47 protein-coding genes (2 of these 47 only partly in view) are annotated in these 57671 nt (G+C 60.1%); 21 read left to right on the plus strand and 26 right to left on the minus strand.

Features of this window, described 5'->3' with window-relative positions:
• Positions 1–464: the 3' end of a dermonecrotic toxin domain-containing protein gene (locus tag PFLQ2_RS00435; protein ID WP_003187080.1), read on the plus strand. 4141 nt of this gene lie to the left of the window's left edge; the window shows 464 of its 4605 coding nt (coding positions 4142–4605); its start codon lies off the left edge, out of view; its stop codon occupies positions 462–464.
• 32 nt (positions 465–496) lie between these two features.
• Here PFLQ2_RS00435 and PFLQ2_RS00430 read toward each other — a convergent pair whose 3' ends face one another.
• The gene (locus PFLQ2_RS00430; protein ID WP_003187083.1) at positions 497–2041 is read right to left on the minus strand and encodes a PLP-dependent aminotransferase family protein; all 1545 of its coding nucleotides are present in this window, start codon (positions 2039–2041) and stop codon (positions 497–499) included.
• Between the two features lie 100 nt (positions 2042–2141).
• Between PFLQ2_RS00430 and PFLQ2_RS00425 the strand changes: the two genes are divergently transcribed.
• Genes PFLQ2_RS00425 through PFLQ2_RS00415 form a run of 3 tightly spaced genes read left to right on the plus strand, consistent with a single transcriptional unit; the run spans position 2142 to position 3929 of the window.
• Positions 2142–2783: an FMN-binding negative transcriptional regulator gene (locus PFLQ2_RS00425; RefSeq protein ID WP_003187085.1), complete on the plus strand. Its 642-nt coding sequence runs from the start codon at positions 2142–2144 to the stop codon at positions 2781–2783.
• 2 nt (positions 2784–2785) lie between these two features.
• Positions 2786–3232: a GNAT family N-acetyltransferase gene (locus tag PFLQ2_RS00420; protein WP_003187086.1), complete on the plus strand. Its 447-nt coding sequence runs from the start codon at positions 2786–2788 to the stop codon at positions 3230–3232.
• Between the two features lie 10 nt (positions 3233–3242).
• On the plus strand, positions 3243–3929 hold the full coding sequence (locus PFLQ2_RS00415) for a GNAT family N-acetyltransferase (protein WP_003187087.1): 687 nt from the start codon (positions 3243–3245) through the stop codon (positions 3927–3929).
• Between the two features lie 141 nt (positions 3930–4070).
• Here PFLQ2_RS00415 and PFLQ2_RS30785 read toward each other — a convergent pair whose 3' ends face one another.
• The 3 genes from PFLQ2_RS30785 to PFLQ2_RS00400 all read right to left on the minus strand — a co-directional run bounded on the left by PFLQ2_RS30785 (position 4071) and on the right by PFLQ2_RS00400 (position 10613).
• Positions 4071–5720: a hypothetical protein gene (locus tag PFLQ2_RS30785; protein ID WP_003187089.1), complete on the minus strand. Its 1650-nt coding sequence runs from the start codon at positions 5718–5720 to the stop codon at positions 4071–4073.
• Complete coding sequence (locus PFLQ2_RS00405; RefSeq protein WP_003187090.1) at positions 5690–9436, minus strand: dermonecrotic toxin domain-containing protein; 3747 nt, start codon at positions 9434–9436, stop codon at positions 5690–5692. Before PFLQ2_RS00405 ends, PFLQ2_RS30785 begins: the two co-directional genes overlap by 31 nt.
• Before the next feature lie 277 nt (positions 9437–9713).
• Entirely contained in the window at positions 9714–10613 is a 900-nt protein-coding gene (locus PFLQ2_RS00400) for a homocysteine S-methyltransferase family protein (RefSeq protein WP_003187092.1), read from the minus strand.
• A 113-nt stretch (positions 10614–10726) separates the two neighbouring features.
• On the opposite strand from PFLQ2_RS00400, the gene PFLQ2_RS00395 reads away from it, so the two are divergent.
• Both PFLQ2_RS00395 and PFLQ2_RS00390 read left to right on the plus strand, forming a co-directional pair.
• Entirely contained in the window at positions 10727–11548 is an 822-nt protein-coding gene (locus tag PFLQ2_RS00395) for an ABC transporter substrate-binding protein (RefSeq protein ID WP_003187093.1), read from the plus strand.
• A complete protein-coding gene (locus tag PFLQ2_RS00390; protein WP_003187095.1) occupies positions 11545–12378 on the plus strand; it encodes an amino acid ABC transporter permease in 834 nt (277 codons plus the stop codon). The genes PFLQ2_RS00395 and PFLQ2_RS00390 overlap by 4 nt, the downstream gene beginning before the upstream one ends.
• Positions 12379–12430: 52 nt before the next feature.
• Here PFLQ2_RS00390 and PFLQ2_RS00385 read toward each other — a convergent pair whose 3' ends face one another.
• The 3 genes from PFLQ2_RS00385 to PFLQ2_RS30795 all read right to left on the minus strand — a co-directional run bounded on the left by PFLQ2_RS00385 (position 12431) and on the right by PFLQ2_RS30795 (position 16948).
• Positions 12431–13519: a BsuBI/PstI family type II restriction endonuclease gene (locus tag PFLQ2_RS00385; RefSeq protein WP_003187096.1), complete on the minus strand. Its 1089-nt coding sequence runs from the start codon at positions 13517–13519 to the stop codon at positions 12431–12433.
• Positions 13520–13528: 9 nt separating this feature from the next.
• The gene (locus PFLQ2_RS00380; RefSeq protein WP_003187098.1) at positions 13529–15304 is read right to left on the minus strand and encodes an HsdM family class I SAM-dependent methyltransferase; all 1776 of its coding nucleotides are present in this window, start codon (positions 15302–15304) and stop codon (positions 13529–13531) included.
• A 1212-nt stretch (positions 15305–16516) separates the two neighbouring features.
• Positions 16517–16948: a hypothetical protein gene (locus tag PFLQ2_RS30795; protein WP_225970853.1), complete on the minus strand. Its 432-nt coding sequence runs from the start codon at positions 16946–16948 to the stop codon at positions 16517–16519.
• Here PFLQ2_RS30795 and PFLQ2_RS00375 point away from each other — a divergent pair, their 5' ends adjacent.
• Positions 16949–18568 carry an autotransporter outer membrane beta-barrel domain-containing protein gene (locus PFLQ2_RS00375; protein ID WP_225970854.1) on the plus strand — a complete coding sequence of 540 codons (1620 nt, stop codon included), beginning with the start codon at positions 16949–16951 and terminating at the stop codon, positions 18566–18568.
• Between the two features lie 63 nt (positions 18569–18631).
• Here PFLQ2_RS00375 and oadA read toward each other — a convergent pair whose 3' ends face one another.
• Positions 18632–20440: a sodium-extruding oxaloacetate decarboxylase subunit alpha gene (gene oadA, locus PFLQ2_RS00370; protein ID WP_003187103.1), complete on the minus strand. Its 1809-nt coding sequence runs from the start codon at positions 20438–20440 to the stop codon at positions 18632–18634.
• Between the two features lie 12 nt (positions 20441–20452).
• Positions 20453–21868 carry an acetyl-CoA carboxylase biotin carboxylase subunit gene (locus tag PFLQ2_RS00365; RefSeq protein WP_003187105.1) on the minus strand — a complete coding sequence of 472 codons (1416 nt, stop codon included), beginning with the start codon at positions 21866–21868 and terminating at the stop codon, positions 20453–20455.
• A 187-nt stretch (positions 21869–22055) separates the two neighbouring features.
• On the opposite strand from PFLQ2_RS00365, the gene PFLQ2_RS00360 reads away from it, so the two are divergent.
• Positions 22056–23018, plus strand: coding sequence for a LysR family transcriptional regulator (locus PFLQ2_RS00360; RefSeq protein ID WP_003187108.1), 963 nt, complete (start codon positions 22056–22058; stop codon positions 23016–23018).
• Here the strand turns inward: PFLQ2_RS00360 and PFLQ2_RS29245 are convergent.
• Positions 22960–23169, minus strand: coding sequence for a PA3496 family putative envelope integrity protein (locus PFLQ2_RS29245; RefSeq protein WP_083455214.1), 210 nt, complete (start codon positions 23167–23169; stop codon positions 22960–22962). The genes PFLQ2_RS00360 and PFLQ2_RS29245 overlap by 59 nt on opposite strands.
• A 243-nt stretch (positions 23170–23412) precedes the next feature.
• Positions 23413–24279, minus strand: coding sequence for a transcriptional regulator HexR (gene hexR / locus PFLQ2_RS00355; RefSeq protein ID WP_003187110.1), 867 nt, complete (start codon positions 24277–24279; stop codon positions 23413–23415).
• Positions 24280–24796: 517 nt separating this feature from the next.
• Here hexR and PFLQ2_RS00350 point away from each other — a divergent pair.
• Positions 24797–25111, plus strand: a complete 315-nt coding sequence (locus PFLQ2_RS00350) for a hypothetical protein (protein WP_003187111.1) — start codon at positions 24797–24799, stop codon at positions 25109–25111.
• A 75-nt stretch (positions 25112–25186) separates the two neighbouring features.
• Here PFLQ2_RS00350 and PFLQ2_RS00345 read toward each other — a convergent pair whose 3' ends face one another.
• Positions 25187–28048, minus strand: a complete 2862-nt coding sequence (locus tag PFLQ2_RS00345; protein WP_003187113.1) for a putative bifunctional diguanylate cyclase/phosphodiesterase — start codon at positions 28046–28048, stop codon at positions 25187–25189.
• A gap of 261 nt (positions 28049–28309) precedes the next feature.
• Here PFLQ2_RS00345 and uvrD point away from each other — a divergent pair, with 261 nt between their 5' ends.
• The 3 genes from uvrD to PFLQ2_RS00330 all read left to right on the plus strand — a co-directional run bounded on the left by uvrD (position 28310) and on the right by PFLQ2_RS00330 (position 32155).
• Positions 28310–30493, plus strand: a complete 2184-nt coding sequence (uvrD, locus tag PFLQ2_RS00340; RefSeq protein ID WP_003187115.1) for a DNA helicase II — start codon at positions 28310–28312, stop codon at positions 30491–30493.
• A gap of 239 nt (positions 30494–30732) precedes the next feature.
• A complete protein-coding gene (locus PFLQ2_RS00335) occupies positions 30733–31608 on the plus strand; it encodes a Tim44 domain-containing protein (RefSeq protein WP_003187116.1) in 876 nt (291 codons plus the stop codon).
• Positions 31609–31747: 139 nt separating this feature from the next.
• A complete protein-coding gene (locus PFLQ2_RS00330; protein WP_003187120.1) occupies positions 31748–32155 on the plus strand; it encodes an SMI1/KNR4 family protein in 408 nt (135 codons plus the stop codon).
• Positions 32156–32168: 13 nt separating this feature from the next.
• Here PFLQ2_RS00330 and PFLQ2_RS00325 read toward each other — a convergent pair whose 3' ends face one another.
• A complete protein-coding gene (locus PFLQ2_RS00325) occupies positions 32169–33932 on the minus strand; it encodes a cation:proton antiporter (RefSeq protein ID WP_003187123.1) in 1764 nt (587 codons plus the stop codon).
• 277 nt (positions 33933–34209) lie between these two features.
• Here PFLQ2_RS00325 and PFLQ2_RS00320 point away from each other — a divergent pair, with 277 nt between their 5' ends.
• Positions 34210–34695, plus strand: coding sequence for an acyl-CoA thioesterase (locus PFLQ2_RS00320; RefSeq protein ID WP_003187124.1), 486 nt, complete (start codon positions 34210–34212; stop codon positions 34693–34695).
• A 53-nt stretch (positions 34696–34748) separates the two neighbouring features.
• Here the strand turns inward: PFLQ2_RS00320 and pdxY are convergent, their stop codons facing one another.
• Entirely contained in the window at positions 34749–35621 is an 873-nt protein-coding gene (gene pdxY / locus PFLQ2_RS00315) for a pyridoxal kinase PdxY (RefSeq protein ID WP_003187126.1), read from the minus strand.
• Between the two features lie 119 nt (positions 35622–35740).
• Between pdxY and PFLQ2_RS00310 the strand changes: the two genes are divergently transcribed.
• Complete coding sequence (locus PFLQ2_RS00310) at positions 35741–36163, plus strand: DUF3301 domain-containing protein (RefSeq protein WP_003187127.1); 423 nt, start codon at positions 35741–35743, stop codon at positions 36161–36163.
• A gap of 12 nt (positions 36164–36175) precedes the next feature.
• Here the strand turns inward: PFLQ2_RS00310 and PFLQ2_RS00305 are convergent, their stop codons facing one another.
• A complete protein-coding gene (locus PFLQ2_RS00305) occupies positions 36176–37141 on the minus strand; it encodes a CobW family GTP-binding protein (RefSeq protein WP_003187128.1) in 966 nt (321 codons plus the stop codon).
• Positions 37142–37168: 27 nt separating this feature from the next.
• Between PFLQ2_RS00305 and PFLQ2_RS00300 the strand changes: the two genes are divergently transcribed.
• Positions 37169–37522: a hypothetical protein gene (locus tag PFLQ2_RS00300; RefSeq protein WP_003187129.1), complete on the plus strand. Its 354-nt coding sequence runs from the start codon at positions 37169–37171 to the stop codon at positions 37520–37522.
• A gap of 6 nt (positions 37523–37528) precedes the next feature.
• Here the strand turns inward: PFLQ2_RS00300 and zigA are convergent, their stop codons facing one another.
• Positions 37529–38737 (minus strand): zinc metallochaperone GTPase ZigA, encoded by a 1209-nt coding sequence (gene zigA, locus PFLQ2_RS00295; protein ID WP_003187130.1) that lies wholly within the window; start codon positions 38735–38737, stop codon positions 37529–37531.
• A 207-nt stretch (positions 38738–38944) separates the two neighbouring features.
• On the opposite strand from zigA, the gene folE2 reads away from it, so the two are divergent.
• From folE2 to PFLQ2_RS00275, 4 genes are read left to right on the plus strand one after another with little or no spacing between them, the layout of a single operon-like run.
• Positions 38945–39838 carry a GTP cyclohydrolase FolE2 gene (folE2, locus tag PFLQ2_RS00290; RefSeq protein ID WP_003187131.1) on the plus strand — a complete coding sequence of 298 codons (894 nt, stop codon included), beginning with the start codon at positions 38945–38947 and terminating at the stop codon, positions 39836–39838.
• Positions 39838–40506, plus strand: a complete 669-nt coding sequence (locus tag PFLQ2_RS00285) for a metal ABC transporter ATP-binding protein (protein WP_003187132.1) — start codon at positions 39838–39840, stop codon at positions 40504–40506. Before folE2 ends, PFLQ2_RS00285 begins: the two co-directional genes overlap by 1 nt.
• Positions 40506–41372 (plus strand): metal ABC transporter permease, encoded by an 867-nt coding sequence (locus PFLQ2_RS00280; protein WP_003187133.1) that lies wholly within the window; start codon positions 40506–40508, stop codon positions 41370–41372. The genes PFLQ2_RS00285 and PFLQ2_RS00280 overlap by 1 nt, the downstream gene beginning before the upstream one ends.
• An 11-nt stretch (positions 41373–41383) precedes the next feature.
• Positions 41384–42259: a metal ABC transporter substrate-binding protein gene (locus PFLQ2_RS00275; RefSeq protein ID WP_003187134.1), complete on the plus strand. Its 876-nt coding sequence runs from the start codon at positions 41384–41386 to the stop codon at positions 42257–42259.
• Positions 42260–42304: 45 nt separating this feature from the next.
• Here PFLQ2_RS00275 and PFLQ2_RS00270 read toward each other — a convergent pair whose 3' ends face one another.
• Positions 42305–42826, minus strand: a complete 522-nt coding sequence (locus PFLQ2_RS00270; RefSeq protein ID WP_003187135.1) for a DUF3617 domain-containing protein — start codon at positions 42824–42826, stop codon at positions 42305–42307.
• 139 nt (positions 42827–42965) lie between these two features.
• On the opposite strand from PFLQ2_RS00270, the gene cls reads away from it, so the two are divergent.
• Positions 42966–44405, plus strand: a complete 1440-nt coding sequence (gene cls, locus PFLQ2_RS00265) for a cardiolipin synthase (protein ID WP_003187136.1) — start codon at positions 42966–42968, stop codon at positions 44403–44405.
• Here the strand turns inward: cls and cfaB are convergent.
• The 5 genes from cfaB to PFLQ2_RS00240 form a co-directional block, all read right to left on the minus strand.
• Positions 44402–45589: a C17 cyclopropane fatty acid synthase CfaB gene (cfaB, locus tag PFLQ2_RS00260; RefSeq protein WP_003187138.1), complete on the minus strand. Its 1188-nt coding sequence runs from the start codon at positions 45587–45589 to the stop codon at positions 44402–44404. The genes cls and cfaB overlap by 4 nt on opposite strands.
• Before the next feature lie 184 nt (positions 45590–45773).
• Complete coding sequence (locus PFLQ2_RS00255) at positions 45774–47693, minus strand: cation-translocating P-type ATPase (RefSeq protein ID WP_003187139.1); 1920 nt, start codon at positions 47691–47693, stop codon at positions 45774–45776.
• Positions 47690–48742 (minus strand): protease modulator HflK, encoded by a 1053-nt coding sequence (gene hflK, locus PFLQ2_RS00250; RefSeq protein WP_003187140.1) that lies wholly within the window; start codon positions 48740–48742, stop codon positions 47690–47692. The genes PFLQ2_RS00255 and hflK overlap by 4 nt, the downstream gene beginning before the upstream one ends.
• Positions 48739–49779, minus strand: coding sequence for a protease modulator HflC (gene hflC / locus PFLQ2_RS00245; RefSeq protein ID WP_003187142.1), 1041 nt, complete (start codon positions 49777–49779; stop codon positions 48739–48741). Before hflC ends, hflK begins: the two co-directional genes overlap by 4 nt.
• Entirely contained in the window at positions 49776–51737 is a 1962-nt protein-coding gene (locus PFLQ2_RS00240) for a protease modulator HflK (RefSeq protein WP_003187143.1), read from the minus strand. The genes hflC and PFLQ2_RS00240 overlap by 4 nt, the downstream gene beginning before the upstream one ends.
• Before the next feature lie 222 nt (positions 51738–51959).
• On the opposite strand from PFLQ2_RS00240, the gene lpdA reads away from it, so the two are divergent.
• Positions 51960–53360, plus strand: a complete 1401-nt coding sequence (gene lpdA, locus PFLQ2_RS00235) for a dihydrolipoyl dehydrogenase (RefSeq protein WP_003187144.1) — start codon at positions 51960–51962, stop codon at positions 53358–53360.
• A 66-nt stretch (positions 53361–53426) separates the two neighbouring features.
• Here the strand turns inward: lpdA and PFLQ2_RS00230 are convergent, their stop codons facing one another.
• The 4 genes from PFLQ2_RS00230 to PFLQ2_RS00215 form a co-directional block, all read right to left on the minus strand.
• The gene (locus PFLQ2_RS00230) at positions 53427–55577 is read right to left on the minus strand and encodes a hypothetical protein (protein ID WP_003187145.1); all 2151 of its coding nucleotides are present in this window, start codon (positions 55575–55577) and stop codon (positions 53427–53429) included.
• Complete coding sequence (locus tag PFLQ2_RS00225) at positions 55564–56757, minus strand: DUF3142 domain-containing protein (RefSeq protein WP_003187147.1); 1194 nt, start codon at positions 56755–56757, stop codon at positions 55564–55566. The genes PFLQ2_RS00230 and PFLQ2_RS00225 overlap by 14 nt, the downstream gene beginning before the upstream one ends.
• Before the next feature lie 62 nt (positions 56758–56819).
• A complete protein-coding gene (locus PFLQ2_RS00220) occupies positions 56820–57641 on the minus strand; it encodes a class I SAM-dependent methyltransferase (protein ID WP_003187148.1) in 822 nt (273 codons plus the stop codon).
• Positions 57635–57671, minus strand: partial view of an acyltransferase family protein gene (locus PFLQ2_RS00215; protein WP_003187149.1) — the end only. 1118 nt of this gene lie beyond the right edge of the window; 37 of the gene's 1155 nt are visible here — the last part of the coding sequence; its start codon lies beyond the right edge, outside the window; its stop codon occupies positions 57635–57637. Before PFLQ2_RS00215 ends, PFLQ2_RS00220 begins: the two co-directional genes overlap by 7 nt.

The raw sequence follows: 57671 nt of genomic DNA on the forward strand, positions 1-57671 counted from the left end.
CCGCGGACGTCCGGCGAGAGGCCGAATCTACCCGTTCGGAACTGAAGAAAATGTCCAAGGCGTTATATGAAGAAGGATTCGAAACCGTACTGAACGTCGTCAAGCAGCGGGCGCCGACCATGGAAAGCCTTATCTGGCTGAAGAGCCGAAACCAGATTTCGATCACCAAACAGAAAAACCGGCAACGGCTGAAAAAAGCCCCCTACGGTTATTTGGACCGTTATGAGATCAAGGACCTGAAAGAAAACAAAACCCTGTGGTTCGCCGACTTCCGTTATTCAACGGACTGGGTCCCCGCCCATACCTACCTGTCCGGGCGTTTGAAAACACCGGAGCAAATCAGCGCGAAAAAAGCCGGTGAGTCGGCCAAGGAGCTCAGTCAGCGCCAACTGATCGACCTTTATCGCAGCGAGATCGCTGTGGACCAGGCCAAGGAAGTGTTCTTCGCGAAACAGCGGTCGTAAGGCGAAACCGGGCATCGGCGGATGCCCGGCGATCAAGCCTTCCACGCCTTTGCCAGACTCGCCAGCGCGCTGCCAATCGCCGCGGGTGGCACGGCGGCAAAGCCCAGCACCAACCCGGCACGCACCGGCAACGTTGTGGTGGGCAACCAGTAGCCACTCAAACCGTTGATTTCGACCCCGGCATCGGTCGCTTGCGCGATCAGCTCGCGCTCACGCTCGATACTGTCCACCGCAACGGTGACGTGCAGCCCGGCCACAACCGTGGGCATGGCACCGACGCCCGCAACGCCCTTCGGCCAACCGGCCAAGAGCGCATCACGGCGGGTCAGGGCTGCCCGGCGCATGCGCCTGATGTGCCGCTGGAAATGCCCGGCGGCCATGAATTCGGCCATGACCGCCTGGGTGCTGACTTCGGAATGGCGCACATCCACGGCCCGCCGCCGGGCGAAGGCGTTGACCAGGCCAGGGGGCAGCACCAGATAGCCCAGGCGCAGGGCCGGGAACGCCACTTTGCCGAACGTGCCGACGTAAAGCACACGGCCCTGGCGATCCAGCGCCGCCAAGGGTGCCAGTGGCGCGCCGCTGTAACGGTACTCGCCATCGTAGTCGTCCTCGACGATCCAGCCGTCGTTGCGCTCGGCCCAGGCCAGCAGTTCCAGCCGTCGGGCGAGGCTCATGACCACGCCGGTCGGGTATTGGTGAGACGGCGTCACGTAGGCCAACCGGCAGCGATTCAAGCTACCGAGTGCCGCGCAATCGAGGCCATCGCTATCAACCGGCACGCCTTGCACGTCGGCACCGGCGACAGAAAACGCATGACCGGCCGCGCGATAGCCGGGATTCTCCACCGCCACGACATCGCCAGGGTCTACCAGCAGCTGTGCACAAAGGCTGATGCCCTGCTGGGCACCACTGGTGATCACAATTTGTTCAGCCGTGCATTGCAACCCTCGGGAACTGCGCAGGTACGCCGCAATAAGGCCACGCAAGCGGGCGTCCCCTTGCGCGTCGCCATAACACAGTTGCTGCAGGTCCGGTTTGCGCCAGAAAGCCGCGTTCAGCTTGGCCCAGACGTCAAAAGGGAACAGATCGAAGGCCGGAACGCCGACCCGAAAAGCCTTGGGCGGACCACTGGGGGGCTGGGCCAGAAAGTGTTTTTCGACGCGATTCAAAGCGTCGCTGTGGATAACTTTACTGGATGGAATCACAGGCAAATCCAGCCAATCTGTGGATAAGGCTGTGGGTAAGCCTGTTGAAAACCCTGTGGACACTTTTGTGGATATGTTTTTCAGCGGCAGCGCTGTGGAAGACAGTTTCGCCACGTAAGTCCCATCGCCGACCCGTCCTTCGATGAAACCTTCGGCGTAGAGCTGATCGTAGGCCCGCACCACGCTGTTGCGGGAAATCGACAAGGCCGCCGCCAGGTCTCGGCTGGCCGGCAGACGCGTGCCGCTGGCCAGGCGCCCGTCCAGCACCCGCGCACGTAGCGCCTGGTAAAGCTGGCGACTGAGCCCATGGCGGCGATCCAGTTCGATTCCGGCAGGGTTGAATGACAGTGGCGGCACGGCGTTATTCATGACAGCCCTCGCGAATGGACCTATCGAATTGGTCGGAAGTGGCTCTTACAACAGACCAATAGCCTGCCTAGGATGCTCGCATTCGCCAAGGAAAATCATCATGTACAACCCCCAAGCCTTTGCTGTCGAAGACCTGCCCCAACTGCAACAGATGATGGGCGATTGCCGCCTGGCCGTATTGATCACTCAGGGTGAACACGGTTTGCAGGCCAGCCACTTGCCGCTGTTGCTGGATACGCAACAGGGCCCCAACGGCAGCCTGTATGGCCATATGGCCCGGGCCAATCCGCAATGGCGCGACCTGGAAGCCGGCGCCGAGGCCCTGGTGATATTCGCAGGCGCCGACGCCTACGTCAGCCCGGGGTTTTACCCGAGCAAACTTGCGCACGGCAAAGTCGTGCCCACCTGGAACTACCTGGCCGTGCACGCCTACGGCACCGCCGAAGTATTCAGCGACGCTCATCGCCTGCGCAACCTGGTCGGCGCCCTCACCGACCGCCACGAAAGCGGCCGCGCACAGCCATGGAAAATCGACGACGCTCCGGCCGAGTACATCGACAGCATGCTCAAGGCCATCGTCGGCTTCGCCCTGCCCATCCAACGCCTGGAAGGCAAGCGCAAGCTCAGCCAGAACCGCGCCCCGGCAGATACCGCCGGTGTGCGCAGCGGCCTCGCCGCCAGCCCCGATCCGCAGGACCAGGCGCTCGCCCGCCTGATGCCCGAATCATTGCCCAAGGAGTGAACATGAGCCAGACCGAAATCCGCCTCGTCAGCGCAGACGACCACGCCGCGTGGCTGCCGTTGTGGCAGGCCTATTTGCGCTTCTATAAAACCGAACTCCCAGACGCGGTCAGCCAGAGCACCTGGCAACGCCTGCTCGACGAGCGTGAGCCAACCCACGCGGCGCTCGCCTGGAACGGCGACACGGCCGTGGGCCTGGTGCATTTCATCTATCACCGGTCAAACTGGAGCATCGAAAACTCCTGCTACCTGCAAGACTTGCTGGTGACGGAGCAGTGCCGTGGCACTGGCGTCGGCCGCCAGCTCATCGAGTTCGTCTACCGCACCGCCAAAGTCGACGGTTGCTGCAAAGTGCACTGGTTGACCCACGAAACCAACGCGACCGCGATCCAGCTTTACGAGCGCATCGCCGAGCGTCCAGGCTTCATCCAATTTCGCAAAGCCTTGTAAGGAGCGCAGCATGTCGATTTCACTCGCCGATTGGAAAGGGGCCCCGGCGCCCTCTGCGCAACGGCTCGAAGGGCGGTTCATCCGCCTGGAAAAACTCGATCCGGCGCGCCATGCCGATGGCCTTTGGCAAGCCCTCGAAGGTCCCGGAGCCGACCCGAAGCTCTGGGATTACTTGCCTTACGGCCCGTTCAAGGATCGCGGCGCATTCGATGCATGGCTCGCAAACCACGCAGCCAACACCGACCCGTACTTCTTCAGCGTGATCGACCGCGCCAGCGGCGATGTGCAGGGTATTCTCAGCCTGATGTCCATCGTGCCGGCCCAGGGCCGCATCGAGATCGGCCACGTCACTTTCGGCGCGCCGATGCAGCGTTCGCCGAAAAGTACCGAGGCGGTTTATCTGCTGGCGAAGGAGTCCTTCGCCCTGGGTTATCGCCGTCTGGAATGGAAGTGCAACAACGGCAATGCCCGCTCCAAATATGCCGCCGAACGGCTGGGGTTCACGTTTGAAGGCGTGTTCCGCCAGCACATGGTGGTCAAGGGACAGAACCGCGACACCGCGTGGTATTCGATGCTCGACTCGGAATGGCCGGCGATCGCGGCAGGGTTCGAGCGCTGGTTGAGTGAAGAGAATCAGCGCGAGGGTGGGCAGGTGCGGGGGTTGGTGGAGTGTCGGTCACAAGTTCTGAGTGACTGACCGGGCGCTATCGCGAGCAGGCTCGCTCCCACAGGGTGCTTCGTGGACCGCTGGTTCGGTGGTCTTCTGTGGGACCGAGCTTGCTCGCGATGGCGGCCATACAGCCAACCGCACCGCCCGATCATCACGAGCAGGCAATCGTCACTCAGGCTTGGGCCTTAGCTCACCAATCTGCTTGATCGAGTCGCGGGTCACGCCCGGCCTTGCATACTGCCAGGCCCAGTCCGGGATGGTCATATGGCTTTCCAGGTACACGGCAAAATCCAAGCGGCTGTGGCCTAGGCGATTGGTTGGAAAATCGAAGTTATAGAGGTATTGCTGGGCCCGGCGTTGGCCGACGGAAAGCAGGTTCTGAATGATCCGATTGGCACGGGCTTCGTCTTTTCCAAGGCTTTCTCTCAGCGCCATCGCAAAGTCCAGCTCAGAGCGCAGCGAACCGGATCGTCCGAGCACTTGGCTGATACTCGCGTCGCTGAAGTGCGGCCCGATCAGATCGAGCCAGATTTGCATGGCGTAATCCGGTCGTATCCTTTGAAGGCGGCCCAATATGCCGGGCGTATTGAACAGGATGGCGACTCGGCTATTGGAAGGCATCTGTCCCGGCGGGCTGAATAGATTCGCGACGGCAGGCACATCAATATTGCCGATGTTCTCCCGACCGGTGCCGAGGTACTTCACGAAGTCGATCAGGTTTTGCTGGTAAGTGACGATACTTTGCAGGTTCTGATCGTCAAACAGTTGCATCCAGTCAATGTCGATACTTTCCATACTCTGCATTTCGGCGTAACGGGTGTCGGCATACTCGGCGATGATCTGATAACGCCTGTCGGACAGTGCCGGGTTGCGTATCCACCTGGCGAGTTCATTCACACGCAGCATGCCACCCAGGTTATTGGCGATAACCCGCGACCTCAAAAGAAAGTTCGCGCGCCTCAGCAAAGTCGGAAAACGCCCGAGGGCCGTCCTCAGCAGGTCGACTGTCCGCTCGGCCGTGTCGGTGTATATAAAATGATAAAACAGCTCGGAGACGTCCTCGACATCCTTGCCGGCATCACGCGCGAGCAGATCCTTTACGTCATCCAGATCGTTGCTGTCCACCAGATAGGCACCGTCGAGCAGCGCTTCAAGCTGGCCTTCATCAAGATGCCCGTGCAGCGCCTCGTCGTGCATGACATAGGCCGAACTGCTGTTGGGGTGGTGATCGAGCAATTGTCTGGCCGTGACGCCGTACTCAAGCAGGATATGGACCACGTCATTGGAAATCAGCAGATACCGGTCATCGAGCAGTTGCTGGACCAACCGACCCTCGACAGGACTCACCAGCAGGTCCTCGAAGACTCGCTTCATGGATTGCCTGTCCTGCCCGGAAAAAGGCGCGCTGATGCCTGCCTTCAATCTCGCCGGAGGCCTGGACGAGAGCATGTGCCCGACTTGCTGGAGGATCTCGGGCGGTAATCTGGACGATGGTTTTTCGGTGATTGCCCTGCGCACGGCACTGTTTGCATGCAGGTCCAGGTAGCGCAAGGTCGGTTGAAACAAGCGATGCGGGTTAGGCGTGCCATAGACGATCCGCGTAAGATCGAGCATTGCCTCTTGGCCCAACAGGCTGGTCAACGAAGGCGCATTCTCAACGAGTGCCTGTTGTGTCCTGGTGGGTGGCGTCGCCACGAATTGCCCGACCTGTGGATGCCGTTCGATATAACCGGCCACTTCGTTGCGCAACCCCTGCATCGAGAACGTATCCCGGGCCAGTCCTGCGTTCAGCCCACGGGAAACGGCATTGAAAAACAATCACCGTCGCTGGGGATCTCCACGATTTCCTCACCCAGCACCAAGCTGTAGTGGTCCTGGGTCTGTCGACTCAGGACGACATCGGTGTCCGCTCGATCCGGATGGCTGCCCAGTGGATAGATGGTTTCGTCTTGCCCAGGGGTGAAGCGCACTGACCAGAGATGCTCGGGACTCTGTTCGTTGATGATCAGCAGGCTTCGGTTTTGCGGCCAATTGGCCAGACGCGTCATGATCGACGGAATCAGATCCATGAGCTGATTGTTCCAGGTACCCGGCGTACGGATCTGCGTGGAAAGTACGGCGGACGAAAGGGCCGGTTTCTTGGGTTTCGAAGGGCCCGGCTGGGGGTTCGGATCGCCCGGTCGTTTTCCACCGCCCCGACCAAACCCGACGGCGCGCCATTCGCCATCGGACATCCGTGCCACGGTACTTCTCATCACGCCACTGGCGCGGATGTCCAATGCCGTCACCGGGTCGACCAGGGTGGCGTCGGTCGCGCTCAGCTTCGTCGCGTCATGCACCCGGAACACGGTGCCATCAGGTTGCCGCACGTACACGGGGCGGGCCGTGACGCTGCCGGTGGCCACGTTGCTGACGGTCGCGCGATAAAAACCCCGGGCGTCCGCAGTCACTCCTCGTATCACCGAGGTGTCCGCCACGGCATAACGACCATAGATCGCGGCATCCAACGGCAGCCCCGTCGCCGCCTCGTCCGGGCCCTGGCGCGCCGTTACCGCGCGGAAAAACGACTGGCTTCGTGTGGGCACCGTCACGCCCGTGGCCAGCCGCCATCCGCCATGGTTCGCCACGGCATGCACCAACGCCAGGGTTTTGAAATTCAGCGGAATGGCCCCGGTCCTGTACACCAGCAAGCCCGTCTTGATTGCGCTCTTGAGCATTTGGAGACCGGGTGCCAAAAACATACCGGCCAGCTCCAGGACGATCTCGATCACCACCTGCCCGAGCCGACCATAGGTTTGATGACGGACATCCCGGTTGCTGTTGGAGCGATGATCGGCGTGAGCACTCTGGAAATGAACGTGTGCTTGATGCAGGGTCTCAAGCAAGTCGCCGGTAATCAACGCGCCGCGAATCAAGGGCCGTCCGCCCTGCTGCCCCAATGTCCGTTTGATCTCTGTCAGGTTGCTCGTGGAAATGCGCGCCCGAAAATAGGCCTGCCAATCCTCCCGTGGCAACAACGCTGCAACGCCGTCGCTCAGATCGGCAAACTCGTGGAAATCTTCCCCTTCGGGTGCATCCGGGAAATAAACGCCAACGGTGCCCTTGATATCTGGCCCGTCCTGGTCGGAGAAAATCAGCGCCCCATCGATGCTGATTGCATTGGCCATCCGCCCATGCTGCCCTCCCGCATCCACGCTGCCCCCGAGGACGAGACCGTAGACATGCACCGCTCGGCCCATGACCGGGCTGCGGTGCCCTGCCGATGGCGACCGCAGGACAGCGTCCAGCCAGAGGGCGATTTTCCTGGTCGGTTTCGGTGGCGTGAAAGCCTTGTCTAACACGATGCTCTTGAACACTTCGCCGCCCTTGAGCGAAGCCTCGAAGCCCTTGAACTTCAGGTTGGCGAGATAAGCGGTCTGCCAGGCTTTCTTGTAGTCCGGCTTATTCATCCGCACCTTGAGCATGGCCTGGTAACTTCCACCGGCATCAATGCTCGTCACCATCCGCGCTAGCTCACGCCCGGTCAGCGTGACGAAATAGCCGTTGGCCGGGTTGCGGATGCGTTGGCCGTCCGGGTCGATCAGGTAGGCGCTCAGCACTTCGCGCATGGCGTTCGGGTACTGGGACGGGCGCAGGTTATCGAGCATCAGTTGGGTCAGGCTGCTGATGCGGGACTGATTGGGATTGGCGCGATTGCCCTGGAAAAGCGTGACCAAGGTCTGGTCCGGATCGGGATCGATGCCGGGATGCACGGTGTTTTGCAGGTACTCCTTTGCCCTCTGGCGGGTGAATTGCAACAAGGTCTGGATGGCGCTGTTGCCCAGCGCATAGGCGGCGTCCAGCACTTGTGTTTCCAGGTTGCGATAGTTGGTTTTTTCCGCCCGCGTCGCGCTTTTATAGAACGCGGCGCGGCTGTTTTCGACCAGCGTTTCCTGACGAACCGCCAGCGGCCCGGCAAGCGAAAGCATGGGCAAATCCAACGCATCTTCAGCGTTTAACGCAAAGGCCGCCAAAGCGGCCGTCTGGTTTTGCGGCGCGTTCAGATAGGCCTCCAAGGAGGCACCCTGAAGCCGCAACAACGCATCCGCTGCCACTTCAAAAACATGCCCCGACAACTCAGTGGAAATATCCTGGATGTTGCGTTTCTGCCCTTCGTGAATGGGGTTTACGTTGTTGAGCAAGTCTTGGAAGGCATTGAATCGCTGCAGACCGCTTTCCAATGAATACAGGAACAACCAGGGCTGATCCGTGCGCTTGATCACCATCGCCGCCGGCCATGTGCGCGGTGCCGCAGGGCCCATATCGAGCATGACGGCATAGACATGCGGGACGGGCGCGCGCAGTAAGCGGCTTCTGTCGGCCTGGGACGGATGGGTGGTGATGAGGTCCAGCAGGCGGTCTTCTTCGCGCTGAAGGGTTCGCGCACTTTGGTCCAGTTGGATGGTTGGATCTCGATCGATTTTGTACAGGTCGAACAGATGCAGGAAACGTCGGGACAGCAGCTGAGCGAGGCTCTCTCGGACGGTGGACGGGGTAGGCGTGTCGAGAACGTCTGCGCCGTTTTCACCTTGGCCAAAGTTGACCAGGTCTTCACGGAACTGACGCTTGAAGCCGTCATCGGTTGTCGGTTCGGCGATATAGAAGACAGTTTCCATGATCGCTGCAGTTTTGCTATCCAGCGGCTTGGCAAAGACGCTGTCCGCTTCCTCCAGCGAGTCAGGACGGATAAAAAAACCCACGCTGTCCACCGAGTAGGTGGGCGGTGTATCGGTCGCCAGGCAGTTCAATATTTCATCGGTGAACGATTGCGAAGCGCTCAATGAACGTCCGCCTATTGAATCGACGCTAACGCGGTTCACGTACCAATGATCCGGGTCGATGTGCTGGAACACTGCACCGCGAAATGTGCTTTGTGGGAACTTCGCCTTGATCCGGCTGACCAGCAGGTTCTTGAGCACCGAGTCGAACGTGGGAAGACCAGCGAACAAGCGCGCCAGCTTCACTTGGTTGGTGTCCAGCAGCGCCAGTTGCCTGACTTGTTCTTTTTCATGGGCACTGAGCAGGTTGCCTTGGGCATCCACCTCGTTAATGACGGGCTGTCCGACGCCCTGGTAGCCGGGCGCGATGCCGCTCTGCAATTGCTGAATGACGTTTTGCGCGGGCACCTTGCCGTTGACCCGCAGTGACGGGAAGTCCACGGACAAATGGCTTATGTGCGGGTAAACCCAGCCTTCGCGCGGCGAGTGGCTGGAGGCAAGCGCCCTGCTTTGATGGGCGAGCACGAAGCCTTGGGTTACGGCGTCCCGCAACGGCACAGACGTGCTCTTGGCAACAGCGGCGGAGTCGACCGTCTCGACTTCCTGGTAAGTGACGTTGACCTGCATGTCGCCGGTCAGGCCCCACTGGCCCAACCATTGATCGGCGAAAGCGTGCGGTTGGAATCGAACGCCGTTGGCTAACAGGCTGATGGGCTTCAAGCGCGCAGCAGAAACCGAGGCTGACGCGCCAGTTTCGTGTTCAGAAAAGACAGACATTCACGTGTCCCGGTTGTGATAAAGGCTGGGACCCTATCGCGCCGTTCGATCGTCAATGACATACATATGTATAGGGGTGGCTGGCGGGCTCGGAGAAAAGCGTAAGTTTGGATGTCCTCCATGCCATGCGTCAGCTTGCAGGATCTCATCCGGTGGCGAGGGAGCTTGCTCCCGCTCGGTTGCACAGCAACCGCTTAGATCTTGGGGCTGCTGCGCAGCCCAGCGGGAGCAAGCTCCCTCGCCACAGGGCCCCATCGAGGTGACCCTCTCGACAGCTTCAGGCCAGCTGTTGCGCCAGCACCGCAATATGCTCCGGCCCGATCCCGCAGCAGCCACCCAAATGGCTGGCGCCGCGCTTCTGCCAATCCGCCGCCCATTGCAGGTACCCCGGCGGATCAAGGTCTTCGCGCAGCGGATCCAGGCCATCGTTGGCCGTCGCTTCCTTCGGTTGCGGCGGGAAGGCGTTGGCGTAGGCACCGATGTGGATCTTCACGCCCAGGCGCTCGAAGGTTTCGCGCGCGGCATCGATCGCCGCGCCGATCACTTCCGGCTGGCTGCAGTTGAATAGCAGGGTCTCGACGCCCAGCTCAGCGGCAACCGCCGCCGCCTCCGCCACCGGCTCACCGGAGCGCAGGCGCGGTACTTCATCGGTGTCTTCATCTTTCAGAGTGAACGACAGCCAGAACGGCTTGCCATCCTTTGGCAACCCGGCGTGAATCGCCCGCGCTTCGACGGTGGAACTCTGGGTTTCAGCCAGCCACAAATCGACATGCGGCGCAAGGCCGGCCACCAGTGGCGCCAGCAGTTCACCGGCGCGGGACGCGTCGAACAGGTCGGGGCGATAGGAACCGAACAATGGTGGCAGCGATCCGGCGACCCGTACCGCTTTACCTGAAGCCTGCACCGCCCGCCGGGCCAGCTCACCGGCCAGCGCCGCCAGGGCCTGGCCCTCTGCGGCGAATCGCGCCTCGCCAATATGGAACGGCACCACCGCATAGCTGTTGCTGGTAATCACGTTGGCGCCACTGGCAATGTAGGCCGCGTGTACGGCCTCCACTGCCTGGGGGGCTTCGCTCAAGGCCAGCGCCGACCACTCGGGCTGCCGGAACGGCGCGCCCCGGCGTTGCAGTTCGCGGCCCATGCCGCCATCGAGAATGACTGTCGTTGCTGCGCCCATATGCGATTCACTCATAAGCTTATGAAAAATACTCACTACCGGAGTTGTTCTTATAACTATTTAATACGCACCATTCAGCGAACTACAACTTATTTTTCTAACAGGGCCCTCACATGAAATTCCAACCATTGCTGGCCCTGGGCCTGACTCTTCTGGCTGCCTCTTCCCAAGCGCTCGCCGGCGTCACGCTGGATCGCATCGAACAGAAAAAAGAACTGGTCGGTGTGCTGATGGAAAGCTATCCGCCCTTCTCGTTCCTCAACGATCAGAACCAACTCGACGGATTCGACGTCGACGTGGCCAAGGCCGTGGCGCAGAAACTGGGCGTGAAGCTGCGTCTGGAAACCCCGTCCTGGGACGTGATCGCAGCCGGTCACTGGAGCGGACGCTACGACATCTGCATTTGCTCCATGACGCCGAGCAAGGCCCGCGCCGAAGTGTTCGATTTCCCAGTGCAGTACTACGCCTCGCCTGCGGTAATCGTGGTCAACGCCAAGGACAACAGCATCCATGGCGCCAAGGACCTGAGCGGCAAGAAAGTCGGCCTCACCAGCGCCTCCAGCTACGAAAGTTACCTGAACAAGAACCTGGTGATCGAAGGCGCCGAGGATACCCAACTGAGCTATCCGTTCGAGGATGTGCAGGTCGCTCCATACGATACCGACAACGTAGCGTTCCAGGACCTGGGCCTCGGCGCCGGGGTACGCCTGGACGCGGTGCTGACCAACCTGGTGACCGCCCAACCGCGCCTGACCGAAGACAAGCGCTTCAAACTGGCCGGCGAGCCGCTGTATTCCGAGCCAAACTCGGTCGCCATCGAAAAAGGCGACGCCCAATGGGACAGCCGGGTGCGTGAAGTCTTCGCCCAGTTGAAACAGGACGGCACCTTGAGCAAACTCTCGCAGAAATGGATCGGCGCCGACATTACTCAATGACTTCTTTTCCGCCCCCTCAGCCGCCGCCACCGGTGGCTGAGTCACGCCTGCAAAAATTCTTCGGCTTTCGCACCCGGCTGTACCTGACCTGGGCAGCGATGCTGGTGCTGTTCGCGAGCTTCTTCCTGAGCTTCGACCTGAAGTTTTCCATCATTTTGGACAAACTGCCGAACCTGCTCGGCGTGCACCTGGCCCCCAATGGCTTTTTGCAGGGGGCGGCGCTGACATTGTTCTTATGCCTGTGCTCGATCGTCGCGTCGTCACTGCTGGGCTTCATCACCGCCCTGGCGCGGCTGTCCAGCAGCGCAGTGGCGTTCGGCATTGCCAGTTTCTACGCGTCATTCTTTCGCGGCACGCCGTTGCTGATCCAGATCCTGCTGATCTACCTGGGCCTGCCCCAACTGGGCGTCGTCCCGGGTGCGATTGCCGCCGGGATCATCGCGCTGTCACTGAACTACGGCGCCTACCTGAGCGAAATCTTCCGCGCCGGCATCCTCGGCGTCCCCAACGGCCAACGCGAAGCCTCCCTCGCCCTGGGCCTGAGCGAAACCGTGATCTTCTGGCGCGTCACCCTGCCCCAAGCCATGCGCACTATCATCCCGCCGACCACCAACCAGTTCATCTCCATGCTCAAGGACTCCTCGCTGATCTCGGTGATGGGCGTCTGGGAGGTGATGTTTTTGGCGCAGTCTTATGGGCGTTCCAGTTATCGCTATATTGAGATGCTGACTACGGCGGCGATTATTTACTGGTTGATGTCCATTGCGCTGGAGCTGATTCAGGCGCGGATGGAGCGGCATTATGGGAAGGCTTATCTTAAGCGCAGCTGACCTGAGTAACACGACAGCAGCGGATCAAGACTCCTAGGGGAACTTGAGAATCCTAAAGGGCTTTTTTCGCCTCAATAGCTACGTTGAGATTTGCGAGTCGGCTCACGCCATTTTGAAGAAGCACGAGATTGTCAGGCTCAGACATGAACCATGCAAAGGTGCCCCAAGCCAGACCCGTTATAGTTTTCTTGAATCCAGCTGCCTCCCTGTCTGCGTAAGCCGTAACAAAAGCGACTTGCGAGCGGCTGAAGCCACCATTGTCTGTTATCGCGTATAACGCTTCCTGCCTGCGGGGTGTAATAGCGCCGTCGGTGGCGACAACCTCAACAAATACGATCAACGGCTCGGCCGGACCAAGATCCACCAGAATCAAGTCCGGAAGATTTTTCTGAGCCTCTATATCAAGCCCGATAACTGAAGCAAGCTGGAGGTCAGGATGAGCAACTTTGTTACCTGACTCACTCAGCCAAATTACCCCCGGCCTTTCCAAAAACTTGACGGCGAAAACCTCCACGACGGCTTTCGATATGTCTGAGCTAGGTCCCGGAACGAGCCGGCGGGTGTCTCCATTCGGGAAAGAAACCAAGACCCCATCCTTTCCCGTTGTACCAGCTCGCATAAGGGACACACGTGCTCGTGCACTGCGGGATAGATGCTTTTCCTGCCATGCCAGTATGGCGGCCAACAAATCCTCTGCGACAAGATCAGGGTCAAAAAGAGCAGCAAGGTCCGCCTTAAGTGCATAACGAGGAGCGCCTGATGTCGTCGGTACGTCAGGCCGCTCGAGCACAGCCCCCACCACCAGCAAACCCTCTCTCAAGGTTTCGTCGCGAATAGGTTCACGGGTGTTGTCCGCATACCAACGGACGCCAGGTACCTGAAAGGTTTTCTTCCGCAAATTGGCCCGGTAACTTAAACGAGCGATCTCGCAACAATCTTCAGCCTGTGCATCCGTCATCCGATAAACATGCACCGGCCCCAGCCAAACATCCAAACCTTCGACTGCTCCAATATAAAGCATCGCAAAAATTGTGCTTGCCGCCAGCTCACGTGTGCAATAGGAACGGTTAGGCGTTCCCTCTGGAAAAATCAGAGGCAACCTTTCGGATATCAACGAACGTGAGACATAAGGTGGTAGCACATTTCTTCCTTAGAAAAGTTTGGAACAAGCTGCTTCGATGGACTCTTTTGAAGCGTCAGCCTCAACCAACCCTGCTAACTCCTTCAAGGCCGCCGGATCGGGTAAAGGCAAGGATTCAAGCTCATAGGCTGAAACTGCTACAGAACCACTGACGCAACGAAACGCACGGTCAGCCGCCCCGCTGTTCAAAAAAGCAGCAAGCACAGCAGTATTAACTTTGGGAACGTCTGTGATGGGTCTGACCATGTTGATATGGTTCTCTATCACCACTCCGCCATGCGACTGAAGAAAATCTATTGGTAACGCAGCTGCGATAAGGCGGCGGCTCTGCTCTTTTGCAGTGGTGCGCTGTAAAAGTACGCAGGGCTGGGTCGTCACCAACCATTGATCAGAGGGCGCCAGCTCAAAATAAGGAGCATGGTTCTTTTTCTCTGCTCTAAAAACAAACTCCCCATCGGCTGTAATTGCCTCAGCCCATATAAGCGGTAGCCGACTGCTACCAGCTTGGTAGGTCAGTTGCGATTTATGGCGATTCCAGACCAACGGCCCCGTACTGACTCTATATCCCCAGTCAACAAGACGATGGGGCATCTCAGAAAGCCTTCCCACAAGTTTCGTTTGGTTGGGATTCCGAGGTAACAGCCAAGGCAAAGTGCAGTCTTTAGGCAGGATGATTGACCCTGTCTCTCTAATTTCAGTCACACCGTCCGCAGATATTATTTCAGAGACAACAACAGGAACGGCTTCGCCAGCCTTACGGTAGGTGGTGAGAGCCATTTCTTGAAGAACATCATCAAAAACACCTTTACGGGCCGCAACGAAATCTATGGAAATCGGAGGTGCTTCTTGGCCAATCAACGCACGCAGATTTTTGAAATACCCCCCCGCCAAAAAAGAAGTAGGGGTAACAAAAGCGATCAACCCACCCGGTTTGGTTTGACGAATGGCAAAGTCCGTAAACAGTCCGTAAAGATTGGCATGACCGTATAGAGAGCGCTTATATAACTCGCGCGTTTCGACATCCAGCTTGGCTTTGCCATACGGCGGATTACCAATGACCAAATCGAATCCGTCTTTAGGCGGGCTATTCCGCAACGAATCACAAACCGTGATCATGACAGGTAAGCGCAGACCCGACGAGCGACTGATGGGCAGCAACACTGCGTCCAAAGTAACTTGACTGAGCCAGGCTCCGAACGGATCTATTTCAAAGCCATGCAGCCGGTTACCAATACTTTGCAGCAGCAGTCGCGGGCTGCATTGTGCAAGCTCCTTCATAATCCGCTGCGCAATGGGTGCGAGAAACGCACCACCGCCACACGCCGGATCCAGAACACGACATTTCGCCCAATCAACATTCGCTGACGTGGCCTGATCGATAAGCCGCGCGGTTAGAGCTGGAGGCGTATAGAAAATCCCATACTCTCCGCGATGCTCCACGGGCAGCATACTGGTGTAGGTAAGGCCTATCTGATAGGCAGCCGTCTCAGCATCGAATTCTGAGGCCGCCGTACCGATCTGCTCGGCAAGCAAGCTGGCGGCGTCTGAAAGTGTTGAGGTTTCAAATTCGGCAATCGGTGCACGAAGCTCCTGAGGAGCGATTTCATCTTGGTTGAGGCCGCGCCACCAAGCTTCAATTAGCCGAACGCCAAATGCTCTTGCCAAGCTCAACTGTTTGTCTATGGGGAACCCGGCAGCCAATGCACGAGCCGTAGCCCTGGCAGTAACCAACGACTGAACCGGTACCTTCAAAGCAAATGGAACGTCCAGCTCAGCAAATGTCATTTGCGCCTCTTTTGCCATACACCCCCCATAGCGGGTCGCGATTCTACCTTGCTTTGAAGGTCAAGACGCCCCGGCTATCGCCCTTACGCGATGTTGCGTTAAAAAAAGGTAATCAACAATTAGCAATTGGCTCGGCAAACCTAGCCATCAGCTTAAAGGCCGATAAAACTGTATGAATATACAGCTTTATCGTAGCAATGCTAATTCATCGGCTAAACGGTTGAGCTGACTGAACCTGTCTGGCTTGCAGACGGATTGCTATTAGCCGGCGCCTGGAGATCACCCTCTCCATCGACGCGCCATCCCAACACCTCCAACGCATCGCAACCGTCCTGCAACAGCAGATGCGCGGCGCAGGTGAAGTGCTCCAGGTCATAAACCCTCGGCGTTTTTCATGCATAGACAGGAAATGCTGTTGAGTAAGTCTCGAGCAGCTTTTATACGATGGGCAGCCGTTTCCAACAGATCGGAGGCACTGGCTTCCGTGTCGATAAACAGTGTGGCTCCGACGCTGGTATTTGCTTGAAGGGGGTAATACTTGATCATCGGGTTGCTCTCTTGAGTTAAGAGCTACCACCGTTCGCGGCTAAACGAATATGGTGGCAGCTGTACGCGGGTTAGCCGACCGGACAAGAGAATCCGGCACACCCGAAGATGTCCCCCGCACAGCCGCCATAAATGTAAAAACATTGGGCGACAAAAAGCGCCGCCATCGGGGGCGCCCGTGCACTCTTGTTCGACCGGCTAAGATCGATCACCGATTAGTCGATGACGAGAGAACTATAGGCGAGGCCCCAACGAAACAACGCTGAGTTTCTGTATCTCGGAACCATCCTACGCGAAACACGGAATGGGTCTACAAAGCTTAATTTTGATCGGCCGGAAGCCTACCATCACGAACCCAATCTGTATCGAGCGGTTGATGCCCGATAAAATTGAAAGGTCCGAGCAGGCTGTAGGGCAAAGCTCAGCCCCATGAAATCCAACGACACGACACGCTGATCGCAGCACAAGCAGCCTACAAATTTCATCCGCCGAATCTTGCTCTCGCAGCGAACAAGGCTGGCATCGCCACCCAGGCCGGAATTTTTACAGTGAGACCTCCGTCATAAAAAGGTCCACTCGATGCCAACCCAACCTTCATTTCTGCCCCAACATCTCGCGCTGGCGATAGCTTTGGCACTTGGCTGCGCCGAGGTTTCCATGGCTCAGTCAGTTGCCGAAACTCCCACGACGGCTGTTCTTCAGGAGCGTCTCAAGACCCTCGAAGAAGCTACAGATACCAAGCATCACACTGTCTCCACCGCCCGCAAAGGCGGCATGAAACTGACTAAGGCCAACGATCTGGTCAACGTCACCGCAAAGGGTGCGTTCAGCGGGCCTGTTGATGGAGGTGGCGGAAACAACGTTCTTCGATTGGGCGATGCCCTGAGCCCAAGATTGGCTGAAACCCGCAATTTCGAAGCTTTGCACGTCACGAAAAACGAATGGGAACACACCGGGAATTTTGGCGGTTGGGCAGTGATTGAAGCGCAAACCAAACTCGTAAATATCGGCCATATCGACGGACAAGTCGGGGTGCTCGGTACGTTCGATAACAAGGGGGTTGTCGCCAATCGCGTCATCGTCGAGCCAGACGCCCATATGACCAACTCAGGCACGGTGAATGGCGCTGTCCATGTACGCGAGAAGGCCCGCTTCAGCGGCAGTGGATCTGTTGAGTTCCTGAGCGTGGCGGGCCAGCTGAAGGTCGGTCCTGAAATCGGCGCACCCTCGATCAACGGAAACCTTGAACTGTTGAAAGACGCCGAGCTGATCTACGGCATCGATGCCGCGGGCGCCAGCGCCACGATCAATGTCGCAGGCACCGCGACCCTGAACGACGCGACCCTGAGGATCGACGCCGTAGAGGTTGAGAACATGGGCACAAGCCAGCACACCGTGATCCGTGCGAAGCAGATTGAAGGGAAGTTCGGCACGGTCATCGATAACCTTCCCTTCATGACCGCGACCCCACACTACAACGGGACGGAGGTTGGCCTGGCTTATGCGCGTAATGACGTTCCGCTGAAGGCTGCTGCGAAGAACGAAAACGCTGAAAGATTCACTGGCGGTATCGAAAAACCACAACGGGTCACAGCACTGCCACCCAAGCCTGTCGGCAACGTAGCGGTTTTTCAGGCACCTGCCACACTGCCGAAGGTCGATAGTCCAGCACAACACCCCAGCAAAACGCAGCCAGTCGCCAGCACTGAGCCGAAACCCAACGCCGCCATCACCGCCCTGCTCGGCACCAACATGACCACCGCCGCCGATGCCATTGACCAACTCAGCGGTTACGACACCGCCGATCTGGGCAACGCCACCCTGAGCAGCGTCGCGCCGATTGCCACAGGCTTACTCTCTACCATGGGCCGCAAAACCTCGGGGGGCGGGCAAGATAACGGTCAGGTCTGGGTCCAGGCTGTCGGCCACAACGGAAGTCTCGCCAAGCAATTGGGAAGCTATGCCATGAAGCATTCGACCAAGGGGGTGATGCTGGGCACCGACTGGGCGATCAGCCCCGATTGGCGGCTAGGGATCATCGGCGGCAAGACGCAAACCCGGCTGGACAGCCATCAGTTCGAAGGCGCACTCGACAGCTGGCTCGCGGGCGCATACGCCTTGCGCCAGGACGGGCCTCTGGCCCTGCGCCTGGGCGCCGTTTATGGCAGCCATGACGGCAGCACCAAGCGTCACGTTGCCTTCAACCGTTACAGGGACAACCTCAAGGGCAGTTACGAAGCCAACACGCATCAAGTCTTTGGGCAGGTTGGCTACCGGTTAAATATCGCCCATCTCGATATCGAGCCCTACGCCCACTTGGGTTATCAACGCTATCAACGCGAGCGCTACAGCGAAAAAGGTGGGGACGCCGCAGTGCAATACAACGACCAGACCCAGGATCACTACAGCACCGATCTTGGTCTGCGCCTGGCCCGGCCCTTTACGTTTGACCAAGGCATGGCATTGACGCCCCGACTGGATGTCAGTTGGAGGCATTTATACGGCGACATCAAAGGTAGCTCCCAGCAGCGCCTGATCAGTGGAGGAAACACCTATCGCATCGAAGGTGTCGAGCTGGACCGTGACAGCCTGCTCGTGCAAGCGGGGCTGGACTTGGCCGTCTCGCCACGTCACATCCTGGGATTGAGTTACCGCAGTGAAACTGGGCAGGACAACCGCAGCGGTTCGCTAATGGGCCAATGGCGGATGATGTTCTGACGGACAAAAAAAAGGGGAGCACATGCCCCCCCGAGGTTAAAGCGTTGTATCGAGGCTGTTAACTCAGCCTTCGATCTCGATCAGGATCTCGCCCGGATTGACGCGGTCGCCCTTGGCCACATGAATCGCGGTGACCTTGCCGGCGATAGCCGCCTGCACTTCGGTTTCCATCTTCATGGCTTCGGTGATCAGCACCGCTTGGCCGGCCTTCACCACGTCGCCTTCCTTGACCAGCACATCGACGATGTTGCCCGGCATGGTGGTGCTGACGTGGCCCGGCGCGGTGGCTTGCTTGCGCTTGCTGCTGCCGCCGCTGACAAACTCGTTGAGCGGTTCGAAGACGACCTCTTCGGGCATGCCGTCGATGGAGAGATAGAAGTGCCGCTTGCCCTCAGCCTTGACGCCCACTCCGGTGATGTCGACGCGATAGGTCTCACCGTGAACGTCGATGACGAACTCGGTTGGCACACCTTCGCCACCCGCTGAACTCACGCTGCCCGCTTCTGGGATAGGCAACAGTACTTCTGGGGTCAGGGTGCCGGCTTCGCGTTCTTCGAGGAATTTGCGACCGATGTCCGGGAACATGGCGTAGGTCAGCACGTCCTCTTCGGACTTGGCCAACGCGCCGATTTCCCCACGCAGCTTGGTCATCTCCGGCTTGAGCAAATCGGCCGGACGCACATCGATCACGTCTTCGCTACCGATGGCCTGGCGGCGCAGCTTCTCGTTCACCGAACCCGGCGCCTTGCCATAGCCGCCCTGCAGATAGAGCTTCACTTCGTTGGTGATGGTCTTGTAGCGCTCACCGGCCAGCACGTTGAAGAACGCCTGGGTGCCGACAATCTGCGAAGTCGGGGTCACCAATGGCGGGAAGCCGAGGTCTTCGCGCACTCGGGGGATTTCCGCGAGCACTTCGTTCATGCGGTTCAGGGCGCCCTGCTCTTTCAGCTGGTTGGCGAGGTTGGAAATCATCCCGCCCGGTACCTGGTTGACCTGGACGCGGGTGTCGACTGCGGTGAACTCGCTTTCGAACTGGTGGTATTTCTTGCGCACGGCGTAGAAGTACAAGCCGATTTCCTGAAGCAGTTCCAGGTCCAGGCCGGTGTCGAACTCGCTGCCCTTGAGGGCGGCGACCATCGATTCAGTACCCGGATGGCTGGTGCCCCAGGCAAAGCTGGAGATGGCGGTGTCGATATGATCGGCACCATTTTCAATAGCCTTGAGCTGGCACATCGCAGCCAGGCCCGCGGTGTCGTGGGAATGGATGAAGACTGGCAGCGACTGCTCGCTCTTCAGCGCCTTGACCAGTTCGCCAGTGGCATACGGGGTCAACAGGCCGGCCATGTCCTTGATCGCCACCGAGTCGCAACCCATGGCTTCCATCTGCTTGGCCTGGGCCACGAACGCATCGATGGTGTGCACCGGGCTCGTGGTGTAGGCGATCGTGCCCTGGGCATGTTTGCCAGCTGCCTTCACCGCCTCGATGGCGACCTTCAGGTTACGCACGTCGTTCATCGCATCGAAAATACGGAACACATCGATGCCGTTGACCGCAGCCTTGGCGACGAACGCCTTGACCACGTCATCGCTGTAGTGGCGGTAGCCCAGCAGGTTCTGGCCGCGCAGCAGCATTTGCAGGCGAGTGTTGGGCAGCGCGGCGCGCAGTTGGCGCAGGCGCTCCCATGGATCTTCCTTCAGGAAGCGCACGCAGGCGTCGAACGTCGCGCCGCCCCAGACTTCCAGGGACCAATAGCCGACTTTGTCGAGCTTGTCGCAGATCGGCAGCATGTCTTCGGTGCGCATGCGGGTGGCGAGCAGCGATTGGTGGGCGTCGCGCAGGATTGTGTCGGTAACAAAGATCTTCTTGGACATGGTCATGATTCCTTACAGGCCTGCGTGGGCGGCAATGGCGGCGGCGATGGCCAGGGCCAGCTCTTCGGGTTTGCGCTTGATCGAGTAGTTGGTCAGTTCAGGGTGGCTTTCAACGAAGCTGGTATTGAACTGGCCGCTACGGAATTCCGGATTGCGCAGAATCTCCTGGTAATACGCTGCGGTGGTCTTGACCCCCTGCAGGCGCATGTCATCCAGGGCTCGCAGGCCACGGTCCATCGCCTCTTCCCAGGTCAACGCCCAAACCACCAATTTCAGGCACATCGAATCGTAGAACGGCGGAATGGTGTAGCCGGTATAGATCGCCGTGTCGGTGCGCACGCCCGGACCGCCGGGGGCGTAATAACGAGTGATCTTGCCGAAGCTGGGCAGGAAGTTGTTTTTCGGGTCTTCGGCGTTGATCCGGAACTGCAACGCGAAACCACGGTGCTGGATGTCTTCCTGCTTGACCGACAGCGGCAGCCCGGAGGCGATGCGGATCTGTTCGCGGACGATGTCGATACCGGTGATTTCTTCGGTGATGGTGTGTTCCACCTGCACGCGAGTGTTCATCTCCATGAAGTACACCTCGCCCTCGGCGAGCAAAAACTCCACGGTGCCGGCGTTCTCGTAGCCCACGGCCTTGGCCGCACGCACCGACAAGTCACCGATGTAGGCGCGCTGTTCGGGAGTCAGTTGCGGGCTCGGGGCGATTTCAATCAGCTTCTGGTTGCGGCGCTGGATCGAGCAGTCGCGCTCGAACAGATGCACGACATTGCCGAAACTGTCACCGAGGATCTGCGCCTCGATGTGCTTGGGATTGACGATGCATTTTTCCAGGAACACTTCCGCCGAACCGAATGCCTTGGTGGCTTCGGAGATAACGCGCGGGAAGGCTTGTTCGAGTTCTTCACGGCTGTTGCAGCGACGGATACCACGGCCACCGCCGCCGGACGTGGCCTTGAGCATCACCGGGTAACCGATCCGGTCGCCTTCGGTCAGGGCCTCTTCGATGCCCGCCACGTTGCCTTCGGTACCCGGCGTGACCGGCACACCGGCCTTGATCATGCTGCGGCGCGCTTCGGTCTTATCGCCCATGCGACGAATGACTTCCGCCGACGGACCGATGAATTTGATTCCGCGTTCGGCGCAGATATCCGCCAGTTCGGCGTTTTCCGAAAGAAAACCATAGCCTGGATGCAAGGCATCACAGCCGGTTTCCACCGCCAGGTTCACCAGTTTGCGCGGGTTGAGGTAGCCGGCCAGCGGATCGGCGCCGATGCTGTGGGCCTCGTCCGCACGCTTGACATGCAGGGCATGCCGATCTGCGTCGGAATAGACCGCGACCGAGCGAATGCCCATCTCGGCGCAAGCGCGCACGATTCGCACGGCAATCTCACCACGGTTGGCGATCAGGATCTTTGTTATCAATTGGAGGTTCCCTTGAGCCGGTGATACCACGACCTGGGATCCAGGCCGACGCGTGACCAGATGTAACAATTGGTCGCACCTCCACACTAGCCCTGGCTGTTGATTAACAAAAATGAATAATTATTGGGCCATGCATAAGCAAAGACTTATAGTTGGCCCATTCGTCATGGTCCAGAGTGTGTAGAAAATGCGTAAGTCATTGATGCGTATGACGTTGCGTCAATTGCAGATTTTCAACGAGGTGTGCGACTTGAGGTCCTACAGCCGCGCAGCCGATGAAATGTCTCTCACCCAGCCGGCCGTTAGCCTACAGATCCGGTCCCTTGAAGAGCTGATTGGCCAGCCGCTGTTCGAGTATGTGGGCAAAAAACTCTACATGACCGAGGCCGCCGAAGCGCTGCAACGGGCCAGCCGGGACATTTTTGGACGCCTGGAGAACCTCGACATGCAGCTTTCGGACATGCAAGGCTCGCTGCAGGGTCAGCTGAAGCTCGCCGTTGAATCCAGCGCCAAGTACTTCGTTCCGCACCTGTTCGCTGCGTTCAAGCGCCAGCATCCGGAGGTCAACCTGAACCTCACCGTGGTCAATCGCGGCCAGGTCATTCGACGGCTGTCGGACAACCGGGACGACGTGGTGATCATGTCCATGGTGCCGCAGGACATGGGCCTGGAATTCCTGCCGTTTCTCAACAATCCCATCGTGGCCGTGGCCCCGCCGGATCATCCGTTGTGCCACATGGGCCCGCTGCGCTTGCAGGACCTGGAACCCTACACGTTGCTGCTGCGCGAGCCGGGGTCAGGCACGCGGCTGGCGTGCGAGGAGTATTTCAAGGAGAAACGGGTGCACTTCACGCAGACACTGGAGGTGGCTTCGGCGGAGGCCCAGCGCGAGTGCGTGGTGGCCGGGCTGGGCGTGGCGCTGTTGACGCGCCACGCCGTGAGCCGGGAGTTGTCTTCCGGTGCGCTCGTCGAACTGCCGATAGAAGAGTTGCCGCTGTATCGCAGTTGGTGCCTGGTACAGGCCAGGGCGAAACGCTTGTCGCCGGTGGCCCACGCCTTCCTGGCGTTCGTTCGCGCCGAGCGCGCTCAGATCATCGGTCTGGTTGAGCGCTTCGACGGGAAGCCGCCGGCGTTGCCTGCCAGTAATTGAACTCCACCGTGTCAGGGAATTCGCTGATCTCAGCCAAGAGCTGGCGTTGCTCACAGCGGTCTTCGATTGCACGACGAAACGCCATGCGGCGCTGGTCTTCCTGCTGACGACGGGTTTTGACGGCGCTGCGTTCTTCGTAGGACTGGGTCATGTCGAGACTCCCAAGACGTATACGGGAGCTTTACGATGAAGGCACGGGATGACGGTTTGGCGGCGCGAAGATTACAAGACGATGAATTCGGGCGGTGTCCCCTGTGACGAGGGAGCTTGCTCTCGCTCGGCTGCGCAGCAGTCGCAAACCTGTCAACGCGGTGTGCCTGGATAACCGTTGGGGGTCGCTTCGCAACCCAGCGGGAGCAAGCTCCCTCGCCACAGAAGCCCCCCCAGACCGGGCTCAGTCATCCAACGCCTTCACCGATTTGGGCGACAGCCGCAAGCTGCGCAGGCTGCGCTTCACGCTCTTGAGGTGGTTGACCAGGCTCGGGCCACGGGCCATGGCGACGCCCATTGCCAATACGTCGATCACTACCAGATGGGCAATGCGTGAGGTCAACGGCGTGTAGATTTCGGTGTCTTCATGCACATCGATCGCCAGGTTCACCGTCGAGAGTTCCGCCAATGGCGTCTGGCTCGGGCACAAGGTGATCAGCGAGGCGCCGCTTTCGCGCACCAGGTTCGCGGTGATCAACAGGTCTTTGGAACGCCCCGACTGGGAAATACAGATCGCCACATCGGTGGGTTTCAGCGTAACCGCCGACATCGCCTGCATGTGCGGGTCGGAATAGGCCGCCGCCGTAAGCAGCAAGCGGAAAAACTTGTGTTGGGCATCGGCCGCCACAGCGCCCGACGCGCCAAAACCATAAAACTCGACACGCTGGGCCTGGGACATGGCCGTGACGGCTTTCTGCAACGCCACCGGGTCGAGCTTCTCGCGAACTTCCATCAGGGTGTGCAGGGTCGTGTCGAAGATTTTCAGGCTGTAGTCGGCGACTGAATCGTCTTCATGAATCGCAAACTGACCGAAGCTGGCCCCGGCCGCCAGGCTCTGGGCCAGCTTGAGTTTCAGGTCCTGGAAACCCGAGCAACCGATGGCCCGGCAGAAACGCACGATGGTCGGTTCGCTGATGCCGACACTGTGGGCAAGATCGGCCATGGAGCTGTGCATGACGGCCGCAGGATCAAGCAGTACGTGATCGGCGACTTTCAGCTCCGACTTGCGCAGCAGGTGGCGTGACTGGGCGATGTGTTGCAACAGGTTCAAGGGGCTGGACTCTTGTTATTGGCAGGTGCCGTGATGTAGCAAGCTTGTAGTTATACTACAAGAATTGGCTTTTTGCCTGTTCAAAACGCAACTCTATCGCCTCGCTGCCCTTTGTTTTGGCTGGGGATCCCATGATGTAGCAGCGTGTGCCGCGGTGAAGCACGATTTCACCGCTGCGAGTGATTTACATCCATGACGTCTTACCCTCCAGCCCCGCTTGACCGAGCGAGGCGGACACCGGAAGGATTGTCGTGCTCGCCTCAATCAAACCAATATGCCACGACTAAACGGCACCATTTAACACTGCTCAGGCCCAGAGTTTAGTCATAAAAATAACACCTCGCGGCGCATCTTTAATCATTAGCTGCGACGGTACAATCATGCGATGTCTCGATAGCGAGAACTAGCATGGATAACTTCCCCTTACAAACTCAACTTCAATTAGCCTCACACCGGCCGATCAAAATCGATATATTGGCCCCGCAGGACGCCATCAACTTACTACAGGAGTTACAACATGAGCATTACTTCTAAAAACTGGACCGCGCAAATCGACCGCATGCCCGGAGCCGCTTCTTTCCGCACCTTCGGCACCGTAACCGTTGCCCACAGTGGCATTACACCGATCTTGGTACTTAGCGACAAACAGGACAAATCGTTTGATCTGCGACTGGAGCTGAAACTCCAACACGCCGATGACATTTCCTTGCCGGTACTGACCGACAAGTTTGTTGAATACAAAGTGCTCGGCGACTCTAATGTCACAGGGGTCAGCATTTTCTTCGAAGGACAGTTGCTGCATCATATCGATGAAGTCTTGATGACTCATTAATCCATGTACATAACTTCCCGCCGGAAACTTCGTTATTCGGCGGGAAGTTGCTGCGAGAACGGAAACTCACTGCATCTATTGCGCCCGCAACAACTGCGCCAAACCCTCTGCTTCTATCGGCCGGCTGATCAGGTACCCTTGGACCTCATCGCATTGTTCATTCCGGAGAAATTCAAGCTGCTCCGACCGCTCCACGCCTTCCGCCACCACCTTCAGCGATAAGCCGTGCGCCATCGCAATGATCGCGCGGGTAATGGAAGCATCCATGCTGCCCTCACCCAGCCCGCGGATGAACGTCTGGTCGATTTTCACGTAATCCACCGGGATCCGCTTGAGGTAACTCAAAGATGAGTAACCGGTGCCAAAATCGTCGATCGCCAGTTTGACCCCAAGGTCACGCAACTGCTGGAACGTGGCAATGATGTGCTCCACGCTGTCGAGCAATTGGCTCTCGGTCAGCTCCAGCTCCAGGTATTGGGGCGCCAGGCCGGTTTCTTCCAACACTTGCCGCACCAGGCTGACCAGCTTGCCCTGGCGCAGTTGATGGACCGACAGATTGACCGACACCCTGATCGGCGCCAGCCCCTGGCGCTGCCATTCGCACGCCTGCCAACAGGCCTGACGCAACACAAACTCGCCGATCGGTCCGATCAGCCCGGTTTCTTCTGCCAGGCCGATGAACTCCCCCGGCGGAACCCGACCCAGGACTGGATGATCCCAGCGTACCAAGGCTTCCGCGGCGTTCAAGCGGCCGGTCGCCAGGCACAGCTTGGGCTGATAAAAGACCTTCAATTGCTGCTCTTCAAGAGCCTTGCGCAGCTGATTTTCCAATTGCAGGCGTTCGAGCGTACTGGCTTGCAGGCTGTCGGTGTAAAACTGGAAATTATTCCCTCCCAGGTGCTTGGCGTGCTGCATGGCCATGTTCGCCTGGCTGACCAGCGTGGATATTTCCCGTGCGTTGTCGGGCAACAGGCTGATGCCGATGGAGGCGCTGACCACCAGCTCATGGCCTTCGATGGTCACCGGCAGGCGCAGCTTGGCAGACAAGCGGGTCGCCACCCGAGCCAGGCTGGAGAGGTTGCCATAAGCGTCGAACAACACCGCGAACTCATCGCCGGATAACCGGGCAATGGTGTCCGCCTCGGGCAATGCATTGATCAGGCGCCGGGCCATTTTCCGCAGCAGCTCATCGGCCACGTCATGACCAAGGCTGTCGTTGAGCAGTTTGAAACGGTCGAGGTTGATATGCAGCAACGCCAGGCTGCGCCGCCCGCCTTGGCGCACGCGCTGATGAGCTTCCTGGAGACGTTCGCGAAACAGCGAGCGATTCGCCAGGCCAGTCAGCTCGTCGTAATGCGTCAGGTAGCGCATCCGTTCTTCGGATTCACGACGCGCAGACAGATCGGCGAAGAAGCCGACGATATGGCTGACGTTTCCCCGCGCATCGCGCACGACATTCAATTGCAGCCATTGCGGGTAAAGCTCACCGTTGGCCCGCGCTTCAACCAGCTCACCTTGCCAGGTGCCGTGTTGCTTGAGGGCTTGGCGGATAACGGGATAGTGGCGGCGCGCGTCGCGACTGCACGGCAGGTCGACGACGTTGCGCCCGAGCATATCGGCGATGTCGAAACCGGTGAGCCGGGTAAAGGCCTGGTTTGCGGCCAGCAACGCATAATTGGGGTCGAAGATCACGATGCCTTCACTGGCGGCCTCGAACACCGTGGCCGCCAATTGCCGCTGCTGTTCGAGTTCCTTGGCCGCGCTGATGTTTCGCCGCGTGCCAACCATGCGCAACACCCTGCCGTTTGCGCTGCACTCCACCGCCCGGCCACGGTCTTCGATCCAGACCCAGTGACCATCGCCGTGACGCACCCGGTATTCGATCTGGTAATCCTCGCTGCGGCCCTTGAGGTGTTCGACAAGGGCACGCTTGAGCGCTGGCACGTCCTGGGGGTGCAGCCGCGGGGTGAGATGGCTGAGCATCGCCGTGACGTATTCGGGCTCCAGCCCAAACAGCTCTTTGAGTTGGGTATGGTGGACTTCGTCAGTCTGCAGATTCCAATCCCACAAACCCAACTCACTGGCCTTCAGGGCCAGCGCCAGACGCGCCTCACTCTTGCCCAGGGCCTGGCTGGCCACTTCCAGCTCGCGGCTTCGCTGCGCCACCCGTGCCTCCAGCTCAACCTGGGCCGCGCGTAGTTTGTCCTCGGCACAGCGACGTTGCTCGACCTCCCGGGCCAGGGCCTCGTTGAGCTGCGCACCTCGGGATTGGGCCTCTTGCAAATGCTCTATCAGCGCCTGGTTCTGGAAGCGTCGCAGCATGCCGCTCTGTATCAAGCGATTGACTTGCCAGGCCACCACGCTCAGCGAGACCAACACCACCAGTCCGAGCCAACCCCACCCGCGCTGTTGCTCATCCCCCCCCCAGAAGAGGTAACCGATGGCTGGCAACAGGCAGGGCAAGGTAAAGGACAGAAACGCCGGAAGGCTCACGGCATAGGCCACGCTGGCCGACAGGGTGGCTGCGCCGATCAGGCCGAACACCCAGGCCTGTTGCTGGAAACTGTCGGCCGGGACCAGCGCGATGCCGGCCCCGGCCAGCGTCAGGCCGGTCATCCCGGAGCCCAGCAGGAACATGCGCAGCCAGATCGGGTGTGCCTGGCGGCTTGGCATGGCCGAATCGAAGGCGGCCACCTGGATCACCCGCAACGCGACCAGCGACAGCAACCAGACCAGCCAGACGCTGACCAGGAAATAGCGCGACGGCTCCCATAACAGTGCGGCGCAGACCAGACCGTTGACCAACATGAACAGCGTGGGTAGCAGCGAGCCCTGGTACAGCAGACGTGTGCGTTCGACCGCCATCTCCGTGGCGTACTGCTTGCGGATGGCCCGCCGTTCCACACAGGGGCCCGCCGGATCGGAATTGAGGATCATTGGCACTGTTCTTGTTCTTATTCAGCGAAGCGTGGGGAACCCGAAAGATCCACCGAGCATACACAAGCCAAAGGCCTTCCCACACTGCTTGCGGTCATAAAAACTTCGAAAAAAGTCGCTATTTCATTGGGTGGCGCCCCCCTCGAGCGAGCCCGGCCAATACTTGCAGGCCATGACCAACCGGTCATCCTCAAACGGTCTTTTATCGGTTTGGGCAAAGCTCGGTTTGCCCGTGGTGACGCCGCACCCTAGAATGCCCCGATGCGCGATGATCTCTCCCTTCTGCTGAATTCCCTCAACGATGCCCAACGTCAGGCCGTAGCCGCCTCCGTGGGTCGTCAGTTGGTCCTGGCCGGTGCTGGCTCCGGTAAAACCCGAGTGCTGGTGCACCGTATCGCCTGGTTGATCCAGGTCGAGAACGCTTCGCCCCATTCGATCCTGTCGGTGACTTTCACCAACAAGGCCGCAGCAGAGATGCGCCATCGCATCGAGCAACTGATGGGCATCAACCCTGCGGGCATGTGGGTCGGCACGTTTCACGGCCTGGCGCACCGTTTGCTGCGGGCGCACTGGCAAGAAGCCGGCCTGAGCCAGACCTTCCAGATCCTGGACAGCGACGACCAGCAACGCCTGGTCAAGCGGGTGATCCGCGAGCTGGGCCTGGACGAGCAGCGCTGGCCCGCCCGTCAGGCCCAGTGGTTCATCAATGGCCAGAAAGACGAAGGCCTGCGGCCGCAGCATATCCAGGCCAGCGGCGACCTGTTCCTGGCCACCATGCGCAGCATCTACGAAGCCTACGAGGCGGCGTGCCAGCGCGCCGGCGTCATCGACTTTTCCGAATTGCTGCTACGAGCGTTGGACCTGTGGCGCGATCATCCGGGACTGCTGGCTCATTATCAGAAACGTTTCCGGCATGTATTGGTGGACGAGTTCCAGGACACCAACGCCGTGCAGTACGCCTGGTTGCGCCTCTTGGCCAAGGGCGGTGACAGCCTGATGGTGGTGGGCGACGACGATCAGTCGATCTATGGCTGGCGCGGCGCCAAGATCGAGAACATTCATCAGTATTCGGCGGACTTTCCTGACGCCGAAGTGATCCGCCTGGAACAGAACTACCGCTCCACCGCCGGTATCCTCAAGGCCGCCAACGCCCTGATTGCCAACAATACCGGGCGCCTGGGCAAAGAGTTGTGGACCGATGGCGGTGAAGGCGAAGCGATCAACCTCTACGCCGCCTTCAATGAACACGATGAGGCGCGCTACGTGGTGGAAACCATCGAGAGCGCGTTGAAAACCGGGCTGGCCCGCAGCGACATCGCCATCCTGTATCGCTCCAACGCCCAATCGCGGGTATTGGAAGAAGCCTTGCTGCGCGAACGGATCCCGTACCGCATCTACGGCGGCCAGCGCTTCTTCGAGCGCGCCGAGATCAAGAACGCCATGGCTTACCTACGCCTGCTCGAAGGCCGCGGCAACGATGCGGCCCTGGAGCGGGTGATCAACGTGCCTACCCGGGGCATCGGCGAGAAAACCGTCGAAGCGATTCGCGATCACGCGCGCCATAGCCACGTGTCGATGTGGGAAGCCATGCGGCAACTGGTGGCCAACAAAGGCGTGACCGGCCGTGCCGCCGGGGCACTGAAAGCATTCATGGACCTGATCGAAGACCTCGCCGCCAAATGCGGGGAGATGCCGCTGCACCTGATGGCCCAGACCGTTATCGAGCAGTCCGGCCTGATCGCCTATCACGAAGCGGAAAAAGGCGAAAAAGGCCAGGCCCGGGTAGAAAACCTCGAGGAACTGGTCAGCGCTGCACGCAACTTCGAGAACACCGAAGAGGACGCCGACCTGTCGCCGCTGTCGGCCTTCCTCGGCCACGCCTCCCTGGAAGCCGGCGACACCCAGGCCGACGAGCATGAAGACAGCATCCAACTGATGACCCTGCACAGCGCCAAGGGTCTGGAATTCCCCTACGTGTTCCTCGTGGGCATGGAGGAAGGCCTGTTCCCGCACAAGATGAGCCTGGAAGAACCGGGGCGCCTGGAAGAAGAACGGCGCCTTGCCTATGTCGGCATCACCCGGGCCATGCAGAATCTGGTCATGACCTACGCCGAGACCCGACGCTTGTATGGCAGCGAGACCTACAACAAAGTGTCGCGCTTCGTACGCGAAGTACCGAAAGGCCTGATTCAGGAAGTGCGGCTGTCCAACAGCGTCAGCCGTCCGTTCGGTGGTGGTCAGCAGCAAAGCACCAGCAGCCTGTTCGGCGGCAGTGGTATTCCGGAAACCGGCTTCAGCCTCGGCCAGACCGTGCGCCATTCGGTGTTCGGCGACGGCGTGATCCTCAACTTCGAAGGTGCCGGCGCCCAGGCGCGGGTCCAGGTGAATTTCAGCGAAGGCAGCAAGTGGCTGATGCTGGGGTATGCCAAGCTAGAAGCGATCTAGAAGTTTGCGTAGACCCTGTGGGAGCGAGCTGGCTCGCTCCCACAGTTTGTTTAGACGCCAGAGCATTTCCGATAGAACTTGTCCCTCCTTCCTACAGCCCAAAGCGAACAAGCCTTCTTGCGCGACTGGAGCTGAACCTAACCTGTCACGCAAAAGCCCGAAACACTCTGCCGCTAGCCAGCAACAGTTCAGCTGTGCAACATGGCGCGCGTGCTATCCACAAATGGGAATGCCTTTATATGAAACGTTTTCTTAGCATCGCCATGGCGTTGTGCATCGGCCTGACGATGGCCATCGACGCCAATGCCGCCAAGCGTTTTGGCGGTGGTAAAAGCTCGGGCGCGGCCCCGACTCACCAGACCAGCCAGATGGCGCCGTCCTCTGCCGCCGGTTCCACTGCTGCCACCGCAGGCGCGGCCGGTGCCGCTGGCGCTGCCACCAAGGCCAGCGGCGCTTCGCGCTGGCTCGGCCCGTTGGCCGGCATCGCCGCCGGTGGCCTGCTCGCCTCCATGTTCATGGGCGACGGCTTCCAGGGCATGCAGATCTTCGACATCCTGATCATGGCGGTCATCGCCTTCCTGGTGTTCCGCTTCATTGCTGCCCGTCGCCGCAAGCAGCAGGAGCAATTCGCTCCAGCCGGCCACGCGCCGATGCAGCGTGAAGTGTTCAATCAGCAACCATCCGCCGGTGGCGCGATCTTCGGTGGTTCGGCAGCTCCGGCCGCACGGCCGGTCATCAATGCGCCAGCCTGGTTCAACGAGCAACGCTTCATCGAAGCCGCGCGCAACCACTTCATGTCCCTGCAGCAACATTGGGACGCGAACGAAATGGACAAGATTGCCGAATTCGTGACCCCGCAACTGCTGGAGTTCCTCAAGCGCGAACGGGCCGACCTGGGTGATGGCTTCCAGTCCACCTACATCGATAACCTGCAAGTGCAGCTGGACGGCGTCGATGATCGCGCCGACAAGACCATCGCTACCCTGACGTTCAGCGGTGTGTCGAAAGATTCCCGCTTCGACAAGGGTGAAGCCTTCAGCGAAAGCTGGAACATGGAGCGTGCCCAGGGCGACGACCAGCCTTGGCTGGTAGCGGGTATTCGCCAGAACGGTTGAACTTTGGCGCGCTTCGCATGTTGAAATAAAACAACCCCGGCCCAGGCCGGGGTTTTCTATTTCGCGGTTGCATCTATAGCGAGCTACTGTATAAACCGCTCCATATAAACCGCGCCATCGAGAAAGAGGATCCCCGGACGTGGAAGAAATCATCGAACAATTGCGTGAAGCCAACGAACCCGTACCGGTCCCGCTGGAGCTGCCCGACGAAGACTTGCTGGTGGAGATCGAAGAGCAGCTATTCATCGACATCCCGTTCGTCTTCAGGGAGTTTTTGCTGACCGTCAGCGACGTGGTCTACGGCAGCCTGGAACCGGTGACCGTCACCGACCCGCAGTCCCACACCTACCTGCCGGATGTGGCCGCCAACGCCTGGGACGCCGGTGTCGATCGCAGCCTGATCCCGATTTGCCAGGACGGCGACGACTATTACTGCGTCGAAGAAGACGGCACCGTGGTGCTGTGGCAGGCAGAAGAAGAATTGATCGCTGAAGAAACCTGGGAATCGGTCTGGCACTGGGCCCGGGACGTCTGGCTGGAAAGCTGATCCGCCCGTTGCCTCAATGCCCGGACGACTCCTTGTGGTTGTCCAGGGTTTCGAGCAAGGCCACCTGCATGCGTGTATGCAGGCGGACGAACCAGCGCCAGAGCAAAGCCGCCACGGCAATCGCCACCACGGCAATCAGCAAGAGCAATTTGTTGGTCGGCAGGATGCTGGCCGACAAGGCTGTCAATAGCAGGAAGATCACCAGCAGCGAAAGCAACGGGATCACTTCGGCGATCACACGACGCACGCGCTGGGTGTGGCGGCCCGCCATCTCCGGTTTCACCCCCATCTCCGCCAGCAGCATCGACAGTGCCTTGAGCTTGCGATAGGCGGCGATCAGGAACGGCAGCGACAGCAATAACGCCCCGCCCCAGATCAATGCCTTCTGCCAGCTCGGGTCGCTGATCCATCCTTGCAAATATGCCGAAATCCGCTCGGCGAAATAAGCGCCCGAGACAAAGATCGCAATGACCAGCGCCAGGTTGACGCCGACCTGCAGCAGAATCCGCCTGATCATCGAGGCCAACACCGCGCCTTCACCTTGGGGCTGGATGCTGCGCAGCCATTCACCATACATCCCCAGTACCCGCGTCAAGCGTTGCGGCATCACCGTCGCCAACCTGACGGACAATGGATCGGCGGCCCGGATCAAGTATGGCGTCATCAGCGTGGTCAACACCGAGACGGCGACCGCGACCGGATAAAGGAAATCGCTGGTGACCTGGAGGGTCATACCCAGCGACGCGATGATGAAGGAAAATTCGCCAATCTGCGAAAGACCCATCCCTACTCGCAGCGAGGTACGTCCGTCATTGCCAGCGATAAAGGCACCGAGGCCGCAGGAGAGCATCTTGCCGAGCACCACCGCACAGGTGATCACAGCAATCGGCCAGGCGTACTGCAGCAATATGGCCGGATCGAGCATCAGCCCGATGGCAACGAAGAAAATCGCGCTGAACAAATCACGCACCGGCTCTACCAGTCGCTCGATTTTCAGCAGTTGCCGGGACTCGGCCATGATCGCGCCGATCAGGAACGCGCCGAGCACCATGCTGTATTCCAGCTTGACCACCAGCAGGCAGAAGCCGAAGCACAGGCCCAGCACGGTGATCAGCAGCATCTCGTTACTGTCGAATTTCGCCACGTAGGCCAATAGCCTGGGTACCAACAGGATGCCGATCACCAACGCAACGATCATGAACAGCGACAACTTGCCGACGGTGGAAAATACCTCGCCAGAGCTCACCGTGCCGCTGACGGCAATGCTCGACAGCAAGGCGATGATGCCGATGCCGAGGATGTCCTCCACGATCAGTACCCCGAAGATCAGCTGTGCGAAGCGCTCGTTCTTCATCTTCAGGTCGTTGAGAGCCTTGACGATGATGGTGGTGGAAGAAATCGCCAGGATGGCGCCCAGGAACAGCGAGTCCATGGTGTTCCAGTCGAACCAGCGACCCATTTCATAGCCGATCCAGATCATCAATACGATCTCGAGAAACGCCGCGATGAACGCCGTGGCCCCCACCTTGAACAATTTGCGCAGGCTGAATTCCAAGCCCAGGCAGAACATCAGGAAGATGACCCCCAGCTCGGCCAGTGTCTTGATCGTGTCTTCGTCGTGGATGAAACCGAACGGTGGCGTATGCGGGCCGATGATGAAGCCGGCGACGATGTAGCCCAGCACCACCGGCTGCTTGAAGCGGTGAAAAAGAACAGTGACCAGCCCCGCCGCCATCATGATGATCGCCAGGTCTTGAATGAAACTGATGGCATGCATGTCGGGGCTCCCTGTTCAAAATGACTTATCGAGAGTTGGATAAGTCCGCTTCCTTTGTAGGAATCGCCCTCACTCAGGGGCTTTTGAAGGTTAACACCGCGACTTCCAACAAAAAGTCGGTGCAATATATGGAAACAGATCCACCGGGGCGTGACGGCAACCACAAGCGCAGCGTCCCGATATCGGTGGTTTTGAAAACCTCGTGGCCTGCCTGGCCACGCACCAGCATCCGCAGAGGTGCACTTCCCGAATGGCTGCCTTGAACCGTGAGTACGTTATGGAACCCGGAAACGCCCAACTGTCGATGACGGTGTTGATGACCCCCGATATGGCCAACTTCTCTGGCAATGTCCATGGCGGCACCTTGCTCAAATACCTCGATGAAGTCGCCTATGCCTGCGCCAGCCGCTACGCCGGCCGCTATGTGGTGACCCTGTCGGTCGACCAGGTGATCTTCCGCGAGCCGATTCACGTCGGCGAGCTGGTGACCTTCCTCGCGTCGGTGAACTACACCGGCAACACCTCGATGGAAGTGGGCATCAAAGTCGTGACCGAAAATATTCGTGAACGCTCGGTACGCCACACCAACAGTTGCTTCTTCACCATGGTTGCGGTGGACGATCAGCGCAAACCCGCGGCCGTGCCGCCACTGCAACCGCAGAACAGCGAAGCCAAGCGCCGTTACGAACAAGCCCAGCAACGCCGGCAGATCCGCCAGGAGTTGGAAAAGCGCTATCAAGAGATCAAGGCAGACGGGCCATAACGGACCGCCGAAGATCAACTGTGGGAGCAAGCTCCCACAGAGGTTTGCATCGATCAGAGGCTGATCGGCACAGCCTCGAAGCGCACTCGCGGATGGGCAATCCGATCCTGCGCGCGGACCAGTTCCAGCTCGTAGCTGGCGCAGACCTGGGTTTCCAGCAGTACTTCGTGCACCGCTGCGGCGGTGAACTCGAACGCTGCTACCACGTTGTCTCCCAATAAAATCCGCGCCAGGAACAGCCCCGACGTCAGGTCACCCACGCCCACCGGCTGGCGAGGGAATGCCAACAGCGGACGGCGCAGGTGCCAGCTGGCATCGGCGGTGACCAGCAGCATTTCGAAGCTGTCGTCGGGTTTTCCAGGGTAGGACAGATGCTTGACCAGCACGGTCTTCGGCCCGCGGGCCACCAGCGCACGGGCCATGGCCAGGCAATCGAGGAGCGACTGCGCCTTGCGTCCTGAAAAACTGTCCAGTTCCAACTGATTCGGACACATGATGTCCGCGACGGCAGCGGCCTCTTCCAGCAGAAACTCACTCACCTCGGGCGCCACGATGCAGCCTTTTTCCGCATGCCCCATGACAGGGTCACACAGGTACAGCGCCTTGGGATTGACGGCTTTTATCCGTGCCACGCCGGTCAGGATCGCTCGCCCCTGGGCCGCACTGCCCAGGTAACCGGACAACACCGCATCGCAATTACCCAGCTCGCCAATGGCCGCGATTCCCTCCACCAATGCTGGAATCTGGACCGGTGCGAGAACTTCCCCAGCCCATTGGCCGTACTGGGTGTGGTTGGAAAACTGTACCGTGTTCAGCGGCCAGACGTTAACCCCGACCCGCTGCATCGGAAACACGGCAGCGCTGTTGCCAGCGTGACCGAACACCACGTGGGACTGAATGGCTAGCAGATGAGGTGTACGTTTCATGCGGGAATTTTCCGTAAAACGATTGAAATTCAAGCCGCGCAGTATGCGACTAAACGCAGCCTGTACGACAGACCGGTGAGACAGTTAAGCTGGCAACAACTTGTTGGAGCACTTCGTTCATGCTGACCCTTGGAAATATGTTCGTGCTGATGCTGCTGGCCACCGGTGGTGCCTGGCTGTGGCACAACCATGGCTTGCGCGAACGGGCGTTGGCGAGGGTGATGCAGCATTGCATCAACCTCAAGATCGAATTGCTGGACGGCAACGTGGCGCTGAAAAAAATCGGCTTCGTGAAAGACGCCAGTGGTCGGCGACGATTGGCTCGTGTCTACACCTTCGAGTTCACCGTCACCGGTGAAAGTCGCCATTCGGGCACCATCACCCAGTTTGGCGCCCACAGCGCACACATCGAGCTGGCCCCCTACCCAATGCCATTCGAAGAAACACCGCCCGCACCGATCGATTCGGTCCAGACCCGACCCAGGGCCGAAGTCATCGAACTAAGCCAATGGCGCCAGGAACATAACAAGTGGAAGCCCTGATACAAGGCTGACTCAAGGACACCGGCAAACAGCCAGACCGGCCTGCAGGACATCAGCATCTTGCGGCGCATCGAAAATCAATTCCAGTCGTGAATCCTGTCGCCATTCGCTGGCCCGCCAAGCCAATGCCGCGCCTTGCAACGCGTTAGCAGACATCCAACCATCAGCGCCGCGAACCACCATCTTCGCCCTTCTCCAGCGTTGGCTATGTAGCCATAGGGTCAACGCCGCTGTGTCGAATCGTTGGCTTGGATGCCAGCGCCAACCGATGCTCCAGCCGCCCTCTTGGGCCTGATAAAGACAGATTGGCAATGCCGGATCGGTCCAAAGCGCCGGCACTTCGCCCAGCCCTTTGGGTAGATTCAGGTTATCCACAGCCCCATGTCCCCGCTCGGCAACACCGGGCAACTGATCGAGGGGCAGCGCGCCTTGTTCTGTCCAGTACAGTACGAGCCCTGGCAGCTGCTGGGTGACACGCTCGCGATCGGCTTGCGTAAGGCTCTCGGATTTATTCAGCACCAGCAATCCGGCATGGGCCAAAGCCTGCTGTTGAGGATCGGGCAATGGCTTGCCCTGCGCCATCGCTCGGGCATCCAGCACCAGCACACAAGGCTGGACCGTCAACACACCGAGCCAGGGCGCTTCGTTCAATTGCCGCATCAACTGCGCCGGGTGGCCCAGCCCCGAGGGCTCGATAAACAACCGGTCCGGTCGAGCCTTGCGCAGCAAGCGCCCAAGGCCAATCTGAAACGGCGCGCCGTTGACGCAACACAAGCAGCCCCCGGCCACTTCGCCCAGTGCGATACCATCGGCGGACTCGGTCAGCAACGCGGCATCCAGGCCGATCTGGCCAAACTCGTTGATCAGTACGGCCCAGCGTTCATTGGTTGGGCGCTGGGCCAACAGGTGCCTGATCAGGCTGGTCTTGCCAGCGCCCAAAGGACCGGCGATGACATGAGTGGGAATGTGCTGCAACATAATCGACGGCTTTCGATGGAGGTGGAAATGCGGATAATCGGCTGGTTATTACTGACACTGGCTTCGAATCAGGCACTGGCCCAGGCCTGCGTGGTACACAGCCAGGCGGAACGACTCGACGTGAAGGTCTGCCAGCAGAACCGCAACATCCCGCCGAAACTCTTCGCTGATGGCTTCTGCCAGCCAAGCCTGGCCGGGCAAAAGGTCGAGGTGCAATACGTCGAACAATGCCCCGAGGGGGCGTTCGGTGTCTGTAGCAACGCCCAAGTCGCCAATATGCCCTACCGTCAGGATATTCACTATTACGGCGTGGCGACTGATGCGGCTTATCTGCAACCGTTTTGCGAGGGAAAGAGCCAGGGCACCTGGCTCAAGCCTTAGGAGCGCTTACGCAGCGACCTCCTCATGCCATGGACCGAACGGATCGGGCAACTGGCGCCACGCTTCAATCCCAAGTGCCATCTCGGCGTCAGTCAGCAAGCAGGCGTCCAGCTCGGTGGTCAGTTGGCCGAAATCGACATCCTGGCCGATGAATACCAACTCTTGGCGGCAATCGCCGGTGCCGGCGAGCCAGTTTTTCATGATGGCGGCGATGCTTTCCTCATCCTGTGGCCATTGTTCTTTTGGCACGAACCGCCACCAACGCCCGGCGAACCCATGACGCATCAAGCCGCCGGCCTGGGACCAACTGCCGGCTTCTTCAGGTTTGCTGGCCAGCCAGAAAAAGCCCTTCGAACGGAGGATTTTCCCGTTCGTCCACGGACGGTCGATAAAGTCGAAAAATCGCTGCGGGTGAAACGGTCCGCGTGCCCGATAGGCCGTCGAGGCGATGCCATATTCCTCGGTCTCCGGCAGGTGCTCGCCACGCAGCTCCTTTAACCAGCCGGGCGCCTGGGCGGCACGCTCAAAATCGAACAGGCCGGTGTCGAGGATTTTTCCCAGGGGCACCTGCCCCATGACCATGGGAATGATCTGCGCCTGGGCATTGAGACGCTGCAGAATCGCGACCAATTCCTCCCTTTCGTCCTGGCCGATCAGGTCGATTTTGCTGATCAGGATTACGTCCGCAAACTCGATCTGCTCGATCAGCAGGTCCGTAATGGAGCGCTCATCGCCCTCGCCCAGCGTTTCGCCTCGGGATGCAAGACTGTCGGCGGCCTGGTAATCCAACAGGAAATTCACGCCATCGACCACCGTCACCATGGTGTCGAGTCGCGCGACATCGGCCAGGCTTCGCCCTTCGTCATCGCGAAACGTGAAGGTTTCCGCCACAGGCAACGGCTCGGAGATGCCGGTGGATTCAATCAGCAAATAATCGAAACGCCCTTCCCTGGCGAGCTGGCCGACTTCTTCCAGCAAGTCCTCACGCAAGGTGCAGCAGATGCAGCCATTGCTCATCTCCACCAGTTTTTCTTCAGAACGACTCAGGGAGACGTCTCGCTGGACTTCGCTGCCGTCGATATTGATCTCGCTCATATCGTTGACGATCACGGCGACCCGCAGATTGTCGCGATTACGTAGCACATGGTTGAGCAGCGTACTTTTACCGGCTCCGAGAAATCCGGAGAGCACAGTTACGGGTAGGCGATTGGGCATGGGAAATCCTCATCAGGCGGCCGTCGCTGCTGTGTGCTGCGGCTCGTTTTCTGGCTTCGGTTGAGTTTAAAGTCGCTTCACTTTTCATGTTATAGTATAACACTAACGCTCAACCAGCCTGATGATGAAACACTCTTCATCGAAAAACATACCGTGCACTAAGTGCAATACTATAACATTCGAACAAACCTGTGATGGACCTAGATCATGAATGCGTTAACGCTGCCCGACGTTGCTGCGCAGACCTCACGTCAACCGCTCCCCCTTGATTGGGTTGGTATGCACGGCATCGCAACCCCAGTCTTAATTGGTGGCCAGCGCTTGAGCGCGATTGCCGATGCGGGTGTCAGCCTCGACGACGAGGAAGCTCGGGGCATTCACATGTCACGCTTATACCTGGCGCTAGAAAAGCTCGAAGAGACGGAGCTTTCACCGAAGCTGCTGCATCAAATCCTGCAGCAATTTCTCGACAGTCACGAAGGCTTGTCCCGCACTGCATCCCTAAGCATTCACACGGATCTATTGCTTAAACGTCCGGCGTTAGTCAGTCCTTTGGCCGGCTGGAAGCGCTACCCCGTGAGCATCGAAGCGCATCTGCAAAACGCAGTGTTCCACGTGGAACTAAAGATTGAGGTTCCTTATTCTTCTACGTGTCCGTGCTCAGCAGCCTTGGCCCGCCAGTTGATCCAACAGCGATTCGTGGATGACTTCGCTAACAAAAAACTCGAGCACGCCGAGATTTTGGCCTGGCTGGGTTCAGCAAATGGCATTGTCGCAACCCCCCACAGCCAGCGAAGTACCGCCACACTGAACCTGCGGTTGAATACCGACACCGATGGGTTGCCGCTGCTGGCATTCATCAACGAGGCCGAAGCAGCCCTCGGCACCGCTGTGCAAACCGCAGTCAAACGTGCCGACGAACAAGCCTTCGCCCTCGCCAACGGACAGAACCTGATGTTCTGCGAAGATGCCGCTCGGCGATTGACCACAGCGCTGAGGCAATCCCATCACCTCGCTGCACTCGAAGTACGAGTGGTTCATGCCGAAAGCCTGCACGCTCACGACGCCGTGGCCCTAAGCCGTTGGCAGCGGGAGGCATGATGATCCGTTGCAAAGACTTGTCCTGGGGTGCTCCCGGGCGACCTCTCGCTCCGCCGCTGAATATGGAGCGGCCAACAGGCAGCCTGACGGCCATTATCGGCGCCAACGGATCGGGCAAGAGCAGCCTGTTGAAAGTACTCGCCGGGCTGCAAAAGCCACTGTCAGGTAAAGTCATGCTGGAGGTTCCACGGCATGGCGGCATCTCGTTCCTGCCGCAGCAGCAACATTTGGACCGACAATTCCCTATCAGCTTGCAGGAGTTGGTAGCCGCTGGTTCGTGGGGTAACCGGCATACGCCAGCCATGCGCAGACAGTTGCTCCAAGCCGCACTGGCAGGCTGGGCGCTGAATGGGCTGGAACATCATCCGCTGATGGCGCTGTCCGGGGGCGAGTTACAACGTGCCCTGCTCGCTCGCTTGAGCCTCGCCGAAGCACCGCTGTTATTGCTCGACGAACCTCACGCGGCCCTCGATGAGCAAGGCCAGGCGCTGCTGTGGAAATACATTCATGGCTGGCATGCAGAAGGCCGGACGGTGGTGGTGGTTTGTCATGATCTGGCTGCGGTACGCGAACATATTCCCCATACGCTGCGGATCAATGGCGCCGGGTGCGTGCTGGATCGCAGCGTCGACCTGATTGCGCAACAACCTCGAACGTTGGAGGCCTGATGCTCGCGGCCTCTCATCTGTGGCAACCCTTCCAGGAGTTTGTCTTCATGCGCCGGGCCTTGCTGGGCGGCCTGGTATTAGCGTGCAGCACAGCCCCGCTGGGCGTATTCCTGATCCTGCGCCGCATGAGCCTGATCGGTGATGCCGTCGCCCACGGTATTCTCCCCGGCGCCGCCCTGGGTTTCTGGTTCGCCGGTTTGAGCCTGCCGGCGCTGACGTTGGGCGGCCTGGGAGCGGGCCTTGGTATGGCCGGGCTGGCGGCCTGGATCACCCGTCGCACCGGCCTGCGCGAAGACGCCAGCCTCGCGGCGATCTATCCCATTTCCCTGGCTGCCGGCATCTTGATCCTTGGAATGGCCGGCAAACGCCTGGACCTTCTTCACCTGTTGTTCGGCTCGGCATTGGCGGTGGATGCGCCAACACTCACCGGCATGCTTTGGGTGTGCGGGATCAGCCTGGCAGTGATGGCGCTGATCTATCGACCTCTGCTACTCGACACCCTGGATCCGTTGTTCTTGCAAACGGTAAGTCGTCTCGGCCCATTGGCCCACGGCGTATTCCTCACCCTTGTGGTACTTAACCTAGTCATTGGTTTCCAAGCCATTGGTGCGCTGATGGTGGTCGGCCTGATGATGCTACCGGCGGCCGCTTCGCGCTTCTGGAGCCGCCGCCTGCCGATTCTGATGATGGTCGCGGCGCTGCTCGGTTGCCTCTCGGTGTGGCTTGGCTTGTTGCTGTCTTTCTATTTTTCACTGCCCAGCGGGCCGTCCATCGTACTGGTGGCGGGCGCGTTGTATCTGATGTCCGTGGTGTTCGGGCCGGTGCACGGTTTGTTGCGCCGCCCGCCTTTGCTCACATCCCAATGAGGTGTTTCCCGATGCGCGCCCTGCTCGTGCTGTTCAGTCTCATGCTGTCCATGTCCCTGTCCGCCGCCGAAAAGCTGCAGGTGGTGACCAGCTTCAGCATCCTCGCCGACATGACCCGACAGGTCGGCGGTGAGCATATTCAAATCACCAACATGGTCGGCCCCGATACCGATGCGCACACCTACGAACCCACGCCAGACGATGCAAAGGCGTTGCTCAAGGCAAAACTGATTATCAAGAACGGGCTCGGCTTCGAGCCTTGGTTGGATCGCCTGGTCGCCAGCACCGAAACAACTGCGCCGGTGATCAGCGCCAGCCGCGGGGTCATTCCCCGCTCAATGGACGAAGATGGCGAGACCATGCCCGACCCCCATGCCTGGCACAACCTGGCGAATGTCGAGTTGTATGTGGCGAATATCACCAAGGCGCTGGAGGCGGCCGATCCGACCAACAAGGCCGACTACGAACACAACAGCCAGGCCTACCTGAAGAAAATCTACGCCCTGCTCGCTGAAGCCAAGGCCAAGTTCGGTGCGTTGCCGGCGGGCAATCGCAAGATCGTGACATCCCATGATGCGTTCGGTTACCTGGGCCAGGCCTACGGCATCGCGTTCATGGCGCCCCAGGGCTTGTCCACTGAACGTGAACCTTCGGCAGCCGAAGTCGCGGCACTGATTACTCAGATCCGACAGGCGAAAGTCAAAGCGGTATTCATGGAAAACATCAAGGACGCGCGCCTGCTCAAGCAGATTGCCGACGAGAGCGGCGCGCACATTGGCGGTACGTTGTACTCCGACGCTCTCGCGGCGAGCGGGCCGGCCAGCACCTTTACCGGCCTGTTCGAGTACAACCTAAACACGCTGTACGAGGCGTTGAGCCGACCTTGATCCGGGCTGAGCAATTGGGTCTGCTTCGCAGCCCAGCGGGAACGGTCAGGCCCTCGGCTTGACCGTCCCGCAATCCTGCCCCAGCCATACGGCGCGGGTATCGAGGCTACCGTTCTGTTGGATGCCGGTGGCATTGAAGGTGCCGTTGACCTTGGTCGTGAATTCACGGTCGCTCTGGAACGTCGCGACACCATTGCCCTGGGCTTTCGGACAGCTGAAGCGGAACTTCCATTGATTGCCGGTACGCTCGGTGATCTGTTGCTTGCACCCGGATTGAGGATCTTGCAGCGGAATATCGTTGGTCTGCACTTGCGCCGGGGTCAGGCACACGCGAATGCCTTTGCCACCCATGGTGATGCCCTGCTTTTCCAGCATCGCCCGCTGCTCCGGCGTCATCTGGCTTTGCACCTGCCCGAGGATCAGCTGCAGGTCCGGCAGATTCTGGTTATCGATTTTCATGTTGCTCGTCGTCAGCTCCCACAAGCCCGGTTGCAGCATTTGCGCCTGAGCGGCCATCGGAACCGACAAGCCAATGGCCAAGGCCAAACCCAGCAGACGAACATTCATTGCATACACTCCAGAGGACAAGTGGCCGTTAGACGCCGCCCACAGGCTTCGGTTCAGGCCTGGGGCAAGTGAATTAAATAGCGACATTGGCGGTGGAAAATGGTCTGTTAAGCATCGAACATCAGGAGCAAGGTTACCCATGGATTTTTTTGGCCCACATGTTTTCGGTTACCTGATTGCGCTGCTTCATACCCTGGGTTCCATCGCCGCTGTCCACGCGGTGCTGACCGTACGCACCGCCCAAGGCTCGATCGCGTGGGCCCTGTCATTGGTGTTCATTCCCTACCTGACGTTGATTCCGTATCTGGTTTTCGGTCGCAGCACGTTCGACGGCTACATCAAGGCCCGCAGGCAAGCCAACGAAGAAATGCGCAAGGCCATCTCCGAGCTGAACTGGCGCCCTTGGGTTGAGGAAGCCCTGACCGCCCGCGCTTCCCAGGCCTACGCCTCGTTACGAGCCATGCCCAAGCTGGGACGCACCCCCTGTCTGGCGAACAATCAGGTGCGATTGCTCATCAACGGGCACGCCACGTTCGAGAGGATTTTCCAGGCCATCGACGGCGCGCGAGAGGCCGTGCTGATTCAATTTTTCATCATCCATGACGATCGTCTCGGCCGGCGGTTGCACGCACTGCTGCTAAAGAAAGCCGCCGAAGGCGTCGCGGTGTATCTCCTTTACGACCGCATTGGCAGTCATTCACTGCCCCACCATTACGTCCAGGCATTGCGCGACGGCGGTGTCCATGTAAAGGCCTTCGCCACACGCAGCGGCTGGCTCAACCGGTTCCAGGTCAACTTTCGTAACCATCGCAAAATCGTTGCGGTAGACGGGGTGCTGGGCTTCGTCGGCGGGCACAACGTCGGCGACGAGTACATGGGTGAAAAACCGCCCCTGGCGCCGTGGCGTGACACTCATGTCGAAGTACACGGGCCGGTGGTCGGGAGCATGCAGGAGTCGTTTGCCGAAGACTGGTTCTGGGCCGCTCGCTCGTTGCCGCCGCTGATCCTGCCGGACACTTACCCGGACGGCGGGGTGCTCTGTCAGTTGTTGGCCAGCGGCCCGGCGGACGCCTACGAAACCTGCTCGCTGTTTTTCGTCGAGGCTATTCACGCGGCCAGCGAACGGGTATGGATCACCACACCGTATTTCATTCCAGACGAGGCGGTATTCGCGGCGTTACGCCTGGCGGTACTGCGCGGCGTCGACGTTCGGATTCTGCTGCCGTCCCGACCGGACCACAAAATCGTCTATGCGGCGTCCAGCCTGTATGCATTCGAAGCAGTGCGGGCCGGTGTGCGGGTGTTTCGTTATTCGCCAGGCTTCCTGCATCAGAAAGTGGTTTTGATTGATCGGGAAATCAGCGCCATCGGCAGCGCGAACCTGGACAACCGTTCGTTCCGGCTGAATTTCGAAGTGATGCTGCTGACCGTGGACATCCCCTTCGCCACGGAAGTCGAGCAGATGCTTGAGCAAGACTTCGCCCAGGCCCAGGAAATCGATAAACAGGAAAGCCGGGAGACCCACCGCCTTCAGAAAATCGGCATGCGGATCGCCCGGCTTATTTCCCCCATTCTTTAAGGCACGTAGATGTCGTCGCGGGTCCACGGCAGGTCGTGGCTGCCGTCCGCGTGCGGCTTCACCGCCAGGATCTGATGCAGGTTGATCCAGCCCTTGGCGAACGCATAAGCGCAGCCGGCCAGATACAAGCGCCATATCCGCAGTGCCTGCTCCGGCACCTCCTTCGACGCAGCCTCCAGATTGTCTTCCAGGCGCTCGCTCCAATGGTCGAGGGTGCGTGCGTAATGCAGGCGCAGGCTTTCCACGTCGACGATTTCCAGGCCCGCCTCGCTGATCTGGGCAGAAATCATCGACAGGTGCGGCAGCTCGCCATTGGGAAATACATACTTCTCAATGAATTCGCCCGCGCCGCGTCCGACCGGACGTCCGTCGGTGTGCTTGGCGGTAATGCCGTGGTTCATTACCAGCCCACCCTCCCGCACGGCGCCGAACAACGTCTTGCAGTACTGCTCCAGGTTGGCGTGGCCGACGTGCTCGAACATACCCACGCTGACAACTTTGTCGAAGCGGCCGTCCTGGGGCAGGTCGCGATAGTCGAGCAATTGCAGCTCCACCTGGTCTTCCAGACCTTGCGCCTTGACCCGTTCCCGGGCCAGCGTCAATTGCGCCTGGCTCAGGGTAATGCCAAACACCTTGGCGCCGAATTCCCGCGCCGCGTAGCGCGCCAATCCACCCCATCCGCAACCGACATCCAGCAGATAGTCACCCGGCTGCAGTCGTAGCTTGCGACACAAGTGCCGGAATTTGGCCTGCTGGGCCTGTTCGAGGGTTTCGCTGCCCGTCTCGAAATAGGCGCAGGAATAGGCCATGTCGCTGTCGAGCCAGAGCTGATAAAACGCGTTGGAAAGGTCGTAGTGATAGGAAATCGCCTTGGCGTCGGTTTCCTTGTCGTGGACGGTACGCACCGGCAGATCATCCGGATCGTCCTCCACCAGCGCCTGGCTCCACTCATCGCAAACCCGGATGACCTCGTGGATCGAGCCTTCGAGTTCCAGTTTGCCTTCGACAAACGCCGATCCCAGTGCATCCAGGCTGGGATGGGTGAATTGCGCGACCATTTGTGGGTCCTTTACCACGATCGTAACGCTGGGTTCGGCACCCAATATGTATTCATGGCCATCCCAGAGCCGCAGCCGAAGCGGTAGGTGCAGATTCTGTAAGGCCGGTGGAAGTTGCGCGAGCATGACATGACCCCCCTTGTTTCAGAACGTCTGAAATGAGGGTAGACCATGTTAGAAAAATAGCAGGCTATCGATTTATAGCCTTTTTCTATTGCGGTACAAATCCGTCCATTGAGTTCGGAACGCCTCGGCCGGTACACCCCTCTCACATAGCAGACTGCAAGAGCGGCGCACAGTTCGCCCAGATTTACGACACGGATTGCTGGTCCGAAACTTTCGTCAGCGGCTCCTGGAATCGCAGCAAGCGCCCCGCGTTTCCCAACACCAGCAGCGTGCTCAAATTGTGCAGCAGCGCGGCGATCATGGCACCCGCCGCGCCGAGCCAGCCGAACGCTGCGAAGGCAACGATCGCCAGTGTCCAACCCAGGCCGATGATCACGTTGACCTGCAGCGTGCGCCTGCATTGGCGGCTGAGGCGTACACAAGTGCCCAACCGCCGCAGGTCACTGCCGATCAGTACGATGTCCGCCGACGCGAGGGCTATATCCGCACCGCCCGCGCCCATCGCGACGCCAACCACGCCGGCCTTGAGCGCCAGGGAATCATTGATGCCATCGCCCACCACCATGGGCCGGAACCCTTGGTTGATTTCGGTCATGACCCGCTTGAGTTTGTCTTCCGGCAAGGCCTGGGCCTGTACGTCACTGATGCCGATTCCCCGCGCCAAGGTGTTGGCCACGCTTTGACGATCACCCGTCAGCAGCAACTGACGTCCCAGGCCTAACGCCCGCAGTTCCGCCAATGCCACCTGTGCTTCCGGCCTGACGCTGTCCGCCAGCAACAGCCAGGCGAGGAATTGTCCGTCCAGGGCCAGACCGGCAATCGGACCGTCGTGCTCGGGCACCGGTGAAGTCTTGATGCCTAACTGTGCGAACAGCTCCGGCCGGCCGAGCGCCGCTTCGCCCTGCCCGGTCATCGCCACCACGCCCAGTCCCTGCCGCTCATGGATATCCGTCAGGGACGGATAATTCTCCTGCGCCACCAGGCCCGCCAAGGCACGGCTGACCGGATGACTGCTGGCAGAGCCGAGGCTGGCGGCCAGAGGCAGCAACCCGGGCAAATGATCAGCCTGTGCTCTTTCAATGGTTTGCAGGCGCAAGGCTCCATGCGTCAGCGTGCCAGTCTTGTCGACGACCAGGGAGGTGAGGTCCGCCAGTTCTTCCAGGAAAGCCGAACTGCGGATGAGTATCCCGTGTCGTGCCGCCACGGCAATCCCGGCGATGGCCGTCGCCGGTGCCGACAGCACCAACGCACAAGGACACGCAGCAACCAGCACCGCCAGCATCGCCTGGGCATCGTTGGTCACGAACCAGGTCACCGCCGCCAACAACAAAACCAGAACCAGATAGCTGCTGGCGTAGCGCTCCAGCAGACGGGTGATGGGCGGTTTTGAGCGTTCGGCGTTCTGCATCAGGGCAATCACTTTGCCCAGGGTTGATTCATCCCCCGTGCGCGTCACTTGCAGGCGCAGCAACCCATCAAGATTGATTGCACCACCGAAAACTTCGGTGCCGACGACGGCCTCCAGTGGCACCGACTCGCCGGTGATGGGTGCGGTGTCGAGGCTGGCCTGGCCCGACAGCACCCGGCCATCGGCCGGCACGCGATCACCAGCGCGTACTTCGACGATATCGCCGGGCTGAAGCGTTCCGTTGTCCACCTCGATGATCGAGCCGTCTGCCTGGACTTTGCGCCCCTGGCTGCGAGTCAATTGGCCGAGGGCATGAATCGCCTCCTGCGAGCCGATGACACTGCGCTCCTCCAGCACGTGCCCGAAGATCATGATGATCGGCAACAATGCCGCCGTCAGCAGATCCCCAGTGGCCCAGGCGCCAAGCATCGCCAGGGCGATCAATTGGTCAGTGATGCCGTGCAGGCTCGGGAAACGCAAGCTGTACCAGGCAGAACGCATCACCGGCACCGCCACCAATAGCGAGGCGAAGCCCAACAATAACTGGCTGACACCGGATGGCTCCGGGGACCAGCCGCGCCACACCAGCCCCAAGGCAAGCAATCCCAGGGCGAGCATCGCCAACGTCAGTTGCCGGGCGGCGGCGCGTTGTTCGGCCGACGACAACATCGGTGCGGCAGGAGTTGAAGCGCTCATTGTTCGGCTCCCTGGATGATCAGGCGAGAATCGTCTTTGGGATCGACCGTGGTCACTGCGCCGGCCTGACGAAGGATTGCGGGCATGCGCTCACGGTAGAGGCGCAATAACGTTTGCGGATCATTGCCTTGGGTCTTCGCCAGGCCCAGCACCGTGGCGGTGTCGGCCGACGCTTTGGCGAGCCGTTCACTGGCCTGGGCATGGGCGACCAGAAGGGCTCGGTCAGACGACTGTCGCGCGGCCTGGGTGAGCTTTTCGGCTTCGGTGCGAGCATTGGCCACGGTTTTGTCAGCTTGCTGGCTGGCAGTCAGCACCGCATTGAAGGCACTCACGGCGGGCCCTGGCAGACTCGATTGCACATCGACCCGCACCACTTCGATGCCCAGTCCCTGCCCTGTTCCCGCAAGATCACCCAGCCGTCGATTGATGCCTTGGACCAGATCGCCCCGCAATCGCTCGCGGCGTTCGGCGGCCTGGCTATCGCTGCCCATCAGTTCCGGACGAGCCACCAGAATGGTATCCAGGTCCCGGGCCGCTGTCAGGGCCACGGCGCTACGTGCCGCCAGGCGATCCAATGCGGGCAGCACATGCTCACCCTGCAGAACGAAAGCGTAAGGGTCGGTCACTTTGTAGAACACCCGCACATCCAATTGCACCACGCCGGCATCACCGGTCAATAAATACCCAGAGCCTGCCAGTGCATCACTGACCGGCGTGGCGAAACTGGCCACTCGGTCGGCCTGCAAGGCTTCATCCGAACGCAACAAATTCTCTACCCGCCGCTCCAGCACCCGATCCGCCGCCGGCAGCAGAATGATTTGTTCCACAGGACTCGGCCAAGCCAATAGCAAGCCTGCGTTCTGGATTCGATCCAGCGCACCGAAGTGCAGTACCACCGCGCGGTTTTGCGGGTCGATCTGCCGCACATTGGAGAACACCCACGCCAGCGCTGCCAGGACCGTGACCGCATAAAGCGCTAGAAACGTGAGGCGCCCGGCCTGAATCCACGGGCTGGATAACTCGTTTGTTCCACGTGGAACCAAACTCATGGTTGTGTTCCACCCTTGGGTTCCACGCCAGGAGGACCGTCCACCAAGACACGAAATGGCGCAGCGTCGGTACGCAAAATCAGCTTCGTGCCCGGGCTCACGATGGTGCCCAAGGTGTCCAGCGAACGCAGCAAGTTGTAGAGCTGGGGCGCGCCCGCATACGCACGACCATAAATCCCGGCCGCCTCCACTCGGGATTGCGCCTCGATATCAGCGGCCTTCACCGTCGCGTCCGCTTGCAATACTCGCGCATCCCGTTCTGCCGCAGAGCGGATCTGAGCCGCTTCGCGCTTACCGATGGCGGTGCGTTCGGTGGCAATGGTTTCGCGTTCGGCGCGCATGCGATCCACCGTCGCGGTCAGCGTCACCGAAGGCAAGGTCAGGCGCTCAATGCCCACCTGCAACACGCGCACGCCGTAAGTGGCGAGTAACTGTTGATCGATTTGCTGGCGCAATTGCGCTTCGAAATCGGCGATACGCACCTGGCTTGCGTCGGTGTTGACCAGGTTGGCCAAGTCAAAACTGGCCGCCGTGGTCTCCAGCGCCGAACCGACGAACGTGCGGATCTGCCGTGCGGCTTCATCTGGCTGATTCTGCACCGCACGCATAAATCGTTGCACGTTGTCCGGGTCGCCCTGTACCTGCCACGCCACGTAAGCCTGGACGATGATCCGCAACCCGTCGCGCGTACCGACGTCTTGCAGTCCGCTGGACGTGGTGCGCAGGCGCAAGTCCACCGGGATCGCCGCCTCGAACGGCGCCGGCCAACGCCAACCCAGGCCAGGTTGCAACAGCACCCGCGCCGGATTGCCGAAGCGAGTGATAACGGTAGCCTCCCCCGAACGCACTTGCACCAGGCTCGCGGCCGCGACGGCAAACGCCACCAGCAATGCCGCCCAACCCATCCGCCGCCAGGGGAACGGGCCGGCGTCCTGCCCGGCGCCATGATGGTGGTGATGATGCCCATGGTGATGACCGGCATGACGGTGATCATGTCCGGCGTGGTCATGATGATCGTGTGAAGAGGACTGGCTCAATGGGCAGCTCCTGGCTGGACAGGGTTACGCGGCGACGCGGGGTCTGCCGGCAGCGTGAAGGTACGCAGGTCAATGGTCGGCGCGTTACCGCTGCCGCCGAGGCGATGATCGAGGATCAGCAGTTTGGCATCGACAAGGCCTTGGCTCAGTTGGCTAAGGTATTGCTCCAGCACAAAGGCATGGCCGGCCTTGGCATAGGCTTGGCGATCCGCGCTGAATCGCAAATCGGCGGCCCGGGCGGTCGCGTCAATTTCCCGGGCGATGGCTTGGGCCTGGTCATGGACAATGCTGGCCTGCAATTGCGCCTGGTTGGTCTGTTCCGCCGCCGCACCGCGTTCCCGGGCGATCGATGCCTGGACGCCGATCTGCGCCGCTTGCACGCCGTGGTACGCATTGGCCGCACCGGCCGGTGGGTGAATCGCTTCGACGACCGTCGCGAGGATCTCCACACCGCTGTCCAATGATTGCAAATCAGCCTGTACGGCGCGACCGATCTCCTCGGCCAGGCTGACACGGTCCGCGCCCAGCAAACCGTCCAGCGTACGGGAAGCGAACTCATGGACCAGGACCCGACTGGCAGTGCTGCGGATCAACGTCGGCACATCGGCGCTGTTGTAGGTCGCCGCCAGCGCCGCCGAATCGCTCAGACCGATGCGATAGACGAAGCGCACGTCCATGTTGACGATCTGGAAGCTCTGTTGGTCGGCACGTTGGCTGGCGATAACCTGGGATTTGTCATTCACATGGCTAGCATCCCAGAGACGATTGGCTATCGCCGGGGCCGGTCCCTCCGCCGGACTGATATCGGAGGGTGCGCCACTGTCGCCAACATTGGAGGCCAATTCGTGCACGATCCCGTACTCGACGTTGAGCACCCTGCCCAAAGGCCAAGGCAAGGCGACATGCAGGCCCGGGCCGAAGACCTCCACCGGTTTTCCGAAACGTTCATAGATGCCGCGCCCTTGCAACGGCACCTCGTGCACACCCGTCAATAACCAGCCCACCAGCGCCACCAGGGCCAACACCGGCAAGAAGGCGCGGCGCATGTAGCTGAAAGCCCAGATCTGGCGCAAGTCGATGCCGAAACGGTTGTGCAATTCATGTTGCAAGGCCAGCAATGGTCGCGGCGGCCAGCGCAAGAGATCGGCGATGACACTACGGCCCAGCAGCGTCGGCTCCAGGGCATCGCGTCGCGGGATGAACAACGACAGTACCGCCCGCAGCAATAACTCAACCGCCACCAGGCCCGGCAGAACGCCCATCAGCACGGCCAAGCGCACCGGCCAGACAGACGCGGGCGCGGCGAACAGCAAGCACAAGGCGCCGAACACCAGCACGATGATCGCCACCCGGGTCAGTTGCGCCAAAGGTGACGCTTCGGGCCACTCCACGGCGGGCTGCTGGGCCAGTTGTCGCTCGAACACCAACAGCCCGAAGGCCAACAATAACGACAACACCGCACCCACACTGGCCGATGCGCCAAGGGTAGCCGCAGGCAACTGCAGGTTCCAGGCTTGCTGCAGGCTAACAAGCACGAGCACCGCCCAACCGGCCAGCCACAGGGTGGGCGCACCGATTTGCTTGAACAGCTCAACCCAACGCGCGCCGACTCGCTCAAGCAAACGTTCATACCAGCCGAGGTTATCCACAATCCCAGGTTCCGGAACCTGATCATCCACCGCTGGCAGCAGCGCCCTGCTCCGCCACTGAGTGATCCACCAGGCCGACTGCAAGCCCGCCACCAATACCAATAAGCCGGCGCTCTGGCTGACCAACAAGGCCGGCCACACCGATTGTGGCGAAAACAGCCCGATGAAAAAACCAGCGATCAGCGCCAGTGCGGCCACGCTACCCAGCGCGAAGGCGATTCGCTTCAGGCGTTGCCCCTGAAACGACGCTCGCTGGAAGCGCGGCCATTCGGCCACTCGTGCCCCCTCGACATCAAGATCGACTTGCATACCACTCCAGCGCTTTGAGGCGATCAGAACCCGGGGCCGTGGACAGACGCCACCGCCGCTCCGTTATATGGCGTTACCTTATAACGATTACTGTGAAATTTCCGTTTTGAATTCTTCATGACAAACCCCGTCCCTACCCCTTGACTTAAGCCTTGACCCAAAACCCGGGAAACGCTCATATTACGTACATAATTTTTTATCAGGCCAAGCGGGAGAACAGCGATGAGTCACTACGACGTAGTCATTCTGGGTGGCGGACCCGGTGGGTATAACGCGGCGATCCGCGCTGGACAGTTGGGGTTGAAGGCCGCCTGCGTCGAAGGTCGCGCCACTCTGGGCGGCACCTGCCTGAACGTTGGCTGCATGCCTTCCAAGGCGTTGCTCCACGCCTCGGAACTTTACGAGGCGGCCAGCGGCGCGGAATTCGCCAACCTGGGTATCGACGTCAGCCCTACTCTCAACCTCGCACAGATGATGAAGCAGAAAGACGAAAGCGTGGCGGGCCTGACCAAAGGCATCGAGTTTCTGTTTCGCAAGAACAAAGTCGAGTGGATCAAGGGTTGGGGCCACATCGACGGGCCGGGCAAGGTCACCGTAACCAGCGATGACGGGCTCAGGACCGAACTCAGCGCCAAGGACATCGTCATCGCCACCGGCTCGCAACCCATGCCATTGCCAGGCGTGACAATCGATAACCGGCGCATCCTCGACTCCACTGGCGCATTGTCCCTGAGCGAAGTGCCCCGGCACCTGGTGGTGATTGGCGCGGGTGTCATCGGCCTCGAATTGGGTTCTGTCTGGCGGCGCTTGGGAGCGCAGGTGACCGTGGTGGAATATCTGGATCGCATTTGTCCCGGGGTGGACGGCGAGGCCGGCAAGACCCTGCAACGAGCCCTGGCTAAACAAGGCATTCAGTTCAAGCTCGACTCCAAGGTCACCGGCGCCGTGTCCTCAGCCACTGGCGTGCAGCTACAGGTCGAACCGGCGGCGGGCGGCGAAGCACAGACCCTGGATGCCGATTACGTGCTCGTCGCCATTGGCCGTCGTCCTTACACTCAAGGCCTGGGGTTGGAGAACGTCGGGCTGAGCCCTGACAAGCGTGGCATGCTCGCCAACACGCAGCATCGCACCGAAGCGCCGGGGGTCTGGGTAATCGGCGACGTGACGTCCGGGCCGATGCTCGCGCACAAGGCTGAAGATGAAGCCATGGTCTGTATCGAACGGATCGCCGGCAAGGCTGCGCAGGTCAACTATGCGCTGATACCCAGCGTCATCTACACCCGTCCGGAACTGGCCAGCGTCGGTAAGACCGAGGAACAGCTCAAGGCCGAAGGCCGCGCCTACAAGGTCGGCAAATTTCCGTTCACAGCCAACAGCCGGGCGAAGATCAACCATGAAACCGACGGCTTCGCCAAAGTCCTGGCTGATGAACGTACCGATGAAATCCTCGGGGTGCACCTGGTAGGCCCGAGCGTCAGTGAAATGATCGGTGAATATTGCGTGGCGATGGAGTTCGGCGCCTCAGCTGAAGACATCGCCCTGACCTGTCATCCACACCCGACGCGTTCGGAGGCCCTGCGCCAGGCGGCCATGGCTGTGGAGGGAATGGCGACGCAGATGTAGGGGCAACGCAAAGTGAGATGAGGGAGCTTGCTCCCTCGCCACCTCCGAGATCGGCCGGTTGACCATTTAGCTGGCCGAAATCCGGACCTTGCGCCGACGCCGACTGACCAATCCCAGCGCCACTGCCACCAACAGCACCACACCGCCCAGTTGCAACCAAGCCTTGTAAGGTCGCAATGCCGAGCGAATCGGGTCCAGGGCCTGGGTCACGTAGCGTTTGTCGGCATTGCGAAAGTCCGGCTCCTGGCATTGATGGCCGAAATCTCCGGCCCAATCCACATAAGGACCGTCCTTCACGTACCGCTGATACAAAGCGCTTTGCTCTTCCAGGCTGGAGTTGTACCCGACCGCTTTGCACAACACCGCCGCAAATGCCTGGCTGGTGTGGGGGAGATAATCCGCCGCCTGGCTCGCCAGCGCTGTGGCAACGAACCGATAGTGATAACGCACGTCTGGTTGCGCGGCGCTGGCCTGCTGACGTTTCAGCTCCCCTTGCGCCACCAGCGGGCCGACTTCAAGCTCAACGGGCTCCAAACTGTAACTGCCGTCCAAACTGGCGTAGTCCGGCGCCATCTCGTAGCCGAGCAACTCCATGCCAGATTTACGCGCCAACACGGACGCATTGAAATACGCCTCGGCCCGCCGGGTCGGCCACCATTTGGACTCCGCGTCCTGACGCGACTGCCCGTAGGCCGAAGCCTTGCCCTGCAAATCGGCATTATCGAAATAGGCCGGCGCCTCGTCATAACGCCCTTCCCTCAGCAAGCGGCGGCCCAACAGGTTGCGCAGGTTCGCGGCGACCGACAGTGGTACGTAGTTATCGCGATCCTGTTGAGTCAGCTCGGGCGGCGCCGGAACGTTGGCATCGACGTACTGTTTCAGCTCATCGACCGTCAGCACCCGCTCGGCGACTGCCGCGGCGTCGTACCAATAGTTGCCCTGGCCGCGATAGAGCTGATCAAAGGCCTGCAAGTAATCACCCCGTTGCAATGCCAGGATCGCGCTTTCACCTTCGACCCGGCATTTGGGTTGTACCGTCTCGTAGTTCCAGTCCGGTGTACGTCGATTGCCCCAGGACTCATCGTTCGGGAAGGCCTGGGCGGCCTTGGCATAAGCGGCGGCCGCAGCGCCCTTGTCACCGTCACGCAACGCCAGTTTGGCGCGCACCCACCAGGCCAGACCCGTGTCGGCGGCTTTCTGCACAAAAGCCTTGGCGCCGTCGAAATCGCCGTGCTGGTAACTCACCGCCGCCAGGCGGTCGGCATCTTCCAGGTTGTCCCGGGCGTTGGCTTGCAGCAATTGGACGAGTTTCTTTTCGCCCGAAGGTTCTTCGCCGTCCCACCAACCGACGCGGCTGAGCAGATACGCCGCCGCCAAGCCTTGCACCGCTTTGGCCTTGAGCAATTCATTTAGGCGTTCCTCCGGCTGGGCGCTAAGGTCGCCCGCCAATTGCAACAACGAGCTGTAGCCGACCGGGGAACCTTGCAAGGACTGGCTCGCATACAGGCCGATGGCACTGTTCCAATCGTCAGCGGTATAGGCCACCCGGGCTTCTTCGCCAAGGCTGGCGACGCCCAGCTCCAACGGGTCGCTGAAGCCGGCGATGCTCATCTCGCGGGCTTGGCGGAACGCTTCGCGCGCCTGGTTCTGCAAGACCACAGGGTCGCCGCTGCCCGCCTCGGTGCTCACGGCAAACAAGGCCCGTCCCAGGGAATAGGCGGCCCAGGTGCTGCGCAACCGGCGCTGGTCGGCCGGCAGCGCCAGCAACTGTTGGAACGATTCCACGGCGAGCTGATGCTCACCGGCATTGAAAGCGGCCGCGCCGATGGCATACAGCCGCAACTCGGCGGGCAGGTTGGCCGCTTCGGCCGTCACCTGCGCGATATCGCCCAGCGCTCGCAAGCGTTCCACTACCGCGAGCTGCGGCGGGGTCAGGCCGAGCTGCTCGGCCTTGTTGCGTTGCTCGACATAGGAGGAAAGGTCGTCGTAGTTGTAGTCCGGGTTCCGGGTCGCCTCGGTAACCGGCTTGAGCCCGGCGATAGCCTGGCCCAGACGGCTGATTTCGAAGCGAAAGTTGCCTTCGGGTAACTCGGCCAATGATTGGGCGCGGTTATCCAGCAGGCGCATCGGAAAGTCCGGCCCGCAGGCCAGCGCCTGGCCCAGCGGCAGGCTAAGGCTCAAACAAAGCAGGCGGCGAGGCCACTTACGGGTAAACATTGAAACCTCCTTGGTCGATTCTCGTACAGCGCGCCCAGCCGATTGCCCGGTGGGTGCCAGCGGCCAGGCGGCCTTCCTGAATGCGGGTGAAGGTAAGCAGTCCGGGAGTTTGTTGCAACGTGTAACCCGCCAAGGCATCGACGCCGTCACACCCGCCGACCTTCAGCGTCAGGCGCTGGGGCCAGGGGCTGTCGAGATTGCCGCGGTTAGCCAGGCGAATATCGTACAAACCGCCCTGCTCGTGCAGATCCAGGCCGAGGTGACTGTCCAGGCTGTCCCCCCGCGCCACGGCGCCGAGGGTGGTCAGGCTCCAGGCGCGCCGGTCGCCCGCCAACGGCAGGCGAAACCAGATCAGCCCGGCCAGGTGCCTGGGCGGTTCGGCACGCAACTGAGCCGCAAGCCCGGCCACCTGTTGCGGATCGGCCAGCAGTTCTCGACGCTCGCCGCCCCGGTCGATCGGCACTTCACTTTCCACCACCGGCACGCCGCTTTCCTGGGTCAGCAACGCCACGCCATAGGCCGGCAGGGCCAGATAAAACGGCCGCGTGGTGACGCCGCCCCAACGTTCGGCCCAGCGCCGGGCCTGTTCCGGATCGAACAGCCCTTGCCGCGGATCGCTCACCGCGTGGACCTGCAACACACTGCTGTCCACCATTGCCAGCAACCCAGGCAACGCCGGGCTGTCGAGCCAGGCCGGCAGCGCCGTGATGCTGAGTTTCAGTGTGGCCGGCAAGACTTGCCGCAGTCGACCCAGGAATGATTCATAGGCGGGCAAACGTGCGTTGCCCGCGTCGTGGTCGATCTCCACGCCCACCGGCGCCAGGCCCTGGGCGCTCCAATCAGCCAATACCTGCTGAATCTGCCCGATCACATCGTTCTGGTCCAAGGACTTGAGCTGGCCGTCCAGGCGAATCACAGCGATCAGCGGGCGGCCGTCAGCCTTGAGCAAGGCCGGATCGATCCGCGCACGACTCCAACCCGCCCCGGGAAAAGCTTGCAACGCCAGCACCCGCAGGCTCGAGAAATCGCCCCGACTCTGGCGCAGCGCCTGCTCGTGAGCCGGTGTCCACTGGCGCTGCCAGATATAGAGTTGTTGATCGAGCGCCGCAGTAGGTGGCTTTTCGCAGCCGCTCAAGAGCAAGGCGGCGAGGGCCAGCGAAAGCCGGGGAAGTACAGTCATGAAGCCTCACCGCAAAAGCCGAGCAGATTACCGTCACCCGGGCACCGCGAAAACAGCGGCTATCAAACCCCGCCAGGCTTACGCGCAATAATGACCTGACTCTTGGCCACCACCCCATCGAGCGCCTGCTTGATCTGCGCACCGCGGGGCGAATTCAACACGGCCTGCCAGGTGTCGGCCCAGTGGTTGAGCAATGGATGATCGGCGTTGCTGAAGTCGACCTTGGCCTCCCAGAACAAGAGCATCCACATCGACCAGTAAAAGCCGTATTGGCTATGGCTCAACACCTCCAGCCCGGCCTCGCTGACCATCGCCTTGAACTGCTCTTCGCTGATGATGCGAATGTGGTTGGGCTTCTGGAAATACTCCGGCGCGGCGATGTCCTTTTGCAAGTCCTCGGAGCTTGGGTGCGGCACGCTCAGCAGGTACAACGCGCCGGGTTGGCCGACCCGCACCAGTTCAGCAAGAAATTGCGCCGGATCGTCGACGTGCTCGATGACCTCGGTGGAGACCACGCGGGTGGCCGTGGCGTCGGCGATGGGCAACGGATTGCAGTCCGTCACGTGGCACTCGATGTCGCGCGCGGGTGTATCGCCCAGGCGCTGGCGGGTGGCTTCGACCTTGGCCGCGTCGATGTCGGCAATGATGATCTTTGCCCCGCGCATGCCGCAGAAATGCACATTACCGCCGTCGCCACAGCCCACATCCAATAGCGTGTCCTGGGCGGTCACCGGGAAACCGCTGAACAATTCGCCGGTCTGCTGGTTGAACCAGCCACTGAGCATCGCATCGTGCAGCCCGAGCATGTACGGATCGACTTTTTCGACCGCAGGCGTTGCGGGTGCGGGCGCGCCCGTGGCGAGTTTCTTAAAAAGGCTCAGCATGAAGGGGCTCCAGAGACGGGAAGGACGGTT

Source organism: Pseudomonas fluorescens Q2-87 (genome assembly GCF_000281895.1).
GTDB classification, from domain to species: Bacteria; Pseudomonadota; Gammaproteobacteria; order Pseudomonadales; family Pseudomonadaceae; genus Aquipseudomonas; species Aquipseudomonas fluorescens_S.

Coding starts and splice junctions, on each gene's coding strand:
- PFLQ2_RS00430 (WP_003187083.1), bottom strand. CDS start 2,041: ATGAATAACGCCGTGCCGCCACTGTCATTCAACCCTGCCGGAATCGAA.
- PFLQ2_RS00425 (WP_003187085.1), top strand. CDS start 2,142: ATGTACAACCCCCAAGCCTTTGCTGTCGAAGACCTGCCCCAACTGCAA.
- PFLQ2_RS00420 (WP_003187086.1), top strand. CDS start 2,786: ATGAGCCAGACCGAAATCCGCCTCGTCAGCGCAGACGACCACGCCGCG.
- PFLQ2_RS00415 (WP_003187087.1), top strand. CDS start 3,243: ATGTCGATTTCACTCGCCGATTGGAAAGGGGCCCCGGCGCCCTCTGCG.
- PFLQ2_RS00405 (WP_003187090.1), bottom strand. CDS start 9,436: ATGTCTGTCTTTTCTGAACACGAAACTGGCGCGTCAGCCTCGGTTTCT.
- PFLQ2_RS00400 (WP_003187092.1), bottom strand. CDS start 10,613: ATGGGCGCAGCAACGACAGTCATTCTCGATGGCGGCATGGGCCGCGAA.
- PFLQ2_RS00395 (WP_003187093.1), top strand. CDS start 10,727: ATGAAATTCCAACCATTGCTGGCCCTGGGCCTGACTCTTCTGGCTGCC.
- PFLQ2_RS00390 (WP_003187095.1), top strand. CDS start 11,545: ATGACTTCTTTTCCGCCCCCTCAGCCGCCGCCACCGGTGGCTGAGTCA.
- PFLQ2_RS00380 (WP_003187098.1), bottom strand. CDS start 15,304: ATGACATTTGCTGAGCTGGACGTTCCATTTGCTTTGAAGGTACCGGTT.
- PFLQ2_RS30795 (WP_225970853.1), bottom strand. CDS start 16,948: ATGGGCGTCTGGCTCGACGATGACGCGATTGGCGACAACCCCCTTGTT.
- PFLQ2_RS00375 (WP_225970854.1), top strand. CDS start 16,949: ATGACCAACTCAGGCACGGTGAATGGCGCTGTCCATGTACGCGAGAAG.
- oadA (WP_003187103.1), bottom strand. CDS start 20,440: ATGTCCAAGAAGATCTTTGTTACCGACACAATCCTGCGCGACGCCCAC.
- PFLQ2_RS00360 (WP_003187108.1), top strand. CDS start 22,056: ATGCGTAAGTCATTGATGCGTATGACGTTGCGTCAATTGCAGATTTTC.
- PFLQ2_RS29245 (WP_083455214.1), bottom strand. CDS start 23,169: ATGACCCAGTCCTACGAAGAACGCAGCGCCGTCAAAACCCGTCGTCAG.
- PFLQ2_RS00350 (WP_003187111.1), top strand. CDS start 24,797: ATGAGCATTACTTCTAAAAACTGGACCGCGCAAATCGACCGCATGCCC.
- PFLQ2_RS00345 (WP_003187113.1), bottom strand. CDS start 28,048: ATGATCCTCAATTCCGATCCGGCGGGCCCCTGTGTGGAACGGCGGGCC.
- uvrD (WP_003187115.1), top strand. CDS start 28,310: ATGCGCGATGATCTCTCCCTTCTGCTGAATTCCCTCAACGATGCCCAA.
- PFLQ2_RS00335 (WP_003187116.1), top strand. CDS start 30,733: ATGAAACGTTTTCTTAGCATCGCCATGGCGTTGTGCATCGGCCTGACG.
- PFLQ2_RS00325 (WP_003187123.1), bottom strand. CDS start 33,932: ATGCATGCCATCAGTTTCATTCAAGACCTGGCGATCATCATGATGGCG.
- PFLQ2_RS00320 (WP_003187124.1), top strand. CDS start 34,210: ATGGAACCCGGAAACGCCCAACTGTCGATGACGGTGTTGATGACCCCC.
- pdxY (WP_003187126.1), bottom strand. CDS start 35,621: ATGAAACGTACACCTCATCTGCTAGCCATTCAGTCCCACGTGGTGTTC.
- PFLQ2_RS00310 (WP_003187127.1), top strand. CDS start 35,741: ATGCTGACCCTTGGAAATATGTTCGTGCTGATGCTGCTGGCCACCGGT.
- PFLQ2_RS00305 (WP_003187128.1), bottom strand. CDS start 37,141: ATGTTGCAGCACATTCCCACTCATGTCATCGCCGGTCCTTTGGGCGCT.
- PFLQ2_RS00300 (WP_003187129.1), top strand. CDS start 37,169: ATGCGGATAATCGGCTGGTTATTACTGACACTGGCTTCGAATCAGGCA.
- zigA (WP_003187130.1), bottom strand. CDS start 38,737: ATGCCCAATCGCCTACCCGTAACTGTGCTCTCCGGATTTCTCGGAGCC.
- folE2 (WP_003187131.1), top strand. CDS start 38,945: ATGAATGCGTTAACGCTGCCCGACGTTGCTGCGCAGACCTCACGTCAA.
- PFLQ2_RS00285 (WP_003187132.1), top strand. CDS start 39,838: ATGATCCGTTGCAAAGACTTGTCCTGGGGTGCTCCCGGGCGACCTCTC.
- PFLQ2_RS00280 (WP_003187133.1), top strand. CDS start 40,506: ATGCTCGCGGCCTCTCATCTGTGGCAACCCTTCCAGGAGTTTGTCTTC.
- PFLQ2_RS00275 (WP_003187134.1), top strand. CDS start 41,384: ATGCGCGCCCTGCTCGTGCTGTTCAGTCTCATGCTGTCCATGTCCCTG.
- PFLQ2_RS00270 (WP_003187135.1), bottom strand. CDS start 42,826: ATGAATGTTCGTCTGCTGGGTTTGGCCTTGGCCATTGGCTTGTCGGTT.
- cls (WP_003187136.1), top strand. CDS start 42,966: ATGGATTTTTTTGGCCCACATGTTTTCGGTTACCTGATTGCGCTGCTT.
- cfaB (WP_003187138.1), bottom strand. CDS start 45,589: ATGCTCGCGCAACTTCCACCGGCCTTACAGAATCTGCACCTACCGCTT.
- PFLQ2_RS00255 (WP_003187139.1), bottom strand. CDS start 47,693: ATGAGCGCTTCAACTCCTGCCGCACCGATGTTGTCGTCGGCCGAACAA.
- hflK (WP_003187140.1), bottom strand. CDS start 48,742: ATGAGTTTGGTTCCACGTGGAACAAACGAGTTATCCAGCCCGTGGATT.
- PFLQ2_RS00240 (WP_003187143.1), bottom strand. CDS start 51,737: ATGCAAGTCGATCTTGATGTCGAGGGGGCACGAGTGGCCGAATGGCCG.
- lpdA (WP_003187144.1), top strand. CDS start 51,960: ATGAGTCACTACGACGTAGTCATTCTGGGTGGCGGACCCGGTGGGTAT.
- PFLQ2_RS00230 (WP_003187145.1), bottom strand. CDS start 55,577: ATGTTTACCCGTAAGTGGCCTCGCCGCCTGCTTTGTTTGAGCCTTAGC.
- PFLQ2_RS00225 (WP_003187147.1), bottom strand. CDS start 56,757: ATGACTGTACTTCCCCGGCTTTCGCTGGCCCTCGCCGCCTTGCTCTTG.
- PFLQ2_RS00220 (WP_003187148.1), bottom strand. CDS start 57,641: ATGCTGAGCCTTTTTAAGAAACTCGCCACGGGCGCGCCCGCACCCGCA.